Origin of the sequence: Microbacterium sp. 1154, assembly GCF_031455375.1 — a bacterium.
Taxonomy (GTDB): Bacteria; Actinomycetota; Actinomycetes; order Actinomycetales; family Microbacteriaceae; genus Microbacterium.
Genome location: NZ_JAVDSN010000001.1, coordinates 455,661 through 510,922 on the forward strand (window position 1 = coordinate 455,661; position 55,262 = coordinate 510,922).

The following is a 55,262-nucleotide window of genomic DNA, read 5'->3' on the forward strand; positions in this document are numbered from 1 at the left end:
GCCATTTCTGCGCCGGGATCTCGACGGCCCGGTGCAGCACCCACGCGATGGCCAGGGCGATCGCGAAGGCGGCGAGCGCGAGCAGGAGCGCGTGCCGCCACGGCAGCTGCGGGTGCCCCTCGGGCCACGACGACGACACCGAGGCGATCACGAGCAGGTGCACGAGGTAGAACGCGAACGACACGCGTCCCAGCTCCTGCCACAGGGGTCGCGCGAGGAACGTCGACCGCCCGTGCGCGTCGGCGGCGGCGAGAGAGGCCACCAGCAGAGCGAACGACCCGACGGTCGCGGCGAGACCGGGGTGGATGTCGGTGCCCGGGATCGGAGGCGCCTCCGACAGGGCGTAGCCCACGACGGCGAGCGGGACCGTGTAGCGCAGCTTCAGCGGCATCCATGCCCCGCTCTTCATTACCAGCGCGAGGGTGACGCCCAGGACGAACTCGGGCAGGCGGAGCAGGGGGGTGGATGCCGCCGCCATCGGCACCGGCGAGATGGCGGCGATCTGCGGGGCGAGGGCGACGAGCACGAGCGATACCACGACCACCACGACCCGCGCGCGGTTCGACAGGCGCACGAGGGGCCGGATGAGGAACGGGAAGCTCAGGTAGAAGAAGGCCTCGCACACGAGCGACCAGCTCGCGGGGTTGCCGGCCTGCCACCAGTCGGGCACCCAGCCGTTGACGAGGAGGACGTTGGCGACGAGGGGTGCCGCGCCGTCGGTGCGGATCTCGGGCACGAACGTCGACGCGGCGATCAACGCGAGCACGACCCCGACGACGTGCAGGGGGTAGATGCGCGCGAAGCGGTGCCAGTAGAACGACCCGGCGCTCTGCCGCGGCTTGTAGCCCCAGGCGAGAACGAAACCCGAGAGGATGAAGAAGAGGGTGACGCCGGTCTTCCCGGCCTCGAAGACGAAGGCCCAGACGGTGCCGGCCGTTCCGCCGAAGTACTCGACCGCCATGAGGTGGTGGCCGAAGATCAGCATCGCCGTGGCCCACCGGAGCCCCGTGAGCGACGGCAGGTGGCGAGCGGGATTCGCGGGCCGGGATGCCGTGGGTGCGACGCGAGGAGCGGATGCCGTCATCGTGCTGATGGTCATCGCCTCCGTGTCGTCGCTCGCGCCGGCGGTCAGGAACCCGTGCGGGCGCACGAGTCCACACCGACCCCAAGAAGGTACCCGTCGAGTGTCAAGAAACGCCTGAAAAGGCTGAGGCTTGACGGCAGCGGCATCCCTCGCGCGTTCGCGATGCGACCGAGAGAACGCTTCCGCTCGTGCGTTGTGGGGCGAGACGCGGTGGCATCCGCCTCACGCCACGACGAGCTGTGCGGCCACTCGCCCGATACGCGCGCGCAGCTCGGAGACCGTCGTGTCGAATGCCTCGATGCTGCCGCTCTTCGCGGGGTCGCGAATCGACCAATGCACATCGTCGCGGCCTTTCATCTGCTCGTGCGCCTGGTCGCAGACGCTGATGAGGAAGTCGCCGGGGCGGGCCACCTGTTCGAGCGCGCGGGGAACGGCACCCGGATCCAGAGAAATCCCGTGACGGGTCGCCGCCTCGATCGCGCCGGGATTCACGCGGTCGGCCGGGTGCATTCCTGCCGAGGCGGAGGGGATGCCGCTGTGCTCCGCCCAGATCGCCTGCGCCAGCTGCGACCGCGCGGAATTGGCCGTGCAGATGAAGACGACCCGCCCCTCGACGGCGGTGTCCGCGACGGCGAGAGCGGAGAACGCCTCGGGGATCAATTGCAGATATGTGCGGCGGCCGTCGGATTCCGAACGAACGCGGCGAACGATCCCGCGCTCGTGCAGAACATTGGTGTGGAAGGCCACGAGATTCGACTTCATGCCCAGCGCCAGCGCGATCTCGCTCGACGACATGTCGCCGAATGCGAGAAGGTCGACGATCCGCAGTCGACCGCGGTCGCCGAGCGCCGCGAAAGCGTCCACTCTGCGCTGAAGGTCGTCCATTATGCACCCCGAGAATGCCCCGCGCCATCCGGTCGCGAGAAATGCCGTTCGCTCAGTAGCGTTTGAGCGATCGCGACCGGTGAAGGTCCAAGTCACCGGTTGCGATCCCTAGACAAGCACAGCAACGAGGGAGTTTCCCATGGGTATCGGCAGCGGCATCGCACTTTTCGTGATCGGCGCCATCCTGGCCTTCGCGGTCAACCTCGACCTCGGGGGCGTCGCGAACCTCCAGACCATCGGCTACATCCTCATGGCCGCCGGTGTCGTGATCTTCCTGATCAGCCTCGTGTTCATGTTCCGCCGTCGCTCCGTCGAGTCGGTGAGCCGCTCGACCGTCGATCCGGCCAACGGCCAGCGCGTCACCACTCGTCGCACCAGCGACAACGGCGACCCGCTTGTGTGACGACGCTGTCCGAGCTTCTCTCGCACACCGACCGACCCCACGGCGGGCACTCGATGGGCACGACCGACACGATGGCGCTACCGTCGCTCGGCGGTGCCTTCGCCGGGCGCTATCGCCTGGTCGAACGCCTCGGAGCCGACCGCCAAGGGACGGTCTATCGCGCTCGCGACGACGTGCTCGCCCGCGATGTGGCGGTGAAAGTCTTTCCGCTCGATCCCGACGAGGTCGCTCATCCTCGGCGCAGATTCGCGGCCGCGCGCATTCTGACCGCCCTCGACCATCCGTCGCTGGTGACGCTCTACGACGCGCACCTCACTCACGACGAACACGGTTTCCTCGTCATGGAGCTCATCCCGGGGCCCACGCTGCGTCAGCACCTCGACGACCACGGCTCACTGACCCCCGACCTGGCCGCGGGTCTCTTGCAGGACATCGCCGACGGCCTCGCCACGATCCACAAGGTGGGCATCGTCCACCAGCATCTCGAGTCGTCGAACGTGCTGCTGCGCCCCGAGCGTGCCGCCTCGCGTCCCTTCACCGCCGTTCTCGCCGACTTCGGCGTCACCCAGGTGCTCGGCGCCCGGCCCGCTTCCGCCGAGACGCATCCGGATGCCGAGTACCTCCCGCCCGAGCGACTGCGCGGCGGCCCCGCGACACCGGCATCCGACATCTACGCCCTGGGTCTGCTCGCGGAGGAGATGCTCACGGCCGACGGTCCGCTCAGCGGCGGGGCGATGCAGGAGCTGTTGCTCGCTCCCCTCGACTACGACCCCGAAGTTCCGCGCGATTTCGGGTACGGCTGGGAGGTGCTCCTCACTGCCATGACCGATCCGGATCCCGAGGGGCGTCCCACCGCGAGCGAGGTCGCCGAACTCGCGCGCGAGCTGCGCGGCGGACCCGCGCCGGCGAACGCCGTCGACGTCCCCGCTGACGCCGAACCGGTGACCGCCCTGCGCGCCGTGCACCAGACCCGAGAGACGACCGCGCGTCGGCGCCGACCGCCGCTGTGGGCGTGGGTCACGCACTATCGCTGAACTCCTCGGCCACCCGTGACCGGTGAAGCACGACGCGGAGTCTCCGCGCGCGACGACGGGACGGCGGCACCAGAATGGGAACATGTCGTCCCTCCCCCCGAACGTCCCGCCGACCGGGCTCTCGCCCGCGCCGATCGCGGCTGCGCCTCCGCGCGGCATCCTGCCCTGGGCCATGGGTTTTCTCGTCCTGATGCCCATCCCCTTCTTGGGCGCGGTCGTCTCGGGCGTCTGCATGGCGGTCACGGGCGGCGGCGCGCGGCGCGCGGGCGGCGTCGCTCGGGAGAACGCCCGGTCAGCCCTCAACTGGGGGCTGACCTACCTGGTCCTGTCGACGATCCTTCTCGTCCTGCACTTCGTGCTGCTGTTCAGCCTCACCGCCGACGGCCCGGTGTCGGGATTCTTCCCCCTCGGCATTCCGATCACGCTGTACCTGCTGCTCGGCGTCCTGCACGTCATCGTGGTCATCGTCGGCACGGTCCGCGCGTCCGGCGGCACGGCGGTGCGGGTGCCGTTCGCCATCCCCTTCCTGCGCCGCTGACAGCGCGCGGTCATTCCTCGGTCGGCAGCGCGCGCTGAACGACGAGTCGTCGAGCCTCGACCGCGGCGGCGGCGAAGTCGGCATCCGGATCGTCCATGATGATCGCCGTGGCCCGGGCGTGCGCGCTGACGACGTCGTACGGTGAGGCCGCGGCGCGTTCGACGGTCGGCTCGGCGCGGAAACCGATCGCGGCGAACGCGCGGCTCAGGCTCCGCTGGGTGTCGTGATCGCCCCGGCCGAATTGGGTCGACAGCTCGTCGGCGAGGCTCTCGTGCTGGTCGTCGGGAACGAGACCGGATGCCGTCCGCCAGGCCGCCCGCGCCACCTCGGGGTGCCTGTCGCGCAGGATCACCGGCGTGATCACCGTGAACGCGACGGGGTCGCCGATCTTCGACAGCGTGTGCAGGGCCTGGCTCCGCGCCTGCGGAATGTCGGACCCGACCTCGGGAAGCAGCGCGGCCACCGTTCGCGCGGAATCGTGCCGCGTGAGCGCCCAGGTGAGCATGTCGCGCACGAAGAAGTCGGCCTCGACAGCGCATCGTGCGACCAGCACCTCGATGTAGCGGTCGTCGGGGCGAGTTCCCGCGGCGAGCGCCGCCTGCAGTCGCGCCGACGCATCGGAGTGCTCGAGGGCCGCGCGCAGCCGGTCGGCGGGTGTGGGCTCGGTCATGGCGATCCCTCCTTCGGATCCAGCGTGTCACGGCGCGGGGCGGGTGGGGCCTTTCTGCCGGCAGGGTCAGCGGCTCGGGGAGCAGCGTGCGCGCCGCCTCTTCATGCGTGACGTGATCCACCCGCAGGGCCTGGCGCCGATGGGGAACGATGCGCCTGGCAGCACTCGGCGTCAGAGCGGAAGCATTGGCGCGCTGACATCCGTTTGTTACCTCACGGACTGATATGGAACAAAACGGGTCAGATATGGTCTTCGGTGTACCTGATGCCCCGTGCGTCATCCCGTCTGCCAACTCAGGAGAACCACTATGCGCTCGCCCTCGTCAACATCCGCTCGTCGTGTCGTCGCGGGAGGTGTGGGCCTTGTCATGACCGCGGCGATGACCTTCGCCGGGGCGGTCACCGCGCAAGCGTCCGACACCTCATGCGACTCGGGTGTGTGCACGGTGACATTCGGCTACACCGGCTCCCCCGAAGAGTGGACGGTCCCCGCGGGCGTCACCAGTATCGAGGCGAGTGTCCTTGCCGGTTCGGGTGGCCGCGCAACATGGCAGAGCCAGGTCATAGGGTCGGGCAAGACCGGTCTCGGTGGCGCCGTGACAGCGACACTTTCGGTGAGCCCCGGCGAAGAACTGATCGCTACCGTTGGCGGTGCGGGCCAGACCGGCGTCAGCACCCACGACACGCCCCCCGCTAATGGCGGGTATGGCGGAGGCGGATCAGCCGGCAAAAAGCCTACCGACGGCAATTACGGCAGCGGCGGCGGCGGTGGCGGCAGCTACCTCGTCGGAGCGGGGCCGCTTCTCATGGCAGCCGGCGGTGGCGGCGGGTCCAGCGTCGCTATGGTGAAAACCGGAGACAACTTCACCGTCTACTCCGTACCCGGAGGTGACGGAGGGTCTACGGGCGCCGGTTCATCCGGAAGCGATAGCACCACGACCTTCGCTTCCGCACTGTCAGGAACGGGCGCGACAGAATCCGGCCCCGGCAGTGGCGGCGCCGATGGAAATGCCCGCTCCGGGTCATCGGGAAGCTCGGTCGTCGCCTCCGGGGCCTCTTCGTTCGGGGCCGGCGGTGGCGGCGCGAACAACACGGACGGTCTGAGCCGAGGCATGGCCGGTGCTGGCGGCGGTGGCGGCTACTACGGCGGTGGCGGCGGCGGAGCCGACCCGTCGACGGACATCTCCGGTGCGGGTGGTGGCGGGTCGGGGTTCGTCACTTCGACGGCGACCGATATTCGTCTTCTGAACGGCAACCTTGGTGACGGAAAGATCGTCATCACCTACGACGAACCGAAGGTCGGAACCACAACTGACGTGAAGGTCAGTGACAATCCGAACGACACAACACCGACGGAGCTGACGGCAACCGTTTCCCCCGCCGCAGCGACCGGGACCGTGACCTTCAAAGACGGCAGCACCGAGCTGGGCTCGGCCACCCTCACCAGCGGGACCGCGACGCTGTCAAAGGTTCTCTCCGCCGGCACCCACACGATCACCGCCTCGTACACGGGCGACTCCTCCTACGGCCCCTCCACCGCGGATACCACCGTCACGGTGGCCACCTCCACGACCCCTTCGTTCAGTATCGACTCCTCCAGTAATGCCCCGGTCACCAAACGCGTCTTCGCCGGTGAGGCGTTCTCTTTCAGCGACCTGAAAGCAACCGGCACCCCCACCCCCACCTACAGCATCGAAAACGACGACACCGACAGCACCGTCCTGCCCGATGGCGTCACCTTCACCAACGGCATCCTCGCCGGGTCCTCCACGCGCGCCGGCACCTGGAAGGTCAAGATCACCGCGACCAACAGCGTCGGCACCGCCACCGAGTACGTAAAGCTCACCATCGCCCCCGGCACCGCCACCGCCCTCGAAGCCGCCGTCTCCCCCGGCGACGCCCACAGCACCACCCTCTGGGCCGTTGCCCCCGACGGCACCGTCACCGAACCCTCTGACGGCACCGCCAGCACGACGATCACCGCCAACCAGGGCGACTCGATCGTGTTCGACACGATGCCGGTCGACCAGTACGGAAACCCCACCACCCGCGCAAACGTGCAACCGGTGACCACCTCCAGCGTCGACACCGACACCATCACCTACGACCCGGCCACGAACCTCACCACCGTGACGTTCAACCACGCCAGCCCGCACGTGATCACCTTCAAGGTCGGGAACCTCACCAACTCCTTCACCGTCCAGGTCACCCCCACCGCCAGCGCAGGAACCGGCACCGGCACGGGGACTCCCGCCAGCTCGAGCCCCGCGTCCACCTCGAGCCAGCTCGCCACCACGGGATCCGCACCCCTCGCCCCACTCGGCTGGGCACTCGGCATCCTCGCCGCCGGAATCGTGGTGACCCTCGTTCACCGATACCGCACGACACGACGGTCGAGCTGACCGCCGCAATCCAACAGATCCAGGAGCCACTGCCCCCGCGGCAGTGGCTCCTGGCGTTCATGCGCGGAGCCGTCGCGGCCCCTCCCGCCTGTTCCTAGAGTGGATGCCATGCGACGAACGCCGACGAAGGTCCTGGGGCTCGCTCTCGCCACGGCCGCCCTCGTGCTGCTCAGTGCCTGCGCACCGACGGCCGCCCCCGGGGCTGCCTCCGCCACGCCGACCGCGATCGGGTCGAAGACACCCACCGGCGTGACAGCCGAGTCGTCGCCGAGAGAGTGCGACGACGTCGACCTCATCGCCGACGCGAAGATCACGGGCGAGGCTCTCTCCGCCTGCGTGATCGCATTCTCGCGGGCCGCCGGCAGCGGGCACCTGCACCTGCAGTCGGCGGATCTCACGGGGGAAGCCGACTTCCTCTTCGGCGACGCCCCGGCCACCTCGGGATCCTTCACTGGCTCCGACGGCGCGCACGACTTCGTGCTCACGCCGACCGAAGCGTGGGTCAGCTTCGACGGCGCATGGGTGCGTGCCGACAAGACCAGCAGCGACTACCGCGCGGTGATCGCCGCCACGGTGGGTCAGGCCTACCGCGCCTTCGCCGACCCCTCGACCGCCGCAGCCCTGCTCGCGGCGGCTCCCGGATGGACCGTGCAACCCGACCAAGACACCGTCTCGCTGCCCGACGGTACCGACGTGCGGGCGTGGAGGGTGCACGCCGACGGCTCCTTCTCGGCATTCGGGGTCGAGGTGACAGACATGACGGTATGGCTGGGCCAAGGCCACCGCGTCGTGGCCATTCAACAGACGGGCGCGTTCGGCGGCATCGAAACCACCACGATGCAGCAGTTCACCGCGTGGGGTGAGCCGGTGAAGATCGAGGTTCCGAAGGGCTGAGCGACAGACCTGCGGAGGCGCCCTGAGGTGAGCGGTTGTCGTCGAACATCGGGCGGCGCGCACCACAGACGCGAACTGTTCTGAGCCCTGGTCCACTCCGAACCCGCAGGACCGCCTTCTCCCTCAGCGGCGAGCGTCGCTGCAGCCGCGCGTCGGCGTTGAGACCACCCCGGGCGCGCGCAGCTGGTCGGCGGGTGGAATCCATCGTGGCCGCCTGCTTGCCGCCTAGCGTGTCGCGGTGCGAAGCAGGCTGAGCCAGTCCTTCGATATCTCATGCCCACCGTACGGTACGTTTAGGTTTGAAACGGACTGAAACGGTTCGAATATGACACATGAGTGGCGACGTTGCGCGCGCCACGTTCAAGGAGGGGGAGTTATGCCGCCCGTACGAAAAGCCATGCTCCGAGGGGTGGTGCGCTTGTCGGCCATCGCGGCCATCGTGGCTCTCGCCCTGGGCGCGGCCTCGCCCCAGGCCACGGCGGCGTATTTCACCGCGGGGAAGGCTGTGACGGGTAACTCGCTCACGGCAGCAACTCTCGAGGCTCCGGCAAACTTCCGCGACGACTGGTCCAGCACGGCGGGCCACCGGCTTTCATGGGCCGATGTATACGGTCAGACCTGGGCAGCGGACAATCGCGTCACCACGGGAGTGACGTACCGCGTGACCAGGCACGTCGGGTCTTACGCCGCGCGCGATATCTATTCCGGCACAGGTCGGTCGTACACCGATTCGGATCCGAGGCCGTCGAGTGTGCGATACGTGTCCGTCGCCGCCGGCCAGCAGCACACGCTCGCTATCGACGAGAACGGTGCCATCTGGGCATGGGGTTCGGGGGGTCAAGGTGCGCTTGGAAACAACTCCACCGCAAACTCCTCCTCTCCCGTCAAGGTGATCCTCCCTGCAGGGAGAACGGCCAAGCAGATAGCCGCAGGGAACATGTGGTCAGCCACCCTGCTCGATGACGGCACCGTGTGGACATGGGGCTACAACGCCGACGGTCAACTGGGGATCGGAACCACGCAGAACCAGTTACTGCCCCAGCGCGTGATGTTCCCTGACGGAGTTGACATTCGTTCTCTCGCACACGTCTCGGGGTACACGAGCACGATGGGGGTAGTCGATACCTACGGAACGATGTGGCTCTGGGGGTATAACGCCCAGGGCCAGCTCGGGAATGGTTCCTTCGCCGGCCGGACCGTACCCACCCTCGTTCGCGACTTGCGAGTGACCTCCCTGGCGCTGCAGGGGTCGCGAGCCATGGCGATTGGCCTAGACGGTTACGTGTGGTCATGGGGGTGGAACCGGGACGGAGCAGTCGGCAATCACAGCAACGTGGACCAGCCGACGCCCTACCGTGTCACGATCCCGAACGCATCCCCGATTACGCAGGTCACGCCGACCTCCTTCGGAGCCTCATTCGTTCTGGAGCAGAACGGCACCTTGTGGGCCTGGGGAAATGTGAAGGTTGACGGACACGCATGGCCCGGGGATCCCATCCAGGTACCGAAACCCGATCTGACGTCAGGTTCGCGAATCACGCAGGTGGCCGTGAACCACTATGCGCAGGTAGAAGCCCGCCTGGGTGATGGTCGGATGCTGCGACGAGGCAGCGACGCGAACGGATGGCTGTGGCTCGAGTTCGACAACACCCTGCGGGACACCTCGGTGACGGCGGTCGCAGTCGGAGGAACCTATACCTTCGCCTTGACGACGGAGTCGACCGGTAGCCGATTGTGGCAGTGGACACCGGACGACGTCCAACAGGTCTGGTCCCCGACGACCTGCCCCTACTCGACCCGAGCATCCGGTTCGTCTTGCGTATGGGACGGCGAACTGCTGTACACGCTCGATTACACCTACCAGAACTGGCGATCTGACTACAGCGTGGCGAACTACTGACCCGTGGACCGCGATCGTCCGCCTGATCGGCCCGGGCATCCGTCGACCCACGTCACACCCAGCATGCCCCGTGCACGGGCGGCGAGGCACGGCCACCTCGCGACACACGGACAACGGACCACCGGTGTTACCGATCCGTGAGCTCGTGCACGTGCTCAGCCGCCGTCGGCGATGCGTGACACGGCGCTCCAGAACATCTCACGCTCGCCAGGGGGGATCCGGTCGAAGAGCAGCCGTCGCACGGCGGTGGCGTGAGCGCGGCGAGCCTCGACGACGATTGCTCGGCCATCCTCGGTGGCTGCGATCCAGCGCTCGGGACCGTTCTGTCGCCGAGTGATGAGTCCGCGGCCTTCCATCCGACTCAGATGACGAGAAAGACGGCTACGCTCCCAGTCGAGTTGGTCGGCGAGATGCTGCTGGCGCAGCGAACCGCCCCCCTCTTCGACGAGGCGCGTGAGCACGGAGAAGTCCGATGCCGAGATCCCGGCGGAGTCTGCGATGGACTCCCCGACACCCGCCATGACTGCCCCTGCGGCTCGCTTCCAGGCGGTCCACCTTTCGCCCTCGTCGACGGTGAAGGTGTCTGGCATGACACAAGGATATCGGCTCAGGTGTTGACGTGTAAACACATTCCGTTCCACCATGTTGTCATGTCAACAAACCACACAGTTCTCATCACCGGCGGCTCCGCCGGCATCGGCCTCGCGCTCGCCCGGCGGTACCACCGGCGAGGATACAACGTCATGATCACCGGCCGCTCCGCCACGCGCCTCGACCGTTTACGGGTCGAGCTTCCCGGCGCCGTGACCTTCGCGGGCGACCTTTCGCGCCCGTCTGATCGCGAGGAACTCGCAGAGTCGATCGCGACCGATCACCCGAGTCTCGACGTGCTGATCAACAACGCGGGGATTCAGCGGCGGATCGGAATCGCCGATGACGATTCCCCGTGGTCGGAGAGGCAGGCGGAGATAGACATCCTCTTGGGAGCCCCCATCCACCTGACAACCTTGCTCACTCCACTCTTGCTGGAACGACCGGAGGGAGCCCAGATCGTGAATGTGACGTCGGGTGGCGCATTCATCCCGCAGCCGTTCGCCCCCACATACAGCGCCGCGAAAGCAGCCCTGCACAGCTACACCATGACTCTCCGGCACTCCCTCGCGTCGACCTCCGTGCGCGTCACGGAGTTGATCCCGCCCGCGGTAGCGACGGGGCTCGCTGGACCCGGCCAGTCTCACGGTGCCGACGTCGACGCGTTCGCGGATGCCGCATTCGAGGGCATCACCGCGCACCGAGAGAACGTGGGGTTCGGACCGACGGCATCCGATGAGTTCCAACAGCGTCTGGCCGACGAGCGCGCACGCTTCGACGCGGCCTCCACCCGGTTCGCAGTGCGGACCTTTTAGAGGGCACAACCGGTCAGTTTCGCGCCTGGAGGGAGAAGGCGATCAGTCGGCGTCGTCAGCTCGTTAGTCCGGCGGGATCCGGGGCCTCTTCCTGGGGCTCCGGCACGATGCGCAGGCCCGCGGGGCTGCTCGCCGTGTACATCAGCTCCTCGAGCCACGTGCGATTGATGACCGGGGCTTTGCTGCCGCCGAACTTGAACACGAGCGTCGCGCCCGGGTGCACCCACACGGCCGATCGTCCGCCGCCGAGAGACTGATCTTCTTTCCACGAGAAGTAGAAGGGCTCCCCGCGACGAAGTTTGTTGCCGATCACGATCTGAAGATGAGCGAGCAGCCGGTCATCGACGTCGATCCGCGCCTGCTCCTCGTAGATGAACTTGCCCACGCAGATAGTTTGATGACCTGGCTCCCCAGCTCGCAATTGACGGGCAAAGTGTTTCACCCGAGTGCTCGCGGTGACTGTTGCCACGCCTCAACTCAATGGGAAAGAAACGGACTAAAACTGCCTTAAAACGACAGGGGTGTACCGTAAACCTGCGACCCGTGACCGTTGCTCTGAGGTCACCCGCCCCCAGGTGACCGGGGTCGCCCGGGCGGGGCGAGCGTTCGTGGGGATGACTCGCTCCACCCGGTCTCCCCCATCAAGCGCACCACCCCGCGGAGCCGATGGCTCAGGGTGACGACAGCAGCCCCGCCCCGCGGACTACGAGCGAGCAGACGTCCGCAGCGCGATGCGCGCAGCCTCGGGCCCGAAGACGGCATCCAAGAACAGGCGCGCAGCTCCGAGGATGCCGCCCGTGCGCGGGTGGCGAGGCACGGCCACCTCGAGGTTCTCCGTCGCCATCGGCAGGCAATCCGCCCACAGCTTCGACTTGATCGCGGCGATGAAGACGTCTGACGCACTGAGCGAGCCGCCGACGACGAGCCGGTCGGGGGTGAAGAAGTTGACGATCGTGGCGAGCACACCACCGGTCATGCTGCCCGCCTCGCGCAGAAGGCCGGTGGCGAGAGCGTCGCCGTTGCGCGCCAGGTCGATCACGGTCTCGACGTCGGAGACGTCACGGCCGGCCTCCTGGGCCGCGCGGGTGAGAGCCGAACCGCTCGCCACCGCGTCCAGGCAGCCGACGCGCCCGCACGAGCAGGGCACGGGGGTCGCTCCGGGCACGGTGACGTGGCTGATGTCACCGGCGGCACCGCTGCGACCCGTGTAGAGCTGACCCCCGGCGACGACGCCCGACCCGATGCCCGACCCGGCCTTGATGAACACCTGATTGCGGGCGTCAGGGTCGCCCCCGACGAGTTCACCGACGGCCATGCAGTTGGCGTCGTTGCTCGCGAGGGCCGGCACTCCGAGGATGTCGGAGAGAAGAAGGGCGACGTCGACGTCGTGCCACCCGGGCATGCGCGAGGGGGCGACGAGACGACCGGTCTCCGCCGACACCGGCCCCGGCAGCGCGATCGCCGCACCCGTCACCGTCGGGCCGCCGTTCGCCTCGGCCAGCGCGTCGAGTTCTCTCGCGACGCGGCGGAGCACGGCATCCGGGCCCTCCGCCAGATCCAGCACGAGGTGCCGGTGGGCGAGGGAGGTGCCGGCGTAGTCGACCAGCCCGATCGTGCTGCGCTCGACGCCGAGGTCGACGCTCGCCACCGTACCGAGGTCGCCGCGAATGGTGAGACGGCGAGGCCTGCGACCGCCTCGCGAATCGTCGGTGCCGTCTTCGACGATGACGCCGGCCGCGATCAGGGGGTCGACGCGCGCGGTCACGGTCGAGGGCGAAAGGCCCGTGTGCGCGGCGAGCTCGGCGCGCGATCGTGCGGCGCCCGTGCGCAGCGGCGTCAGCACCGCGAGGGTCTGCGAGCTGAAGGACGGCAAGTCGACGTGGTGAGGCTGCACACCCCCAGCTTAGTCCAAACTTGGAGTATCTGTCTCGAATTATCTCTGTAACATGGCCTCGTTAGTTTGATTTCACCAACGACGCGGAAATCATGTCCGCGTCGGCTGTACCGACATCGCGGCGAGTCCGCGGGAAGGATCCACGCCCGTGTCGACGCCCGCATCCCCCTCCGCCCCGCTCGTCGCGGTCCGCCAGGTGCAGAAGCACTTCGGCGACCACCACGTGCTCAAAGACATCGACCTCGATGTCGCGCGCGGCGAGGTCGTTGTGATCGTCGGCCCGTCGGGCTCGGGCAAGTCGACCCTCTGCCGGTGCCTCAACCGTCTCGAGACCATCACGTCGGGCAGCATCACGATCGACGGCGTCCCCCTGCCGAGCGAGGGTCGCGGCCTCGCCGACCTACGCGCCGAGGTGGGCATGGTCTTCCAGTCGTTCAACCTCTTCGCGCACCGCACGGTGCTCGACAACGTCGCTCTCGCCCCGCGCATCGTGTCGAAGGTGCCGCTGAAGAAGGCGCGCGAAGAGGGTCTCGCCCTGCTCGACCGCGTGGGCATCGCCGACAAGGCTGATCGCTTCCCCGGCGAGCTCAGCGGCGGTCAGCAGCAGCGCGCGGCGATCGCCCGCGCTCTCGCGATGAAGCCCAAGCTCATGCTCTTCGACGAGCCGACCTCGGCCCTCGACCCCGAGATGGTCAGCGAGGTGCTCGATGTGATCACCTCGCTCGCCGAAGAGGGGATGACGATGGTCGTCGTCACGCACGAGATGGGGTTCGCCCGCCGTGCCGCCGACCGCGTGATCTTCATGGACGACGGCCGCATCGTCGAAGACACCACCCCCGAGCGCTTCTTCACCCATGCCGAGAGCGACCGTGCGCGGGCGTTCCTGTCGAAGATCCTCGCCCACTGACATCCTCCCCGCCCCCGACGCGGCTCGCGCCGCACGCACCAGCAACCGAAAGGCAGTACCCGTGATCTCCTCTCGCTCGATCCTTCGCCGAGGCCTCGTCCTCTTGGCGTCCGCGGCCACGGTCGCGTCTCTCGCCGCGTGCTCGTCCGGCACCGCGGCCGTCCCCGGGTCCGACCCCAGCGCCTCGGCCAAGGCCAGCAGCCTCGAAGAGGTCTACGCCAACGCCCCCGTCGCCGACGCCGCGGCCCTCATCCCGGACTCGACGATGGCCAAGATCAAGGCGCGCGGCAAGCTCATCGTCGCGGAGGCCCTCGACGCTCCCCTGCTGTCGCAGCAGGACCCCACCAACCCCGAAGACGTCCAGGGCTTCGACGCCGACCTCGCGAAGATGCTGGCCATCTACATCCTGGGCGAGCCCAACGTCGAGATCGTCCCGCCGGCATCCGAGACGCGTGAGGCCCTCCTCGCCAACGGCACCGTCGACGTCGTCTTCAACACGTACACGATCACCGAGAAGCGCGCCGAGCAGGTCGACTTCGCCGGTCCGTACCTCGAGTCGGGTCTGGCCGTCGCCGTCCGCAGCGACAACACCGACATCAACGGCATCGACGACCTGGGCGGCAAGACCGTCATCGTCGGAGCGAACACCCCCGCCGTCACGGCCGTGCCCGAGAAGCAGCCCACAGCGACCATCGTGAGTTTCGCCACCGACCCGCAGGCCCTCCAGGCTCTGGCCCAGGGCCGCGGCGACGCGTACGTGCAGGACTTCACCCTGCTGGCGAGCCACGCCATCGACGACAAGAGCATCAAGGTCGTCGGCCAGCCCTTCACCAGCGAGGCGTACGGCATCGGCCTGAAGAAGGACGACTCGCAGTTCAAGTCCTTCATCAACGAGTGGCTGAAGAAGATCCAGGACGACGGCTCGTGGGCCAAGATCTGGGACGCCACCCTGGGCTCGGCCGTCGAGTCGAGCGCGCCGACTCCCCCCGCGATCGGCAGCGTCCCCGGCTCCTGATCCCCTGACCGACCGGCGCCCGTTCCGCACATGACGGGCGCCGGTCTCCCTCTTCCCCTCCCGCTCTTCTGAGGACCCCATGGACTTCTTCGCCTCGAGCGCCGGGCCGATCGCGCAAGCGCTCGGAACGACGATCCTGCTCGCCGTGTCGGCCGGCATCGGGTCGATCGTGCTGGGCACGCTCGTCACCGCCGCGCGCATCAGCCCGGTGCCGGTGCTGCGCTGGGCCGCGTTCGCCTACGTGCAGTTCTTCGTCAACGTGCCGCTTCTGGTGCTGCTCGTCTTGGCGGTGTTCGCGCTGCCGGATGCCGGATTCCTGCTGCCCCTGACCCCGACGGCCATCATCGTGCTCACGCTCTACGAAGCCGCGTACGTCGCCGAGGCCGTGCGAAGCGGCGTGAACACCGTGAGCCGGGGCGAGATCGAGGCCAGCCGTGCGCTGGGCTTCTCGCTCGGGCAGACGCTGCGCGTGCTCGTCATCCCGCAGTCGCTGCGGGCCGCGATCCAGCCGATCGGCAACGTCATGATCGCTCTCACCATGAACACCGCCCTGGCCGCGGCGGTGGGCGTCGTCGAGCTGACGAGCGCGGCCAACAAGCTCAACCTCGTCGAGGCTCAGCCCATCCTGATCTTCACCGCGGCGGGGCTCGTCTACATGGTGCTCGCGTTGGCGATCGGCCTCACCGCCGGCCGCCTCGAGAAGAAGTTGAGGATCCGCCGATGACCTCCCCCCTTTCGCTCTACGACGAGCCGGGGCCCCGCACCCGCCGCCGCATCCTCATCTGGTCGATCGTCAGCGCCGTCGTCATCCTGGGCCTCATCGCTCTCGCCCTCGCGCAGTTCGCGTCGAAGGGTCAGCTCGACAGCGACCGCTGGCTGCCGTTCCTCGACATCGCGATCTGGGAGTACCTCGGCGTCGGCCTGCTCGGGACGCTGCAGGCCGCGGCCCTGACCGCCGTGTTCGGTTTCGTGCTCGGCCTCCTCCTCGCCCTCGGTCGCCTCAGCCGCGTCCGCTGGATCAGCTGGCTCTGCACCGCCTACATCGAGATCGCCCGCACGGTCCCCGTGCTGCTGCTGATCTACCTCATGCTCTTCGGTCTTCCCCAGCTCGGGCTGAACTTCCCCGTGCTGTGGAAGCTCGTCATCCCGCTCACGATCGCCAATGCCGCAGCTTTCGCCGAGATCATCCGCGCGGGCGTCCTCGCCCTCCCCCGCGGACAGACCGAGGCGGGCCTGAGCCTCGGCATGACGCGCTGGCAGGTCGACCGCAAGGTGGTCCTTCCGCAGGCTCTGCGCTTCGTCGCTCCGTCGCTCGTCGTGCAGCTCGTCAGCCTGCTGAAAGACACCTCGCTCGGCTACATCGTCGCGTTCACCGAGCTGCTCTACCGCGGCCAAGTGCTCTCGAGCTTCAACGGCCTGCTCATTCAGACCTTCGTCGTCGTGACCGTGATCTTCCTCGCGCTCAACGGCGGCCTCTCGGGCCTCGCCGCGCGCCTGCAGAAGCGCCCCGGTCGCCGCAGTCTCGCGACGCCCGCCGAGGTCGCCCCCGCGGGCCTCACCACGCCGAACGCCCCCGTCGACCGCTGACCCGCCTCCGCATCGAAAGAACCACCCATGACGCCCCTTCCCCCCGTCCCCTCCCCGCTGGCCGACCTCGCCGTCGTCATCCGCTCGGGTGTCGTCGAGAGCCGTCACCTCGGTTCAATCGCCGCGCTGGCCGCCGACGGAACGGTGGCCTGGCAGACCGGCAGCGGTGAGCAGATCCTGCCCCGCTCGACGGTCAAGCCCGTGCAGGCGCTCGCGTGCCTGCTCGCCGGCGCCGACATCGACGGTGCCGATCTCGCCATCGCCGCGGGCAGCCACACCGGCGAAGACGTGCACGTCGACGTCGTCCGCGACCTGCTGACCCGCGCCGGCCTCGACGAGGGCGCCCTCGCCTGCCCGGTCGATTGGCCCGAAGACGAGCCCACGCGCGAACGCCTCATCCGCGACGGCGAGCAGCGCTCGCGCGTGCGCATGAACTGCTCGGGCAAGCACGCCGCGATGCTGCTCGCCTGCGCGGTCAACGGGTGGGACACCGCGACCTACCTCGATCCCTCGCACCCCCTGCAGCAGCTCGTGCGGTCGACGCTCGAGCGCCTCTCGGGCGAGACGGTCGCGTACGACGCGGTCGACGGGTGCGGGGCTCCCCTCTTCAGCGTCTCTCCCCTCGGCATCGCGCGCATCTTCCGTGCGCTCGTGACGGCCGCCCCCGGCACGCCGGAGCGGAAGGTGGCGGATGCCATGCGGTCGTACCCCCGTTTCGTCGGCGGCGACCACCACGCCAACACCGACGCCATGCTGCGGGTTCCGGGCCTGCTGTCGAAGGGCGGCGCCGAGGGCGTCATCGGCATGGCCACGGCCGACGGGGCGTCGGTATCGATGAAGATCCTCGACGGCAACCCGCGCGCGACGACGCTCGTCGCCCTCTCGGTGCTCGAGGCGCTCGGTGCCGACATCTCGAACGCCGGCGACCTGATCGATCTGCCGATCCTCGGCGGCGGCGTTCCCGTCGGCTCGATCGAGGTCGGCGCAGACGTGCGCACGTGGCTCGACACCGCCCCCACCGCGGACACCGCACCGTGACGACCGCCGCAGGCACGGCATCCCTCGCCGAAAAGCCCCCCGCCGACGCTCGCGCGCTCGTCGAGATCTGCGTCGACGATCTCGCGGGCGTGCTCGCCGCCGAGCGCGCGGGCGCCGACCGCGTCGAACTCTGCGCCGACCTGCTCGAGGGCGGCACCACTCCCAGCCTCGGGATGATCGAGTCGGTCATCGCCTCGGTGCGGCGCGTGGGCGTGCAGATCATGGTCCGCTCGCGCGGCGGTGACTTCGTGTACTCCGACGACGAGCTGCGCGTGATGCAGGCCGACGCGCGCGCCATCGCCGCCCTCGCTCGCACCAGCGAGGTGCCCGTGGGCATCGTCTTCGGCGCACTCACCGCCGACGGACACGTCGACGAACAGGCGCTCGACGCGATCCGCGCGGCCGCGGGAGAGGTGCCGATCACCTTCCACAAGGCCTTCGACGACACCGCCGACCTCTTCGACGCCTACGACACCCTCGCGCACCACGGCGTCGTCCGCGTGCTCACCTCGGGTGGGAAAGCCACGGCGCGCGAGGGTGCCGACGTGCTCGCCGCACTGCGCGCGCGATCGGAGGACACCCGGATGCCATCGGTGCTCGTCGGCGGTTCGGTGCGGGCCCACAACGTGGCGGCGCTGCTCGACCGCACGGGCGCCCGCGAGGTGCACCTGCGCGCCCAGGTCGAATCCGGCCGGGGGCACCTCGTCACCGACGAGTCCGCGATCCGCGAGACGGTCCTCGCCGTATCCGCGAACACCCTCGCGTCGCATCCGGCCGTGATCGCGGTCGACATCGGCGGCACCTCGGCCAAGGGTGCGCTCGTCGACATCGACGGGCACGTGCTGCGAAGCTCCCGCATCGCGACCGGCGGCTCGGGAGCCGAGACGGTCACGCGCATCGCGGAGCTCCTCAACGATCTCATCGCGGGAGCCGAGAGCCTGGGCCGCTCGGTCGTGGGGGCGGGTGTCGTCAGCCCCGGCCTCATCGACAGCGCCACCGGCACCGTCCGCTACGCCTCGACGCTCGGGTGGACCGACGTCCCCCTCGCCCGGCTCCTGTCGGATGCCACCGGCCTTCCCGTCGCCGTCGACCACGACGTGCGAGCGGCCGGTGCGGCGGAACGCGCGTACGGTGCCGCCGCCGGCTCGCGCAACGTCGTCTTCGCCGCGATCGGCACCGGGGTCGCGGCATCCTTCACCTCCGACGGCCGCGCCGTCGAGGGAGCCATCTCGGGAGCCGGAGAACTGGGGCACATCCCGGTCGTGCCGGGCGGAGAGCTCTGCGCGTGCGGGCAGCGCGGCTGCCTCGAGGTGTATTTCTCGGGCGCGGGGCTGGCCCGTCGGTACGCGGCGAGCGCCCCGGCGGCCGACGAAGAGGCTCCGGATGCCGCGGCCGTCATCGCCCGCATCGACACGGATCCCGTGGCCGCACGCGTCTGGTCCGAGGGGCTCGACGCCCTGGCCACCGGTCTCGCGACCCTCACGCTGCTCGTCGACCCCGAGGTGATCGTGCTGGGCGGTGGCGTCGCGCAGGCCGGTGACGCGTTCATCGAGCCCCTTCGCGAGTGTCTGGCCGCAGCGCTCGCCTGGCGAGAGGCTCCGCGCCTCACGACGGCGGCCCTCGGCACGCACGCGGGTCGCATCGGGGCCGCGATGCTGGCGTTCGAGGCGGCGCAGCGACCCGAGGTCGTGCGTTCGTGGGTCGCGCCTGTCATCCTGGCTGAGCCGACCACCCCCGTCTTGGAGGCCCGCGCGTGACCGAGATCGCCATCGTGAAAGACCAGGCGGATGCCGGCCATATCGCCGCCGACCTGATCGTCGCCGCGCTGGGTCGTCGCAGCGATCCGACGCTGGGACTCGCCACCGGATCGACACCCCTGCCGGTGTGGGCGGCGCTGGCCGAGCGCTCGCTCGACCTCTCGGCCGTGCGCGGTTTCGCCCTCGACGAGTACGTGGGCCTTCCCGCCGGGCACCCCGAGAGCTATCGCGCCGTGGTCGACCGCGACATCGTCGCACCCCTCGGACTCGACCCCGCTCTCGTGCGGGTGCCGGGCGACGACGACGGTCCGCTGGCCGAAGCCGGCGAGCGCTACGAGACCGCGATCGCCGCGGCGGGCGGGATCGACCTGCAGATTCTCGGCATCGGCCGCACCGGGCACATCGGGTTCAACGAGCCGGGCTCTTCGCTCGCGTCGCGCACGCGTCTCAAGGCCCTGACCCCCGCGACCCGGGCCGACAACGCGCGGTTCTTCGACAGCATCGACGACGTGCCCACGCACTGCCTGACCCAGGGCATCGGCACGATCCTCGACGCGGGAGTGCTCGTGCTGCTCGCGTTCGGCGAGTCGAAGGCCCCCGCGGTCGCTGCGGCGGTCGAGGGTCCGCTGACCTCGTCGTGTCCGGCATCCGCGATCCAGCTGCACCGTCGGGCCGTGGTCATCGTCGACGAGCCCGCCGCCTCGCAGCTCGAGCACCGCGACTACTACCGCTTCGCCTGGGACCACCGCGAGATCGCCACGGCATGACCACCGACTTGCTGCTCACCGGCGCCCGGGTGGTCGACGCGCGGCGCGACCGGCCCGACGCCTGGGTGCGGGTGAGCGGTGGCCTGATCGCCGAGGTGGGCACGGGGGCTGCTCCGTACGCGGCCGAGCACCTCGACCTGGGCGGGGCGATCCTCACCCCCGGCCTGATCGACCTGCACGTGCACGGGGGTGGCGGGCACGCCTTCGATGACGGAGCGGATGCCATCACCGCCGGCGTCGCCGCACACCGCCGCCGCGGCACGACGGCGACCCTGGTGAGCCTGGTGTCATCTCCGCTCGGCGTTCTGCGTAGGCAGCTCTCCTCCGTCGAGGTCGCGCGCCGGTCCGACCCCGGGATTCTGGGCGTCCACCTCGAGGGCCCCTGCCTGTCGCCCGCCCGACGCGGAGCGCACGACCCCGGCGCGCTCGCCGTGCCCGATGCCCACTTCCTCGAACTGGTGCGGGATGCCGAGCCCGGCCTCATCCGCCAGATCACCCTCGCCCCCGAGCTTCCCGGGGCGCTCGACGCGATCACGGAGCTCGTCGCCCGCGGCATCCGCGTCGCGATCGGCCACACCGAGGCCGACTACGCCCTCACGCGCGAGGCGATCGACAGAGGAGCCACCCTGCTCACGCACGCGCTGAACGCCATGCCCGCCATGGGCCATCGGCATCCCGGCCCCGTGCCCGCCGCGCTCGAAGACGAACACGTGACGCTCGAGCTGATCCTCGATGGCGTGCACGTGCATCCGTCGGTCGCACGCCTGCTGTTGACCGCGGCGCCGCAGCGGGTGGCTTTGATCACGGATGCCATGGCCGCCGCCGCCCACGCCGATGGCGCGTACCGACTGGGCGAGCTCGACGTGCAGGTCACGGACGGCCGCGCGCTGCTCGACGACGGCGTCACGATCGCGGGGTCCACGCTGACGCTCGATCGTGCCGTGCGCACGGCCGTCGTCGATCTCGGGCTGAGCGCCTCGGATGCCGTGGGGGCGGCGACCGCGGTGCCCGCTGCGGCGCTGGGCGACTCCTCGCGCGGGCTGCTCGAGCCCGGGATGCGCGCCGACCTGGTCGCGTGGGACGCGGACTGGCGCGTGCAGCGGGTGTGGCTCAGCGCTTCGTGACGCGGCGCTCGAGCAGCTTCTTCCCGACGTCCATGAAGTTGGGCGCGTACTTCGCCCACTCCTGATCGAGCTTTCGCACGTCGATCTTGCCGGTGTGCAGCAGTTCGCAGATCTTCAGCCAGCTCTCGCCGGTCGCCGCGGTCAACGCTCCCGCCACCGCGGCGTTCACGACGATGCCGGCGCCGGGGATGAGCTTGAGGAAGCTCGTCGCGAGCGCGCGGCCCGCGACCTGCACGCCGAACTGCGCGAGCGCTCCGGCCGAGAGCATCGTCTTGACCTCGAGGTCGTAGATCGCGGCGATGCGTCCCATCATCGTGAGCTGGATCGGCGCCAGAGTGACAGCATCCGAGACAGGAAGCGGAACGGTCGCCGCTCCCGCCGCGGCCGCTGCCGCCGCCGCGATGATCGGGCGCGCCATCTCGCGCTTCCACGGGAGGTTGAGGCGCTGCGCGATGCGAAAGGCGTCCTTGTCGCGCTCGGGGGCGAGTTCGAGGGTCTGCGTGACAAGGTCACCGAGGCCGTGCCCCTTCCCCTTCCCGTGCTTGTCGCGGGTCGAGGTCAGGATGACCTGGCGATAGGGGATCCGCAGCCGTTCGCCGGTGTTCGGGTCGACCGGGTTGTTGAGCCAGTCGACGAACGCCTCGACGTCTTTCGCGACGCTCTGGTGGCCGGTGATCGGGTTGCGGATCCAGTCGACCTTCGTCAGCACGAGGATCACCGGGAGCCCCCGCGCGTCGAGCTCGCGGATCATGGCGATGTCGGCCGGGGTGAGCCGGTCGTCGTTGGCTTTCACGCAGTACCAGACGACCGAGATCTGGTGGTCGCCCGGGTGGGAGGCGATCGCGTCGAGGTGGTTCCGCAGCTGCTGATCCGGCGGGACGGGCGATCCGATCTCGAAGCCCTCGACGTCCCAGATGCCGAGCGAGTCGTCGCTGTAGAAGTGCACGCCGCGGGTGACCGGCAGCCCGCGCCCGACCTTCGCCCAGTCGCGCCCGAACACTGCGTTGACGAGGGAGGACTTGCCCACACCCGAGGCGCCGACGATCGCGAGGTTGAAGCGGCCGTAGCGCGACTTCGCCTCGGAACTCGCCTCGACGAAGGCCTTCTGATCGAGGTCGGGTGTATCGGCGTTCTTCTTCGCCATGGTGTGGCTGTCCCCCGGTGATTCACGAACGACCCGCGGTTGCGGGATGGATCGAATCTACGGCCACGAACAGCTTGTGCTGTTTTCAGCGCTCCCCCTTGTGCGGCAGCCGTTCACCAGGGACTCGCCCGCTCATCGGCGGACGAGCCGCGGTAGCGTGCGGGGGTGGAGAGCAGACTCGATGGGCGACGCCGCTTCAGTAACGCTCTCGCGATCCTCCCCGGCTGCGCACTCCACTTGCTCCTCTCGGTTCCCGCGTGGTTCTTGGTCCAGCTGAACGGCCTCGCCGTTGCCGGGTGCGGTTCGGAACGCGCGTGCAACATCGGGCTCGTCGACATCGCGCTCGCGGTGGTCCAGCCCTCGCTCATTGCGATCTGGGTCGTCACGACGGCGTTGGCTGTCCTCTCCCCGCTGAGGTGGCGCCGCAACCCGTGGCCGGTCCTGGGGGCGGGAGTGGCGGCATCCATCGTCGTGACCGTCACGGCCCTCCTGATGATCAGGGTTGGCGTCGGATTGCTCTGATCACGGCTGCCGCCGCTGCCCCACCCACCCGTCGCCGTCCCGCGTGAACACGACCCGATCGTGCAACCGTGACCGCCGCCCCTGCCAGAACTCGATCTCGCGCGCCTCGACGCGGTACCCGCCCCAGTGCGGAGGCCGCGGCACGACCGCGTCGTCGGCGAACCGGGCGGTGACCTCGGCCATCTGCTCTTCAAGAGCTGTTCGGGATGCCACGGACTCCGACTGGTGGCTCGCCCACGCCGACAGCTGCGAGCCGCGCGGCCGCGACGCGAAGTACGCGTCATCGCGCTCGGCGGGCAGAGGCGTCGCCGTCCCGAGAACGATCACCTGGCGTTGCAGCGCGTACCAGGGAAAGAGGATCGACACCGCCGGGTTCCCGGCGAGCGCGCGGCCCTTCCGCGACTGCCGGTTGGTGAAGAAGACGAGCGCTCCGTCATCGTCGATGCCGCGCAGCAGAACCGTGCGCGAGGTCGGTGCGCCCGTGGCATCCACCGTCGAGACGACCATCGCGTTCGGCTCGGGCTGATCGACCGCCTCGGCCAGCCACCGTCGGAAGAGATCGAGAGGGGATGCCGCCAGCGCGCCGTCGTCGAGAGCATCGAGGTCGTAGTCGAGCCGGTGGGCGAGGGGGTTCTCGGTCATCGCGGGGTCCTCCGGTGGGTGGTGGAGCCCCATCTTAGGGCGGCGCCCACGGACGCGCGGGGGCTTGCTCGGCCTCGCTCGGGCGTCAGAGCCCCGCGATCCCCGCCGACCGCACGACGAAGTACACGAGGATCGCGACGACGGCCACGACGAGCACGACCGCGCTGAAGAACATCGCGATGCGGAGCCGCCGGGTGGCCGCTGATTCACCGGGACGGTTCCACGGAGCGCGCGCCATCATCGCTTCTTCGGGGTCGTCGTGTTCATGCCCCGATCCTGTCGAAGTGACTCGGCAGAACACAAGACCGCCGCCCGACACGCCGTCCCCCTTCGCATGTGGAATACCCGCTGCGCACCGCGGGTTAGCAGGCACGGCCCTGTTCCCCCTCGAAAGGACACCCATGAGCCTGTTCAGCCCCACCACCGTCGGAGAAATCGGCGTCCGTAACCGCGTCTCGCTCGCCCCGATGACCCGCCTGCGCTCCGGTGCCGACGGCGTTCCCGGTCCGATCGTCGCGAAGTACTACGCGCAGCGCGCCGGAATCGGCCTGCTGGTCACCGAGGGTGTCTTCCCGAGCGACGAGTCGCGCGCGTACCCGGGTCAGCCGGGCATCGTGACCGACGCTCAGGCCGCGGGCTGGGCCAAGGTCGCCGACGCCGTGCACGCCGAGGGCGGCACCGTCTTCATGCAGCTCATGAACGGCGGACGCGTCACGCACCCCGACATCACCGGCACCGACCGTATCGTCGCCCCTTCGGCGATCGCGATCGACGGGGAGACGCGTCTCGCCGACGGCACCAAGGTCGCCTACGCCACCCCGCACGCGCTCGAGACCGCCGAGCTCGACACCGTACGCGACGAGTTCGTCGCCGCTGCCCGCAAGGCCGTGGATGCCGGCTTCGACGGCGTCGAGCTGCACTCCGCGAACGGCTACCTGCTGCACGAGTTCCTCTCCCCCGCCTCGAACCAGCGCACCGACGCCTACGGCGGGTCGCCCGAGGCCCGCGCCCGCTTCGTCATCGAGGTCGCGCAGGCCGTCGTGGCCGAGGTCGGCGCCACGCGCGTCGGCATCCGCATCTCGCCGGCGCACAACATCCAGGACGTCTGGGAGACCGACGATGCCGAGACCCGCGCCACCTACGAGGCGCTCGTGTCGGGCCTCGCTCCCCTGGGCCTCGCGTACCTGAGCGTGCTGCACGCCGACCCCGCCGGCGACCTCATCCAGGACCTCCGCCGCACCTTCGGCGGCACCTTCATCGTCAACAGCGGCTTCTCGAGCGTCACAACGCGCGACGAGGCCGTCTCGGTCGTCGAGGACGACATCGCCGACCTGGTCGCCGTCGGCCGCCCCGCCATCGCCAACCCCGACCTCGTGACGCGTTGGGAGCAGGGCGCCTCCGAGAACGAGGTCGACCAGGCCTCCGTCTACGGCGGCGACGAGCACGGGTACACGGACTACCCGTTCCTGCAGGCCTAAATTTCGGATGCCAACGGGGCGACGTCGCGAAAGTGACGCCGCCCCGTTCGCATGTCCACCGCGAACGCCTCTCCGTTAGCCTGACCGCATGGGGATCCGCGGCCGACGCGCTAAATCCGGTGGTCGGGTGAGACCGTGATGCGTCTTTTCGGCCCGCGCTCTTACGCCGTTTCGCTCGAAGTGCCCTTCGGCTTCGGCGACGATGTCGAGCTCGACCACGACCCGGCTTCTCTGCGGCAGGGCCGTAAGCCATACCGCCGCATCGACCTGACGCTCTACGAGCTGCCCATCCCGGACTTCACCACGACGTACGGGATTTACTTCGCAACGCCCCCGCTCGCCGAACAGCTGCGTCCGCTCCGAGGCTTACGCGAGCGTGAATTCAGCCTGTCGTTCGACCCGCAGATGCAGGAGCTGGGGGCGTTCGAGGGCAAGCAGCTTCCTGAGCTTGTCTGTTTCGACGTGACGGGGACCTTCGGCGTCGACGACTTCTCACATCTCGAAGGCGAAGCGGACCTTCTCGTGTCTCAGGGCGCGGTCGCGGTGCTGCGCCGCTTCGATCTGGGGCAGTTGGGCACGATTCGCCGCTTCCGGCCCGCGCGCTGACTCACGCGCTCGCCCCGCCGTGTCCCTCGGCTGCCCCACGGCCGCGCAATCTCCGGCTGCTCAACGCGGGAGGTCGTCGGTGATGCGGTACGGCACGGGGTAGCCGCCGGTCCAGATCCGTTCCCCCTCGTACCGCGTCTCAGCAACGGTCTGCGCGTACCTCGTCGCCTCGTCTTGATCCAGGAAGACGCCGAGGATCTCCACCTCGACGTCGCCCCTGTAGACGATCCACACTCTCTTCACGGAACGACGATAGACGTGGACCCCACGGCGATGCAGCCGATGCGTGCGAGAGCGGTACCCCGCTGACGAGATACCGCTCCCGCAACGTCACCGGCCTGGGTGCTGCAGCTAGGCGGGGTCCTTGGCGGCTTTGATCACGTTCTCGGGGAGGACGAGGCGAGCGTTAAGTACTTCGAGACCGATCAGGCGGTTGTCATCGTCGAAGTCGAGGATGATCTCGCCGAGGCCCCCCGGTGTCGCGATGGAATGCAGCTGCTGCGTCGCCGCTCCCGCAGGAATTTCGTCGGCGATCGTGATGTACGCGGCGTTCGCTTCGGCGTCGTAGGTGACTCTCATTTCAGCCCTTCGTCACGGTGATGATGTTGCCGGTCTTGTTGTCCACAACGACGCGGATCTTGTTCTTCCCTGATCGCCCCGTGACTGCGAACGTTTCTTGTTCATAGCGGTCTTCCGCTTCTCTCAGCTGCCCCACGGCCGCGCCCGCAACGCCGCGAAATCGCCCCGTATGAACTCGTCGGCAATGTCGAGGCGTTCCTTCTCGCTCAGCCCCCGCAGACTCCCGACTTCTTCACCGCCAACCTCGCTGTTCTCGAAGAGCACCCGATGCGGATAGAACTCGAGATTCCACGCGTCCGAGTCCGACACCGAGATGCTCCGGTGCTCGTCGTCCCCGTCATAGACGGCGATCGTCGCCAGCAGTCCAGCGAGGCGGTCGAGCGTGATGTCATCGTGTTGCTGCGCCCCATAACGGTCAGTGAAGCTCACCCATCGCATCCGAACCCGCTCCTCTCGTCGATGCTCAATCTTGCTCCGCTGGCCGGAACCGCTGCACGATCGCGCCTGACCGAAACTCTCGCCGCTCGATCAGCTCGAGCTTCAGGTCGACGCCGTCGAGCAGCCGAGGCCCCCGCCCCGCAATCACCGGATGAACGACGAACGTGTACTCATCGATGAGCCCGTGCGCCGCGAGGGTCGCCGGCAGCCTCACCCCACCGGCCGAAATCCCTCGCCCCGGTTCGTTCTTATGCCGCCGAACGGCCTGGACGACATCGCCCCGGACCAGTTCGGCGTTCCAGTCGACGCTGTCGAGAGTCCCGGATGCCACGACCTTCCGCATCGGATCCATCACTTCCGAGAACGCCACCTCACTGGCATCCATCCAGTCCGGCCACTCTCCCGACTCCGGCCGGCGCCACGCGCTCTCCATCAGCTCGTAGGTGACACGGCCGTAGAGGAGGGTGTCGGAGCGGCGCAGCTCGTCGGTCCAGAACGCCATGGACTCGGCGTCCGGCGGCAGGCCCGCCTCGTGGTGGACGCAGCCGTCGAGGGTGACGTTGATGGCGTAGCGGAGGGGCTGGGTCATGCCGCTAGCTTCCTCGCCGGGACTTCCCCGCGGAAGAGCCCGCCGCCGCGAAGCGCGCGGCCTGCACCGCGAAGGCCTCCGCCAGCTCCGGCGGCCCGACGACCTCCATCGCCACCTCGAACCGCCCGAACGACGCGGCGAGCGCACCCCACGACCACGAACCGACCTCGAGGGTGCAGCGCTCATCATCGAGAGCGGTCACCGTGCCGTCGCCAGCGAACGGCAGCACGTCCCGCGCTGGTGCGTGCAACAGCACGGTCCCGCGGCAGAGCCACTCGTTCGTGTCCGATCCCTTGAACCGCGCGGATACGAACGCGTCGACGTCCCCGCCCGGCACGACCCGCGGCACGAAGGGAGCACCGTGCGGCACCCGGGGTCGCACGCGATCCGCCGAGAAGAGCCGCCAGTCCTCGCGCTCGAGGTCCCACCCGAGCAGGTACCACCGGCCGTGGGATGCCACGAGGTGGTGCGGCTCAACCCGCCGGGGCTGGGCCTCACCCCCGCCCCGCGGCAGGTAGTCGAAGCGCAGCGCCACTCGGTCGCGCACCGTCTGTGCGAGCGTGAGCAATACCTCAAGCGGCACGGCAGCAATCGGCGCTTCCCCGGCACGGCCCACCGTAGTCACCTCGACCGCATCCAGTCGATGCCGCAGCCGCGACGGCAGCACCTGCCGCATCGTGGCGAGAGCGCGCACCGCCGCCTCGCCGATGTCCGCCCCCAACGCGGGAGCCGCGCTCAGAGCGATCGCGACCGCGAGCGCCTGATCGTCGTCGAAAAGCAGCGGCGGCATCTCCGCTCCCGCGTCGAGGCGGTATCCCCCGTCGGGGCCCATCGTCGTCTCGATCCGGTAGCCCATCTCACGCAGGCGATCGATGTCGCGCCGCACCGTGCGATCACTGACGTCCAGCCGCGAGGCCAGCACCGACCCCGGCCAGTCCCGCCGCGCCTGCAGGAGCGACAGCAGGGTGAGCAATCGCGACGTCGTAGCCATGCATCCGACGGTACTCGCGGTCTAGGACAGAAACCGACCTATACGGGTGAGAACGTGATCTCACGAGCCGATCCCGGCCGATTTATCGAGGAGCAGACATGCCCGTGCAGACCACCACCCACCTGAACTTCCGCGGCGATGCCCGTCAGGCGCTCGAGTTCTACCAGTCCGTCTTCGGCGGCCACCTCGTCGTCAACACCTACGCCGACTTCGGCATGCCGGCCGAGATCCCCGGCTCCGACAAGGTCGTCTTCGGCCTGGTTGCCGGCGAGAACGGCTTCCGCGTCATGGGCTACGACATCCCCGGCCGCACCGAAGGCGGCATCGCCGGCTGTGGGGCGACGCGCCGTGAAAACATCACGACGGTGACCGACCAGGCGCTGTTCGTCTCCATCAGCACCCCCACCCTCGAGGAGCTGCAGAGCTACTGGGACACCCTGGCGATGGATGCCACCATTATCGAACCGCTCGCTGCCTCGGCGTGGAGCGCCGGGTTCGGGATGCTGACGGACCGGTTTGGGGTGACGTGGAGCTGCAGCGTCGACGCCTCGTAGCGCCGCGCGGGCCTCGCGCCGGGATGCGCGAGGCCCTACCGCTGCGAGATCCCGCCCACCATGCCGCTGACGAAGCGCTTCACCCCGGCCGCGGCCAGCAGCGAGTACTCGGTGACGTGCTGGCCCTGGAAGAATGTCAGTCCCAGCGGGGCGGTGCGCAGGTTGTTGGACACGATCATTACCCGCACTCCTCCCCCTGATCGCCCACGCCGCCGCACATGTCGACCGACGCGGCAGGCAGGAGGACTTGAGGTGTCCGCCGCGCACGGCATGATGGTCTCATCGGCACTTGAAGGGGCAACACCGTGACCAAGACGTGTGGAGAAGCTCGGTGACGACTCTGGTCATCGAGCAGCGAATCGTGAAGTCTCGTGACCGTGTGAGGGCGTATGGGGAGGTCTTCACGCCCCGCTGCATGGTTAATCAGATGCTCGATCTAGTCAGCGACGATCTCGAAGACGGCCCCGACTTCGTCGACAAGACCTTCCTCGAGCCCGCGGCGGGTGACGGGAACTTCCTCGTCACGATCCTGCACCGCAAGCTTCAGGCAATCGAGAAGCGCCTCTCCCCTGGCGTGTGGGCCGATGAGTCGCTCTTCGCGCTGGCATCGATCTACGGCATCGAACTCCTCGAAGATAATCACGAAGAGGCGCGGGCCGCGATGCTTGCCGAGTTCGTCGACTTCAGTTCGCGGCACGATGCCGCGCTCAGGCCCGACTCCACGCTCGTCCACGCGGCACGTTTCCTTATCGACACGAACATCGTCAGAGGGAACACGCTCACCGGCCTTGACTGGCTCGGTGAGGAGATCCAGTTCTCGTGGTGGAACCGGGTCGCCCACTCCCCTGGCGTCGTGCAGCGAGAGCCTTTCTCGCTCGCGTCGTTGCGAGAGAGCAGCGGCTTCGACTTCACGGTGTACGAAACGTACGCAGCGTGCCGGATTGACCGCATCCACGAAGAAGTGAGAGCCGGTGCCTAGCCCGAACATCAGAACGTTCCGCGAGGTCGTGCCCTACATCTACTCGTGGACAACCCCCGACATCCCAAAGTACGACGGCTGGGAAAAGATCGGGTACACCGAGCAGGACTCGGCCGACAAGCGCATCGCGCAGCAGGCGAGTCAACTCAACATCACGAAGGTCAAGCAGTGGGCCTACCGAGCAGCGTTCATCACCGAAGACGGTGGCACGTTCCGTGATTCCGACTTTCATGCGTTTCTCAAGCAGCAGGGCATCGAGCGGGAGGTGGATCCCACGAACACCCCGAGCCGTACGGAGTGGCATAAGTTCGCTGGCGCGCCGAAGTCGAGTCGGCAGTACTATCTCGACTTCGCGTCGAAGTCGTTCACCACGCAGGTAGGGGCCTCGCAGGACGACTACGAACTGCGCCCGGAGCAGCGCGAAGCGGTCACCCAAGCGCTGACAGCATTCCGCACTCGCAACGTCGATGAGGTGTTGTGGAACGCAAAGCCCCGATTCGGCAAGACGCTGACGACGTACGATCTGATGCGCGAGATGGATGCCCGTCGGGTTCTGATTGTGACGAACCGCCCGGCGGTCGCACACTCCTGGTTCGATGATTATCAGCGGTTCTTCGGACACCAGACGACGTATCAGTTCGTGTCCGACTCTCCGTCGCTCGGTCAGCGCGGCGCGATGACGCGTGAGCAGTGGCGCGCTTACTCCGTCGAGCACCTTGATGAAGACCCGCGCATCATCGAGTTCGTGTCGCTGCAGGATCTAAAGGGGTCCAAGTACTTCGGCGGGTCGTTCGACAAGCTCAAGCACATCGCCGACGCCGACTGGGATCTCCTCGTGATCGATGAAGCGCACGAGGGCGTCGACACGACGAAGACGGATGTCGCGTTTACCCAGATCACACGCAGCCACACGCTGCACCTGTCGGGGACGCCGTTCAAGGCGCTCGCGTCGGGCCGGTTCGCTGCGGATCAGATCTTCAACTGGACATATGAAGACGAGCAGGAGGCGAAGACTTCATGGTCGGATGACGGGGTCGACAATCCTTACGCGCAGCTGCCGACCCTGAACCTACTGACGTATCAGCTGTCCCGGATGATCACTGATCGTCTCGCCGAGGGCGTTGCGCTCGATGAGGATGCCGGGAACGTCGACTATGCCTTCGATCTCGCGGAGTTCTTCGCTACGAAAGACAACGGGTTCTTCGTGTACGAAGCCGATGTGATGCGGTTCCTCGACGCGCTGGCGACACTGGAAAAGTACCCGTTTTCGACCGCGGAGCTGAGGGACGAGATTCGACACTCGTTCTGGCTGCTCAATCGAGTTGCATCGGCAAAGGCGCTGGCGCGGCTGCTGAAGAAGCATCCCGTCTTCGGCGAGTACACGGTGATCCTGGCGGCCGGCGACGGCCGCCCGAACGTGGGCGAGAACGACGGACTCGACGAACACGCCGACGACGCGGCGACCTCCGGCAAGTCGCTCGAGGAGGTTCGCGCCGGCATCGCTGAAGCGGAGGCGAAGGGCGGCAAGACAATAACGCTGTCGGTGGGTCAACTTACGACTGGCGTCACGGTGCCGGAGTGGACAGCGGTCATCATGCTATCCAATCTCTCCTCCCCTGCTCTGTACATGCAGGCAGCATTCCGTGCGCAGAACCCGTGTACGTTCACTCGCGGCGACAAAATGTTTCAGAAGAAGAACGCCTACATCTTCGACTTCGCTCCCGAACGCACGCTCACGATCTTCGATGCGTTCGCCAACAACCTCGCTCCAAGTCCCCCCGTCGATGCTGGTGACCGCAGGGAGAACATCAGACGCCTTCTGAACTTCTTCCCCGTCCTTGGTGAAGACACTGAGGGTCGGATGATCGAACTCGACGCGGCCCAGGTACTCACGTTCCCGCAGGTGTTTAAGGCTCGCGAAGTCGTTCGGCGAGGCTTTCTATCGAACCTGCTGTTCGCCAACGTGTCCGGCATCTTCCGAGCCGCGGAGCACTTCGAAGACATCCTCAACCAGCTGCCCGTCGCGAAAGAGAAGAAGGCCAAGCAGATCGGTCCCATCGACATGCCGTTCCCGCCGCCCACCACCGACGCGGACGGCAATGTGCAGATCGACGTCGGCACCGTCATCAACCCGAAGGTCGCCGAGCTGGGCAAGCCGATCTACGCCGATGCCGACGTTCCGCAACTCGACCCGGCAACAACGAAGGCTGCCGATGCTGCGAAACAGGTGGCCGCGGTCGTGACAGAGAAGGCGCGCGAGACGCGAGCCAAGGTCGCAGCCGAATACGGAATGACCGCGAAGCAGATCGAGAACGACGAGAAGTCCACCGAGACGCTAGTGAAGGCCAAAGTCGAACGCGCCTATGTCGACCATCAGATCGCGCTCAGCCATATCGATGCCGAGGGCGCGGATGCGGCCACGGAAGCCGACTTCGTCGCGCTCGAAGCGAAAAAGGTCGGAGCGAAAGCCGAGCTTGACGCACGTGTGCTCGCGATCTTCCACAGCGCGCTCGACAGCGTCACCGCGACCGTCGTCACGCGCGAGGAGACGAAGAAGGCGCAGTCGCAGGCGAATAACACGATGGATGCCGCGCGCGATCACCTGCGCGGATTCGCTCGCACCATCCCGATGTTCCTCATGGCGTACGGCGACCGAAACACCGAGCTCGCCAACTTCGACGAATACACACCGGACGATGTGTTCGCGGAGATCACCGGCATTACCGAAGACGATTTCCGCAAGCTCCGCGACGGCCGTGACATCACCGATCGCGACACAGGCGACGTCGCTCGCGTGCCGGGTCTGTTCGACGAGGCCGTCTTCAACCAGGCGATCCAGGAGTTCTTGAACAAGAAGGCCGAACTCGCCAACTACTTCGACCCGGCGTTCACCGAAGACATCTTCGCGTACATCCCGCAGCAGAACACGTCGCTCGTGTTTACCCCGAAGCGCGTCGTGCACTTGATGTGCGACACACTCGAGACCGAGAACCCGGGTATCTTCGCCGATCCCGCCAAAACGTTCGCCGACCTGTTCTCTACGGCTGGGCTGTTCTGCATGGAGATCGTCCGTCGGCTCGACCAGGGTCTTGCCGAGGCGATCCCCGACCAAGCCGAGCGGCTACGGCACATCTTCACTCGCCAGGTGTTCGAGATGAGCCCAAATAGGATCCTCCACGACATCACCCTGGAAGCCGTCAGTGGCGGCGTGGCGGAGCGCCGAGCGTGGCTAGAAGAATCCGGTCACTTCCAGGTCGGAGACCTCGCACGCATGACCACCGAGGAACGCGAGCAAATCGTCGACGAGATGCTGGGAGATAACTGACATGGCCAGAAAATTCGACGTCGTCATCGGCAATCCTCCGTACCAGGAGGAGGCTCAAGGCGAAGGCACCCGCGATACCCCGATTTATCACCATTTCATGAATGCTGCGTACGAGGTCGGCACGAAAGTCGTGCTCATCACGCCTGCTCGCTTTCTGTTCAATGCGGGCTTTACGCCGAAGGCGTGGAACGGAAAGATGCTGGCGGACCCGCATCTCTCAGTGCCCTTCTACGTGCGGGACAGCTCGGAGCTCTTCCCAGGCACAAAGATTCGCGCCGGGATCGCCGTGACCTACCGCGATGCGGAGCGCGTGGGCGAGGCAATTGACACCTTTACGCCGTTCCCAGAGCTCAACTCCATCCTGCACAAGGTTCGCGAGTCGGGGACAGCATTCATCGAGTCTGTGGGCATGACAAGTTCGCGCTCTTACCGATACACGGACAAGCTCTACAAAGATCACCCGGAGGCTCTTCAGCTGCGTCCCGACGGCAACGCTGCCCTCGTTAATACCAATGCGTTCGAGATGTTCTCGTTCCTCTTTCATGAGGCCCAGCCGACGGACGGGGCTCAGTACGTGCAGGTACTCGGCGTCATCAAGAACAAACGCTTTCGGCGGTGGATCCGCACTGAATATCTCGCTGGGCCAGAGAGCTTCGACAAGTACAAGGTCGCCCTTCCGGCGGCGAACGAGAACAACAAGCTCGGCTGGATGGCAGCACCCGAGATCGTCGAACCAGGTGTCGCTGTTACGCAGACCTTTCTAACAATCGGAGCGTTCGCGACAGAGGCCGAGGCGCGAGCATGTTTTTCGTATGTCAGGACGAAGTTTGCGAGGGCTATGCTCTACGTTCTGAAAGTCACTCAGCACAATCCACGGAGCACCTGGAAGTTTGTGCCGGCGCAAGACTTCACATCAGCATCCGACATCAACTGGTCCACCTCGATCCGCGAGATTGACGCGCAACTATACGCTAAGTACGGTCTGGACGCGGACGAAATTGCCTTCGTCGACTCTCACGTGACGCCGATGGAGTAACGTGCGCCCCACTCTTGTCAGTCATCAAGGCCAAACGCGGCGGAGACCTCTTCAATTGTGAATTTTTGGCGCAGCTTGGCGGCGGTGTTCTGGTTCGCGAACATGCCCGTCCTCCAGAAGCCCTGTTCGCGCGGCACGGCGCGGGTCCACTCGACGGGGACGGCCCATTCAGCCGTCGCGTCGTCCTGATCATCCGCGTGCCGGTAGTTTCCGCTCAACGGAAGGTCCGCCAGGCGGGTGTCGACGCCGTCCACGGCCACGACGGTCTCGTCAAATCTCTTAGCCCCACCGGTCACCGTTCCTACACCGACGTAGCCAATCTTGGGGATGCAGGCGAAGACCCGAGCGCCGGCCGGGAGATTCTTCAGCGTGCGAGAGAACCACTCGCCGCCGCCTCCGGACACAAATCCGTAGGCCATTCCGTCGGACCAGTGACGACCTTCTGGGCTGTCGCCGAACGAGACGTACCAGTCTGTGCCATTCCATGACTCGCGCGTCTTGGTGCGCACTGAGGCCGTCTTCGGGCTCACCCCGCCTTCATGCTCCACGAGCCATGTGCGCGCGAGGTAGGACGCCCCGTTGTCGTTGAAGTGTCGGAAGAACACGACGTTGATCGGGACACCGTAGTCCTCGTTGAGAAAGCGGACGATTCGCTCGGTTGCCGCATCGACGCTCGCCGCCACGATCGTGAAGACCTGTGCGGCGTTGACCTCGTCGGGAAGGGTCTCATTAAAGCGTTGCGCAAACGCCTCTTCCAATGCGATGTCGGGCTTGTAAGTCTCGAAGATTGCATGGATCTCCGCGCGACTTAGACCAGACACCCAAGAGCCGTAGTCCAGAGCCTGTGCAGTCACGTCTCGGGGTGTCTTGTCGCGCTTGAGTTCGATCACATGAACAGCAGCCGTCTCATCGAGCGCCAGAAGATCGATGAACCCGCCGTGCGCAGTCGGCACCTGCCGACCGATGACAAGCAGGGTGGTTCCGAGCATCGTCGAATCGGACTCAATGTAGTTCTCGAGCTGGGACTCGAGCCCGATCGACGTCGGCACTAATCGGCTCAACTTGTCGCCGTCGGCGCGCCAGAGTCCCATCTCTACTGCCATGATCGTCGTCCCCTCGGATGGGCGGCACAAGGACGGCGCCAGCCGACACGCGTCGTCTTGATCGTATGGCTTCTCTTACCGATACGCAGGGCGTTGCCGCGCTCGAGGTTCGCGGCATGCAGTAGCGGCTCGGCCATCATGTCGCGGATGCGCTTGCGCGGGTCGAGCCAGTCCATCGGGTCGAAACACTATTTGCAGGATTGTGAGCGGGTGTCGGTGCTTGTCGATAGCTTGCGAGCCACGCGACCAGAAGGAGATGACGATGGCGGAGAGCATCAGCTCCGACGTACAGAACGAAAGTGAGGTTCTTCGCATCCTGTCGAACCTCTTCGGCGTGAGGTGGGACCGCCTCGTCCAATGGAGCGCCGTCGCACTCGCGAGCGGTTGGCTGTGGTTGAGCGCCATGCCTTCCATGGCGGCCCACCCGGACAATTCGTTCGAGCGAGGACCGATCGACTGGCTCATCCAGGGGCTCATCGATCTCGGATTCGCCGTGCCACAGTGGCTGAACGGCACTCCAGCATGGTTGATGCAGCCGGGGCACGCATGGGTCGTTCAACTCCTGCCGATCGTTGCGGCGCTATGCGGCACGCTCTTGGCGAAATCTCAAAGCAGCTCGGGACTTGTCGCCCTAGGCGTCCTCGCGATGGCCACAAGCGTGCAGGCAACATCCGACTTCGCGCCGGTGTTATGGACGCTCGTTTGGACTTCGGTCCCCATGGTTCTAGCCCTTAGCCTCTCCGCCATTCAAACGCGCTTTCACCAGACGGACACGGCGCCGCCGAGCCAGGCCTACGTGTCGACACTCATTTTTGAAAGGTACCTGCTGGCTGGGTTAGCGCCGATCTGGCAGGTTTTCCTCGGCCCCGCGATTGGAGTCGCGCTGGCCGTAAGCATGTACGGCGTTTCGCGCACCCCGGAGGAACCGACTCGAGAACTTATAAGAACCCGAATAAGCAAGCTGCGACGGTCCGGCAGGACCGTGTCTGAAGCGGGGGCGGCGGATGCCCTCGGCGTCCTCGCGGCAATACTTCTCGCGAAACCGGACCGGCAATCTCGACAGCAACTAGCGGCGGATGCTCTATTCGCACTCGACGGGCCAATGGGAGCAGAAATTGTCGCTCATCAACCGCCCTATCCCGCAGGCACTACCTCGAGCGGCGAGCACCACCCCCCTGGCCGACCTCGCTACTAGGGCGTGTTGCTAATCGTCAGGGGCGGCAGGGAGGCCTCTCGCGGCGGCGCAGGTGCGAGCCACGATTGGTGATGGGGTTACAATCTCTCCGCTCCCGACCGCCGCGTCCAGTTCAGTCAGCTCCACGCGGGCTTGGTTGACCTGTTCTGCCGGGTCTGAGGTGTCGACGGTGACGACCATCTTCAGGCCCTCGCGCTGCGTAAGACGACGGCACTTCGCGCGGATCTCTACAAAGGGTCGCTGGCGAGATCATGGGAGTAACCAGCGTCTACCTGAAGCGAGTGCCATGAGTAACGACAAGCCCACGTTCGTCTACGAAATCAACGGAGCCTCGTTCGCGAACCTCATCAATGGTCCGCGGTCGTACGAAGACAACCTGCAGCGGATGGTGTCTCTCCTCGGCAAGTCGGGCCGTTCGACGTTCTCCCTATCGAGGCTGCCGGACGGCCAGGACATCTGGGACGTAACCCGGGAGTCACTGCCAAGTGTATTTCTGCAGGCGGCTGGGACCGCCGATGCCATGACCATCGAGTGGCGACGCTTGGAGCAGGACGGAACAGAGGGGCTCTACACCGTCGGTCATGGTGGACCGCGCGACGGCGAACCACCCGTGACGATCGATTTCCTCGAGGGGGAGGCCCGCGCCCTCGTCTACCCCGACGAAGTGTTCACCGCGGACGAGGCTGGCGAGATCTTCGTTCATTACTTTCACACGGTGACGGTCCCCGACCGCTACGCCCTCCGCGAGCTGGACCTCACCACGCCAGCACCATGACCATCTCGTTTGACAGCGATCGCCACGAAGCCCTGCTGGTCTCGCTTCGGGTAGCAACGAATGCCATCGGGGCCGAGCTCGATGCGCTCGAACGCAAGGCGAACACGTTGCGTTCTTCCTGGAGTGGTGAAGCGCGCGACGCGTACGACGAGGCGCAGAACGCATGGAGCGCCTGCATGCGCGGATTTCATGGCGTACTCAGCGATACCAACATCGTTGCTGCATCCGCTGGCGACTCACTCCGCCAAGCCGAACAGGCGGTGCGGTCGCTCTGGGCCTGAGCAGGGCTGCTCCGTCAAGCCGCGGACAGGTCGCTCCTCGAGCGGGAGTCGCCGCCTCCAGGGCATCCCGTCCGCTCCGAGAATGATGATCGGCGCGGAGGAGAAGTGGCTGAATGCAATGTCGAGGATGACGAGCGGCCGCGGTCCCGGGGCGCGCTTATGGCGCGTCCGAGGAGGTCTTCACATCCCCGGCGCCATATCCGTGAACCGCGAGTAATGCCCCTGGAACGCCACCGTGATCGTGTCCGTCGGGCCGTTACGGTGCTTCGCGACGATTAGGTCCGCCTCGCCCGCGCGCGGCGAGTCCTTCTCGTACGCCGCCTCGCGGTGCAGCAGCACCACCATGTCGGCATCCTGCTCGATCGAGCCCGACTCACGCAGGTCCGACAGGGCGGGCTTCTTGTCGGCGCGCTGCTCGGCGCCACGGTTCAGCTGCGACAGCGCGATGACGGGAACCTGCAGCTCCTTCGCCATCAGCTTGAGCGCGCGCGAGAACTCGCTGACCTCCTGCTGGCGCGACTCGACGCGCTTACCGCTGGTCAGCAGCTGCAGGTAGTCGATGACGACCATCTTCAGACCCTCGCGCTGCTTCAAGCGACGGCACTTCGCGCGGATCTCGACGAGCGTCATGTTGGGGCTGTCGTCGATGTAGAGAGGCGCGTCGTTGATGCGACCGCGGGTCGAGGCCACCGTCGTCCAGTCGCGCGAGTCGAGCGTTCCCTTGCGCATGCTCTGCAGGGGGATCTGACCCTCGGCGCTGAGCAGGCGCATGGCGATCTCGCTGCGACCCATTTCGAGCGAGAAGAAGATGCAGGGGGCGTTCGACTTGATCGCGGCGGCGCGGGCGAAGTCGAGCGCGAGCGTCGACTTACCCATGGCGGGGCGCGCGGCGAGCACGATCATCTGACCGGGGTGCAGACCGTTGGTCAGCTGGTCGAGACCGGCGAAGCCGGTGGGGATGCCCGTCATCGACCCGTCGCGGCCGCGAGCGGCCTCGATCTCTTCGACCGCGGCATCCACCGCCGTCGTCAGGGGGATGTAGTCCTCGGCGCTGTCATCGCCCGAGACGTTGTAGATCTCGGCCTGGGCGCTGTTGACGAGCTCGACCGGGTCACCCTCGCCGGCGTAACCCATCTGCACGATGCGGGTGCCGGCCTCGACGAGGCGGCGGAGCATCGCGCGCTCGGCGACGATCGACGCGTAGTAGCCCGCATTTGCGGCGGTCGGCACGATCGAGGTGAGCGTGTGCAGGTAGTCCGCGCCGCCGGCGCGCTGCAGCTCACCCGTCTTGATGAGCTCGTCGGTAACGGCCACGACGTCGGTGGGCTCACCGTGCGAGTAGAGGGTGAGGATCGCCTCGAAGATCAGCTCGTGCTTGGGCACGTAGAAGTCGGGTCCGCGGAGCGACTCGATGACGTCGGCCACGGCATCCTTCGACAACAGCATGCCGCCCAGCGCGCTCTGCTCGGCGAGCATGTCGTGCGGAGGCGTGCGCTCGGGGCGCGGCGCTTTTCCGAGACGTTCTTCGGCGATATCGGCGATCGACACGGGCTCTCCTTCAGCTTCGGGCACTCCTGGCCGGGCCTCGCGCGCGCGTGAAGCGTTCGCGGAAACGGGGCTCGGAGCGGCCTCGGCAGCATGAAATCACCGACGTCCGACATCGACGCGCGCGGCAACGTGATCCACCTGCCCGAGGGGCTGCACCCACGCTAGATACCACTCTCCCCACACGCAAACGAGCCTGTGGATAACTCTGTGGAGAGACTGCGGGAAACGCCGCCAGGTCTGTGCACAAGTGCTGTGGAGAACTCGGTGGATGGATACGAATATCGGGCGTGTATGCCCTTCTGACCAGGTATTTATCTATCCACAGTTTTCCTGGGGAAATCCCGTGTGAAGTGGACGTTGAAGGTTCCTGCTAGGGGCATCCACATGTGTACAACTCGGGGGATAACTCGACGATCGCTTACCGACCCGGAGCCCCCGCTGTCAAATTTTTCTTCACCGCCCGGCGTGTCGCCCGTCATGACGCGGTACCGAAAAAACTACTTAGATTTCACCCGCCCCCTTTCACCCTGGTGAACACGGGCGTAGCGTCGCCGCCCAAGAGTTTCGGGGATTCACCTTTGGGGGGCGAATCATGAAGAACGCGTCGGGTCGGAGGGCACCGCACATGCTGCGGTTGCTCCTGGTCGGCGCGTCCACCGCCCTCGGAGCAGCAGCTCTCTCCGTCGCCCTCTCGGCCTCTCCCGCCTCGGCGGACGACGGCTCGGGAGGCCTTCTCGGCACGGTCGGATCGACGGTCAACCAGGTCACCGACACCGTCGACGAGGTCGTCGGAACCGTCGTCTCGCCCGCGGTCGAGCACGTCACCGAGACGGCCGCTCCCGTGACCCAGGTCGTCACCGAGGTCGCACCCGCACCCGTCGCCGAGGTCGTCACGACCACCACCGACACCGTCACGAACACCGTCTCCGAGGTCGTTTCGACCGCGGACTCCACCGTGAGCGACACCGTCGACACCGTCGGAGACGTGGTCACCGACGTCGCCGGCTCGGGAGTCGTCGGAGAGGTCGTCACCCCCGTGGTCGAGACCGTTCAGACGGTCCCCGTCGTGGGCGACGTCGTGCACACGATCGGGCTCGACGAGCTCCTCTCGGGAGTCACCGACGCGGTGGACTCCGCCCTTCCCGCGATCGTCGGCACCCTTCCCCCGGTCTCGCCCGTCGTCCCCGCGATTCCGGGCGTTCCGACGGTTCCGGGCGGCGACATCGCCACCCCGATCATCGACGCCCTGCCCGTCGCGCTCCTGCCGACCGAGGCCGCCGCGGACGCCACCGCGATCCTCTCCGGCGCCCCCGCCGCGGCTCCCTCCTCGCTCCGCGCCGACCCCTCCAGCGGGGTGGCGACGCTCTTCTCGGCCCCCACCGCCGGCGACGCCTCTGCGACCCTCACGGGGGCGCCCACGGCCGCGACGGGCCTGCTGGTCGACCACGAGGTCCCCGGAGTCCTGGGAGCGAACACGGGCTCGAGCTCGTCGGCATCCGGAAACTCCGGCGCGGGTGGCGCGAACGCCGCCACCGCCGACAGCGGCAAGCTCTTCGCCGCTCCGCTTCTTCTCGACCGCCGGACCGTCGTCGACGACGACCTGCCCGGCACCCCGGTCTTCGGCACCGACGTCTCTCCTGACTGAGGACGGTCGCACCGTGCATCGCACGGCAGACGACCCCGCGCTTTCGCGCACCCTCATTCATCTACAGGAGAAACTCTCATGCGCAAGATCTACTCGCGTGTCCTTCTGGGCACGCTCGTCGGAGGCGGCCTCGCCGTCCTCGGAGCCGGCATCGCCAATGCCGCAGATACCTCAGGCGTCGACGGTCTGCTCTCGGGCGACCAGGTCGGTGTCTCGGTCGACCTCCCGGTCACCGTCGGCGGCAACGCCGTCTCGGTCATTGGAGACAGCAACAGCGAAGGTGCCGACACCTCCGCTCCGGCGGCCCCCGCTCCCGCACCCGTCACCATCACCGATGGCAGCGACGGCGTGGGCTCGGGCAACCAGGGGCTCGTATCGATCGACGTTCCCGTGACGGTCGGCGGCAACGCCGTCTCGGTCATCGGAGACAGCGACAGCACGGATGCTGACACCTCGGTGCCCGCACCGGAGGCTGCGGCCCCCGCGGCTGACAGCAGCACCGACGGCAGCGACAGCGTCGCCGGCGGCAATCAGGGTGTCGTCTCGATCGAGGCTCCGGTCACGGTCGGCGGCAACGCGGTCTCGGTGATCGGCGACAGCAGCACCGACAACGCCGGCACCACCGGCGGCGGCACCTCCGGCTCGACCGGCGGCGCGACCGTCACCGACGGCACCGACGGGATCCTCGGCGGCAACGTCGTCGACGCCCCGATCGGCCTGCCCGTCACCGTCGGCGGCAACGCCGTCTCGGTCATCGGTGACAGCGCCTCGAACGACGCCGACACCACCGGCGGCACCACGGGCGGCACCGGCTCAACCGGCGGCACCCTGACCGGCGGCGACGACGGCCTCCTCGGCGGCAACGTCATCGACCTGCCGATTGGCGCGCCCGTCACCGTCGGCGGCAACGCCGTCTCCGTGGTCGGCGACAGCACCACCAACGGCGCTGACACCACCGGCGGTAGCACCGGCTCGACCGGCGGCACCGGCACCACCGTCACCGACGGCACGGACGGCATCGGCGGCGGCAACGTCATCGGCCTTCCGGTCGGCATCCCCGTCACCATCGGCGGCAACGCCGTCTCGGGCATCGGCGACAGCACCACCGACGGCGCTGACACCACCGGCGGTAGCACCGGCTCGACCGGCGGCACCGGCACCGGCACCACCGTCACCGACGGCACGGACGGCATCGGCGGCGGCAACGTCGTGGGCCTCCCGGTCGGCATCCCCGTCACCATCGGCGGCAACGCCGTCTCCGTCATCGGCGACAGCACCACCGACGGCGCTGACACCACCGGAGGCAACACCGGCTCGACCGGCACCGGCACCACCGTCACCGACGGCACGGACGGCATCGGCGGCGGCAACGTCATCGGCCTGCCCATCAACGCCCCCATCACCATCGGCGGCAACGCCGTGTCTGGTGTGGGTGACAGCACCTCCGAGAACGCCACCACCACCGGCGGCACCACCGGCTCAATCGGCGGCACCAGCACCGACGGCACCGGCAGCATCGGCGGCGGCAACGTGATCGGCCTGCCGATCAACATCCCCGTCGTCATCGGCGGCAACGCGGTCTCGGTGATCGGTGACAGCACCACCACCGACTCCACCACCGGAACGCCCACCACGCCCGGCACCCCGGGAACGCCCGGAACCCCCGGCACCCCCGGCACCCCCGGCACCCCCGGAACGCCCGGCACCCCCGGCACCCCCGGCACCCCCGGAACGCCCGGCACCCCCGGAACCCCGGGAACGAACGGCACCAACGGCACCGTCACCGTGACCGGCTCGCTCGCCTCGGTCGGCTCGGTCAGCGCCCTCGCGGCCACCGGATCAAACAACGCTCGCGGCGCCCTCGCCGTGACGGGAACGGACGGCTCGATGGCCGCCGGGCTCGGTATCGCAGGTCTGCTGACCCTGCTCCTCGGAGCCGGTCTGCTGCTGCGTCGCCGCCGCTCGGTCGCCTGACCCGGAGCGTTCGCCCACAGAACGCGACACCGGATGCCACGCCCTCGGGCCGGCATCCGGTGTCGCGGCGTGCCCGGGACGGCGCCCTCCCCGTTACAGCGCCCCACCCCGTCGCTCGCGCTCGAGGAACGCGATCGTCTCGGGCTGCTGCGGGGCGTCGAGGATCTGGGCGGGAGTGCCCTGCTCGACGATCCGGCCGCCCTTCATGAACACGATGCGGTCGGCGACCTCGCGCGCGAACGACATCTCGTGCGTGGCCATGAGCATGGTCGAGCCGCGGTCGCGGAGCACCCGCACCAGGTCGAGCACCTCGCCGACGAGCTGCGGGTCGAGGGCCGAGGTGATCTCATCGAGCAGCAGCAGCTCGGGGTCGGTCATCACGGCGCGCACGATCGCGACGCGCTGCTGCTGACCGCCCGAGAGGCGATCCGGAAACTCCCGCGCCTTCGCCCCCAGACCCAGCTGCTCGAGTAGTTCGGTGCCGCGGGCGTAGGCCTCGGCCTTCGGCATCCCGTGCACCTTCCGCGCGGCCAGCGTCACGTTGTCGATGACGCGCAGGTGGGGGAAGAGGTTGAAGTGCTGGAACACCACGCCGATGCGCGACCGGGCGGAGTCCTGGTCGATCGTCGGGTCGGTCAGGTCGTCGCCGTTGAGCACGATCTGGCCGTCGTCGACCCGCTCGATGAGGTTGATGGTGCGCAGCAGGGTCGACTTGCCCGAGCCCGAGGCGCCGATCAGCACGACGACCTCGTGCTGATCGATCACGAGGTCGATGCGGTCGAGCACGACATGGTCGCCGAACGCCTTCCGCACTCCGCGGACGTCGAGCACGCTCATACGACTCCGCCCATCTGCTCGCGCTTCGCCAACCGCGCCGACACGTAGTCGGTGAGGCGGATCATCGGCAGCGCCATGGCCACGAAGAGCAGCGCCGCGACGATGTACGGCGTGAAGTTGTAGTACTCGGCGGCGGAGATCTGCGCCGCACGCACGGCATCCACCGCTCCGAGCACCGAAATCAGGCCCACGTCCTTCTGCATCGACACGAAGTCGTTCATGAGCGCCGGCACGACCTTGCGCACGCCCTGGGGGATCACGACGATCCGCAGCGTCTGCCCGTGCGTCAGTCCCATCGAGCGAGCCGCGACCCGCTGCGAGGGGTGCACGGCCTCCATGCCCGCGCGCAGCACCTCGGCGATGTACGCCGAGTAGGTCAGCACGATCGCGATGGTTCCCCACAGCACGACCGGCACGCGCCCGAAGATGCCCAGGGCCGGCAGACCGAAACCCACCAGGTACAGCACGATCAGCAGAGGGATGCCGCGGAACAGGTCGGTGTAGATCGTGGCCAGGGCGCGGAGCGGAAAGAACACCGGCCCGCGCAGCGACCGCAGCACCGCGAGGGTCGTGCCGAGCACGGCCACGGCGAGCGCGGCGACGATCAGCACCTGAATGTTGACCCACAGCCCCGCGAGGATCGAGGGGAAGCTCTTGATCGCGATGTCGACATCGAAGAAGCTGCGCCGCACGTCTTCCCAGCCGGGGCTTGAGAGGATCGCCCACCCGACGACCACGACGAAGACGACCGAGCTGATCAGGGCGATCAACACCGACTTCGTCGATTGCTGACGCCGCGTGGCGCGCCGACCGAGTTCGAGCTCGCTCGGCCGCCACGCGGTGTCGGAAGACGTGGATGCCACGGAGTTACTTCAGCACGGGCGCGGCGGCCGTACCGCCGAGCCACTTCTGCTGCAGCTCGTCGAGGGTGCCGTCGGCCTTGAGGGCGTCGACCGCGTCGCTGACGGGAGTGGTCAGCGCCGAGCCCTTGGGCAGCACGAAGGCGAGCTCGTCGCCACCCGCCGAGGAGTCGGGGAACTGACCGATCACCTTGCCGTCGTCGAGCACCGCGCCCGCAAGGTAGAAGGCCGTGGGCAGGTCGACCACGATCGCGTCGACCTGGCCGGCCTGCAGCGCGGCGACGGCGTCGTCGTTCGAGTTGAAGACGCTGAGGTTGTCGGTCCCGAGCTGTTCCTTCGCGACCTGGTAGCTGGTGGTGGCGCTCATGACGCCCACGGGGATGTTCTTCAGCGCGGCGACCGTCGTGGCGGAAGCGGCGGGAGAGGTACCCGTCGTGACGACCGCCTGGGCGGTCGTGTAGTACGGCGACGAGAAGTCGACGGCCTGCTTGCGCTCGTCGGTGATCGAGAACTGCTGGACGTTCATGTCCCAGTCCTTCGGGCCGGGCGCGATCGCGCTCTCGAAGTTCGAGCGCACCCACTCGATGTCGCTCGTCGCGAAGCCGAGCTTCTCGGCGACGGCGCACGAGACGGCGGCCTCGAAGCCCTCGCACGACGCGGGGTCGTCGTTCTCGACCCACGGCGAGAAGGCGGGCTCGCCGGTGGCGATGGTGAGCTTGCCCGCGGCGACGGTCTGCAGCGCGCCCTCGGTGGCGGGGGCGGCGCCGGCGTCGGAGCCGGAGGGCGCGAAGGCGCAGGCCGTCAGGGTGACGACCGTGGCGGCGGCCAGGGCGGTCAGGGCAGCGACGCGGCGCAGGCGTGCGGAAGCGGTCACGATGTCTCCTCGTGGACGTATCGGGGTCATCCCCGGAGTGCTGTGATGTGCACAGCGTACCGAGCGCGTGTTTCCGGCAATGTCGCCGATGACATCTGACGACACGGGCGGCGCTATTCGGCGAGGCGCCAATCGGCGAAGCTGAACCCCGGCGAGACGACGCAGCTGACCACGACCTCGGCATCGCCCGCGGGCCGGGCCGCCTGCCAGACGCCCGCCGGCACCGTGTGCTGCAGCACGTGACCGGCGGCGAGGTCGGGCCCGAGGGTGACCGTGCGCGCGGCACCCGGCTGCTCGCCGTCGCCGCCCAACGACAGTTCGAGCGCGCCCGGCCCGTGCCAGAGCCACACCTCGTCACTCGTCACGACGTGCCAGGCGCTCTCTTCACCCGGGGTCAGCAGGTAGTGGATGCAGGTCGCCGCGGGCCGCGTCCCCCTCGGGGTCTCGACCTCGACGCTGCCCGTCCACATGCGCCGGAACCAGCCGCCCTCGGCGTGCGGTTCGAGATCGAGCAGAACGGCGGTGGCGGGACGCTCAACGGTCATCGGCGGATACTCCGGTCTCTCGGGTGAAGGCGGCGGATGCCGAGCGCACCTCGCCGTCGATGACGGTCGCGGCCGCGCTCCCCTCGCCGGCGACGACGAGGTGCTCGATGGTGTCATCGACCTCCGACACCGGCACGTCGAAGAACGCCAGATCCGCCACCGCGCCCACGGCAAGGTACCCGGTGCGGGCGGGACCCGTGTCGAGGCCCATGGCGTGTGCTCCGCCCAGGGTCGCCGCGCGCAGCAGCAGCTCCGAGAGGTCGCGGTTCGCGTAGCCCTGCGCCCGCGCCAACCGGTGCAGCGCCGACACGTCGGCCAGCAGGTCGAGAGAGGGACTGGATGCCAACGAGTCGGTGCCCACGGCAAGCGCGTTGCCCTCGAGCAGGTACGCGGCGACCGGTGGCTCGTCGAGCCCGATCACGGCGTTCGAGCGCGGGCAGAGGGCCACCGACGTGCCGCGTGCGCGCAGGATCGCGCGGTCGCGCGCCGTCATGTAGACGCCGTGGGCGATGTGGCAGTCGGGGCCCAGCACGCCGAGCTCGTCGACGAACTCCGTCGCCCCCGTGCCGAAGCCCTCGTCGCGCAGCGCTCGGAAGCTCGCGGGCCGGTGGAGCTGCCAGGGCACCGCCTCGCCGTGCTCGCGTTCGAAGGCCGCTTCGCCGAGGTGCAGGTGCAGCCGGCTCCCGCGCTCGCGCACGATGTCGGGGATCTCGAGCAGTGGCTCGACGTCGAGGGAGTACGGCGCGTGGGGCGAGAGCCCCGTCCCCGGCGGCGAGGGCAGGGCGTCGAGCCGCGCCTCGACCTCGGCGCGTCCACGCTCGGCCCACGCCGCGTTCGTCCAGCTCATCACCTCCCAGTAGGTGATGCCGTGCAGGCGCGCGTCGTGCAGTGCCGCGGCTGCCTCGACGTCGGTGACGATGTCGGCCACCGCCGTCGTGCCGGCCGCGATCATCGCGAGCGCTCCGGTCCTGGCATCCGCCGCCCAGTCGTGACCGGCGCGGTAGACCGGGGTGAACGCGTCGTCCCAGTCGTCGAAGCCCGCGTACGAACCGCGTCCGACCTCGGCCATGCCCGTGTACTGCAGATGGGAGTGGGCGTTCACGAGCCCCGGGGTCAGCACCCCCGGCCAGTGCACCTCGTCGAAGGCGATGCCGCGCGCCCGCAGTTCGTGGCGCACCCACTCGCGGTCGCCGACGTGCCGGATGCGGCCGCCCGCCACCGCGATGGCCCCGCCGGGGATGGGCGGTGCGGTCACGGGGACGACCAGCGAGGCCGAGTACAGCACGACGTTCACGAGCGCGCCTCCCGGTATCGCGGGGAACGCCAGTCGTCGACGCCGTCGAGGTCGAGCTCGCGCGGGGGGTCGATATCGGCGCCCCGCACGGCCAGCGCGGTCCGGGCGACGAGCTCGTCGACCTCGGCGCCCAGGGCGTGCACGCCGGGCCCGGGACGCCGCTGCAGCAGCTCGCCCAGGGCCGCGAGCTGCACCGCGAACGACAGGTCCATGATCTCGATCGGGTTGCCCTCGGCGGCGGTGATGTTCACCGCTCCCCCTCCCCCGAGAACGAGAGCATCGCCGCTGCCCGACACCTCGCCCGGTACTCCCCCGGCGACCGCGATCACGCGTGCCACGGCGGTGATCTCGGGCGTCACCGTCGCGGCGACACCGGTTGCCGAGACGACCAACGCTCCCCCGGCCAGCTCGACGGCGCGGCCGGTGAAGAACCCGTCGTGCCGCGCCTCGAGCGCCCGCACGGGGTCGGTCTCGGCGACGCGCACCTCGGCGCCGAGCGCGCGCAGGTGCGCCGCGACTCCCCGACCGACGGGCCCATAGCCCAGCACCAGGGCGGGCTGATCGGTCAACGCGATCCCCCGCTCTTCCAGCAGATCGGCGATCGCGAACACACACGACTGCCCCGTGCCGTAGCGGTTGTCGAACATCGTCTTGGTACGCGCGTCGTTGACCGCCATCACGGCGCAGCGGAGGGTGCCGGCATCCTGCATCCGACGAAGGGGCGTGAGGCCGCTCGTGGTCTCTTCACACGCGCCGATCCACCCGTCGACCAAGGCCGGGTCGTCTTCGTGCACGAGGCGGATGAGGTGCGCGCCGTCGTCGAGCAGCACGTCGAGCCCCGCGCGGAGGAAGGTCAGCGCCGCCGCGCGCTCCGCGGTGCCCGCGAGCCCCGGGTCGGCCGTCACGGCGAAACCGCGAGCTCGGAGCTCATCTGCAACCGCCACATCGATCTCGTCGGGGTGCGCGTACACCGACACCGCGGCCCCCCGCTCGCGCAGCAGGAGCGACAGCACCGCGGTCTTCGGTTCGAGCACCATCGCCACGCCCACCCGCAGGCCGGTCAGGTCGAGCCTCTCGGCGAGGGCGGCGGCCACGGGCATGTGCGTCCGTGCGAAGGCGATGCGCCCGGCGGCGTCGCCGCGTTCGGGCAGTGGCTTTCCGTCGAGCAGCACCCGGTCGGCATCCAGGTCGAACTCGACGCGCCCCGCGCTCGGAGCAGGACTCGGGATGCCACCCAGCCCCGCCAGCAGCTCCGTCAGGGCGTCGGCGCCGGTCCCGGTCGCCGCGAACGGGCGTCCGGCGATCATGAGGTTCGACGCGCGCGCGAAGCGCCGGACGATGCGCTCGGGTGCGCGAGGGTCGGTCACGGCACTCAGCCTAGAGTCACGGCATCCCGCGCTCGTTCTTCGGGTTCGGGGCGCGTTCTTCCGCTTGGGGCGGGGTATTCCGCGCCCCAAGCGACACAGCGCGCCCCAAACCCGCAGAGAAGCCCCGCGCACGCGAAAAGGCCCCGCCCTGCCGAAGCAGGAGCGGGGCCGGATCGTGCGTCGCGAATTACTTCGCGGCGACCACCTGGAGGGTGATCACGGCGGTGACGTCGTCACGCAGGCGAACGGTCGCCTCGTGCTCGCCGACCGACTTGATCGCCGAGGTGATCTGGATCTTGCGCTTGTCGAGCTCACCGAGACCGGCGGCCTTGACGGCGTCGGCGACATCGGCGGGCTTGACCGAACCGAAGAGACGACCCTCGTTGCCGGCCTTGACGGCGAGCTTGACAGTGTTCGACTCGAGCGAGTTCTTCAGGGCCACAGCATCTTCGTGGTCGTGGATCGCGCGGGACTCGCGAGCGGCGCGGATCGACGCGACCTGCTTCTCGCCACCACGGCTCCACGACACGGCGAAGCCCTGCGGGATGAGGTAGTTACGGGCGTACCCGTTCTTGACCTCGACAACATCACCGGCGCTACCGAGCCCGGTGACCTCATTCGTGAGAATCAGCTTTGCCATCGGGTGCTCCTTAGCGGCCGGCGCCGGCGTAGGGCAGAAGAGCCATCTCGCGCGCGTTCTTGATGGCGCGGGCGATCAGACGCTGCTCCTGCACGGAGACACCGGTGATACGACGGGCGCGGATCTTGCCGCGCTCCGAGATGAACTTGCGGAGGGTGGGGACGTCCTTGTAGTCGATGACGCCGACGCGGATCGCCTTCGCGGGGGCTGCGTTCTTCGCGCCCTTCCGCGGCTTGCGGCGGTCGCCAGTGGCCTTTCCAGCCATGCTTCCTTCTTTCGTGTGGTTCGGACGCCGTTCCGGTCACGAGGACCGGGGCATGGCATCCGGAATTTCGGGGGTCGTCTCGCTCGAGAGCGGGGCGAAGATCAGAACGGGGTGTCGTCGCCGTAGGAGCCGGGAGTGCTCCACGCGTCAGCGCCGCTGTTGTTGCCGCCGCCGTTGTTCGAGCCGGGGGTCGACCACGGCTCGTCGTTCGACTGCTGCACCTGCGCGCGCTGACCGCCACCGCCGCCACCGTTACCGCCACCGGCGGCTCGGGTGACCTGGGCGGTCGCGTAGCGGAGCGAGGGGCCGATCTCATCGACTTCGAGTTCGATGGAGGTGCGGTTGTTGCCCTCGCGGTCCTGGTAGGAACGCTGCTTCAGGCGACCGGTCGCGATGACACGGCTGCCCTTCGTCAGCGAACCGGCGACGTGTTCGGCGAATTCGCGCCACACCGAGGCGCGCAGGAACAGCGCCTCGCCGTCTTTCCACTCGTTCGCCTGACGGTCGAACGTGCGGGGAGTCGACGCGATGGTGAAGTTCGCGACCGGCAGCCCGTTCTGCGTGTACCGCAGCTCGGGGTCGGCCGTGAGGTTGCCCACAACGGTGATGACGGTTTCGCCGGCCATCGTCGTTACTTCGCAGCCTTCTCGGCGGACTCGACCTTGCGGGGAGCGGCAGCCTTGCGAGCGGCCTTCTCCTCGGAGCGCTTGGCCTCGGCGGCGACCTGAGCGATCGCCTCTTCGGCACGGAGGACCTTGGTGCGCATGATCTGCTCGTTCAGCTTCAGCTGACGGTCGAGCTCGTTCGTGGCCTCGCTGGTCGCGACGAAGTTGACGACGGCGTAGATGCCCTCGTTCTTCTTGCGGATCTCGTAGGCGAGACGACGGCGGCCCCAGATGTCGATCTTGTCGATGGTTCCTCCATCGGCCGTGATGACCTTGAGGAATCCGTCGAGCTTCGGAGCGACCTGGCGCTCGTCGACCTCGGGATCGAAGATGACCATGAGTTCGTACTGGTGCGTCACTAACCCACCTCCTTCGGACTAGAACGGCTGACGGGCATTTCCCGGCAGCAGGAGGGTGTGTTGCACGTCATCGCGGGGTTACACGCGCATGGGCGTAGCCGGACAACCTTCGTAGTCTAACGGATGCCGGTGGCCCCGGGGAATCGGACATCGGTAGCGTGGACGTGACCAGACGACGGCGGGGGGCCGCATGGCAGGGATCCGACCATTCGACGCGCGAGCGTTGCTGACGCCGCCCGACCCGCGGGCCGCGAAGGCGTTCACGGCGCAGCTCCGTATGTCGGGGCACCTCCCCGGAACGGGCGCGGCGATCGCCGGCTACGCCATCGCGCTGGCGTTCATCGGCGGGATCGGCGTCGTCATCATCGTGCTCGCGGTCGTGCTGTCGCCGTTCTTGCGCGAAGGCTCGATCATCCTGGGCATCCTCTTCCTCATCCCCATCGGCTTGGGCCTCGGCGGGCTCGCCCTGGCCTGGTTCCTGGGTCAGGAGGCTCAGCGGACGCAGGAGGACCGCCGGCTACGGCTCGCGGGGTTCAGCCGCGACGTGGGCATGGAGTATGTCCCCGCGGTGCCCACTCCTCCGCTTCCGGGTGTGCTATTCGGCATCGGCAGCGACCGCACCGGCTACGACATCCTGCGCGGACGCGAGCCGCGATTCGTCGAGATCGGCAACTACGCGTACACGACGAGCGACGGCAAGAACACGCACACCTCGCGGTGGGGATACATCGCGATCCGGCTCGACGTGCCTCTTCCTCATATCGTCCTGGATGCCGTGGGTAACGGCGTGAAACTCGGCGTGTGGGAGCGGGGGCAGCGCCTGAGCCTCGAGGGCGACTTCGACAGGTACTTCCACCTGTCGTGCCCCGAGGGCTACGAACGCGACGCGCTGTACCTCTTCACCCCCGACGTCATGGCGCGCTTCATCGACAACGCCTCGGCGCTCGAGGTCGAGATCGTCGACGACTGGATGTTCCTCTACTCCCCCGACGAGCTGTCGACCCTCGACCCCGCGCGGTGGGCGTGGGCGTTCGCGGTCGTCTCGGCGCTGCTCGACAAGCTCGACCAGTGGGGGCGGTGGCGCGACGACAAGCTGCGGGCGGACGCCACGGTGCGGCGACCGGCCGCGGCGCCGGCGGTCGCGGGGCCCGCCGCTCCCGCGCCTACACCCGCGCCGATGACGTTCACCCCCACGCCGATGGGGGTCGCCCCTCCCGGTCAGCGGTTGAAGCGCAGCAAGGCGTGGCTCATCGCGCTGCTCGTCGTGGCGGGGGCCTTCGTCGTCGTGCCGGTCGCGCTCTTCGCGGTCGGCTTCCTCGTCTTCTTGGCGCAGGGATCATGACCGTCGACACCACCGCACTGACCCAGCCCGTCGACCGGACGAAGGTCCGCGCCTTCAGCAAGGCGCTGCGCGAGAAGGGGATGCTCCGAAGCCGCGCATTCACGATCATCGTCTTCGCGTTCGTCGGGATCGTGGCCGCGCTCATCATCGTCCCGACCCTCGGGTCGATCGTCGCGACCGCCTTCACCCGCGGCAGCGGCAACCCAGTCGCTCTGCTCCCCTTCGTCCTCCTTCTCGCCATCGTCGGATTCCTGGTGTGGGCCCTCGCCCGCGCGGTCGGCGGGGCCGCGGCCCGCCGCTACCGGCTGAGCCTCTTCGCGAGCGCGAACGGGATGACATGGCATCCGGGATTCTCGAACCCCCGCCGCCCGGGCATGATCTTCGACCTCGGCCGCAACCAGGAGCTGCACGACGTGATGCGGCGAGAGCAGCCGCGATCCCTCGAGGTGGCAAATTACACGTATGAGACCGGGTCGGGAAAGAGCAAGCAGACGCACCGCTGGGGCTACGTCGCGTTGCGCCTCGACACCCCGCTCCCCCACATCGTGCTGGATGCCGTGGGCAACAACGGTCTGTTCGGCGGCTCGAACCTGCCCATCACGTTCGGTCGCGACCAGCGGCTCAGCCTCGAGGGCGACTTCGACAGGCGCTTCGCCCTGTACTGCCCCGAGGGGTACGAGCGCGACGCGCTGTACCTCTTCACCCCCGACGTCATGGCGCGGTTCGTCGACAACGCCGCGGCGCTCGACGTCGAGATCGTCGACGACTGGCTGTTCCTCTACGCCAAGCGCGACCTGGTGACCCTGGATGCCGCGACCTGGCGGTGGCTGTTGGCCACGGTCGACGCGATCGACGAAAAGCTCGCTCAGTGGGCGCGGTGGCGCGATGAGCGGCTCGCGGGAGCGTCCGCGAGTGCTGCGGCCGGCGGCACCGTGGCATCCGGCTCCGCGGCTCCCCGCGTGCCGTTGCTCACCCCGCCGCCCGCCGGTGTCGCCCGCGAGGGGCGGCGGCTCAAGCAGGGGATCCCGTGGATATCCGTCGCGGTGCTGGTCGTCTTCGGCGGCTTCTGGGTGCTGTCGTTCGCGCTCGGGCGGTGAGCGCCGTCCCCGAGCCCGCACGGGGCGGGCCCGGGAATGGGGCGGCTGCTGCGGTCAGACCCCCCGGGTCGACCTCCACAGCTCGCGGCGGTTCTCTTGCTCGACCGGGTCGGGCACGGGCAGCGACACCAGCAGGCGCTTGGTGTAGTCGTCGCGCGGCTGAGTGAGCACCTGGACGGTGGTCCCCTGCTCGCGGATCACACCCTGCTGCAGCACGACGACGCGGTCGGCGACCTCGTCGACGACGGCGAGGTCGTGACTGATGAACAGGCATGCGAAGCCGAACTCGGCCTGCAACTGCGCGAACAGCTGCAGCACACGGGCCTGCACCGACACGTCGAGCGCCGAGGTGGGCTCGTCGGCGATGAGCAGCTTCGGGTCGAGCGCGAGGGCGCGGGCGAGCGAGGCGCGCTGGCGCTGACCGCCCGACAGCTCGTGCGGGTAGCGGTCGCCGAACGCGGTGGGCAGCTGCACGGCATCCAGCAGCTCGTTCACCCGGGTGCGCGCGGCGCGGGCGCCCGCCACGCGGCGGTGCACGACGAGCGGCTCGGCGATGCACTCCGCGATCGTGAGCAGCGGGTTGAAGCTCGTGGCCGGATCCTGGAAGACGAACCCGATGTCGGGGCGCGTCTTCGCCAGCGTGCGGGGCTTCGCGCCGCGCATCTCGGTGCCGAGCACCTTGAGCGACCCACCGACGACCGAGGTGAGACCCACCATCGCCCGGCCGATCGTGGTCTTGCCCGAGCCCGACTCGCCGACCAGACCGAGGACTTCGCCCGGACCGATCCAGAAGTCGACGCCCTTCACCGCGACGACCCCCGGCGAACCGAAGCGGCCGGGATAGCCGATCTCGACCTTCTCGGCCACGACCAGGCTGCCCGCCGGCGGCGCGGTCGGCGCGGCGGTCTCGAGCGACTGACGGGCGCTCTTGCCGCGGCCGACGTGCGGCACGGCGGCCAGCAGCTCGCGCGTGTAGGCCTGGCGCGGGGCCGCGAAGAGCTCGCGCACGGGCGCCTGCTCGACGATGTCGCCGCGGTACATGACGATGACGCGGTCGGCGAGGTCGGCCACGACGCCCATGTTGTGGGTGATGAGGACGATCGTCGCGCCGAACTCGTCGCGGCACGTGCGCAGCAGATCGAGGATCTCGGCCTGCACCGTCACATCGAGGGCCGTGGTCGGCTCGTCGGCGATGATGAGCCCGGCGTTGAGGACGAGCGCCATGGCGATGACCACGCGCTGCTTCTGCCCTCCCGAGAACTGGTGCGGGTAGTCGTCGACGCGCTTCTCGGGATCGGGGATGCCGACGCGGCGCAGGATGTCGACGGCCTTGGTCTTCGCCTCGGCCTTCGACAGCTTCTCGTGGGCGCGGAGTCCCTCGGCGATCTGCCACCCCACCGTGTAGACGGGGTTGAGCGCGGTCGAGGGCTCTTGGAACACCATCGCGGCGTCGCGCCCGCGCATCTCGCGCAGCTGCGCGCGGGTCGCGTGCACGATGTCGGTCTGGTCGCCGTCGCGGCCGCGCACGATCACGGCGCCCGAGAGCGTCGCCGTCTCGGGAAGGAGCCCCAGCAGCGTGTTCGCGGTCACGGTCTTGCCCGAGCCCGATTCTCCGACGATCGCGAGCACCTCACCGGCGTGGGCTTCGAGCGAGATCCCGTTGATCGCCGAGACCGGCTCACCATCGGTGGCGAAGGTGACGCCCAGGTCGTCGATCCGGGCGACGGGGGCGGTGGTACCGGTCATGAGGGGCTCCCATCGGAGGGGGCGGATGCCGGCGGCTCGGCGGGGTCGGCCGTGGCACGAGCCTCGGCGGGAACCGTCGACGGGTCGACCGCGGTGACGGGAGCGGGAGCGCGACCGGCGCGGCGGCGCGTGCGCAGACGCGGGTCGCTGAGGTCGTTGAGGCTCTCGCCGACGAGGGTGATGCCGAGCACGGCGAGCACGATCGCGACTCCCGGCGGGATGGCGGTCCACCAGATGCCGCTGGTCACATCGCTGACCGACCGGTTGAGGTCGTACCCCCACTCGGCGGCGGCCGTGGCCTCGATACCGAACCCGAGGAAGCCGAGGCCCGCGAGGGTCAGCAGCGCCTCGGAGGCGTTGAGGGTCACCACGACCGGCAGCGAACGGGTCGAGTTGCGCAGAACGTGACGCAGCAGGATGCGACCGGTCGGCACACCGATCACCCGCGCCGACTCGACGAACGGCTCGGCCTTGACCCGCACCACCTCGGCGCGAATGACGCGGAAGTACTGCGGCACGAAGACCACGGTGATCGAGATGGCGGTGGCGAGGATGCCGCCCCAGAGCGTCGACTGGCCCTTCGTGATCGCGATGGACATGACGATCGCGAGCAGGAGCGAGGGGAAGGCGTAGATCGCGTCGCACAGCACCACGAGGATGCGG

59 protein-coding genes (2 of these 59 cut by a window edge) are annotated in these 55,262 nt (G+C 68.2%); 29 read left to right on the forward strand and 30 right to left on the reverse strand.

Annotated features, from left to right (window positions below):
- Both J2X55_RS01980 and J2X55_RS01985 read right to left on the reverse strand, forming a co-directional pair.
- Positions 1-1,099, reverse strand: the 5' portion of a protein-coding gene (locus J2X55_RS01980; RefSeq protein ID WP_309821650.1) for an acyltransferase. 101 nt of this gene lie to the left of the window's left edge; 1,099 of the gene's 1,200 nt are visible here — the first part of the coding sequence; the start codon lies at positions 1,097-1,099; the stop codon falls past the left edge of the window.
- A 207-nt stretch (positions 1,100-1,306) separates the two neighbouring features.
- Positions 1,307-1,969 carry an ArsR family transcriptional regulator gene (locus J2X55_RS01985; RefSeq protein WP_309821651.1) on the reverse strand — a complete coding sequence of 221 codons (663 nt, stop codon included), beginning with the start codon at positions 1,967-1,969 and terminating at the stop codon, positions 1,307-1,309.
- A 139-nt stretch (positions 1,970-2,108) separates the two neighbouring features.
- Here J2X55_RS01985 and J2X55_RS01990 point away from each other — a divergent pair, with 139 nt between their 5' ends.
- From J2X55_RS01990 to J2X55_RS02000, 3 genes are all read left to right on the forward strand, one after another.
- Positions 2,109-2,372 carry a DUF6458 family protein gene (locus tag J2X55_RS01990; protein WP_115916576.1) on the forward strand — a complete coding sequence of 88 codons (264 nt, stop codon included), beginning with the start codon at positions 2,109-2,111 and terminating at the stop codon, positions 2,370-2,372.
- A 53-nt stretch (positions 2,373-2,425) separates the two neighbouring features.
- Positions 2,426-3,406, forward strand: a complete 981-nt coding sequence (locus tag J2X55_RS01995; protein ID WP_309821652.1) for a serine/threonine-protein kinase — start codon at positions 2,426-2,428, stop codon at positions 3,404-3,406.
- Between the two features lie 82 nt (positions 3,407-3,488).
- Positions 3,489-3,944: a DUF4870 domain-containing protein gene (locus J2X55_RS02000; RefSeq protein WP_115916571.1), complete on the forward strand. Its 456-nt coding sequence runs from the start codon at positions 3,489-3,491 to the stop codon at positions 3,942-3,944.
- 10 nt (positions 3,945-3,954) lie between these two features.
- Here the strand turns inward: J2X55_RS02000 and J2X55_RS02005 are convergent, their stop codons facing one another.
- A complete protein-coding gene (locus J2X55_RS02005) occupies positions 3,955-4,614 on the reverse strand; it encodes a HEAT repeat domain-containing protein (protein WP_309821653.1) in 660 nt (219 codons plus the stop codon).
- A 367-nt stretch (positions 4,615-4,981) separates the two neighbouring features.
- Here J2X55_RS02005 and J2X55_RS02010 point away from each other — a divergent pair, with 367 nt between their 5' ends.
- From J2X55_RS02010 to J2X55_RS02020, 3 genes are all read left to right on the forward strand, one after another.
- Positions 4,982-7,015, forward strand: coding sequence for an Ig-like domain-containing protein (locus tag J2X55_RS02010; protein WP_309821654.1), 2,034 nt, complete (start codon positions 4,982-4,984; stop codon positions 7,013-7,015).
- A 108-nt stretch (positions 7,016-7,123) separates the two neighbouring features.
- Entirely contained in the window at positions 7,124-7,909 is a 786-nt protein-coding gene (locus tag J2X55_RS02015; protein WP_309821655.1) for a hypothetical protein, read from the forward strand.
- A gap of 418 nt (positions 7,910-8,327) precedes the next feature.
- Complete coding sequence (locus J2X55_RS02020) at positions 8,328-9,809, forward strand: hypothetical protein (RefSeq protein ID WP_309821656.1); 1,482 nt, start codon at positions 8,328-8,330, stop codon at positions 9,807-9,809.
- A gap of 155 nt (positions 9,810-9,964) precedes the next feature.
- Here J2X55_RS02020 and J2X55_RS02025 read toward each other — a convergent pair whose 3' ends face one another.
- On the reverse strand, positions 9,965-10,399 hold the full coding sequence (locus J2X55_RS02025; protein ID WP_309821657.1) for a MarR family transcriptional regulator: 435 nt from the start codon (positions 10,397-10,399) through the stop codon (positions 9,965-9,967).
- 60 nt (positions 10,400-10,459) lie between these two features.
- On the opposite strand from J2X55_RS02025, the gene J2X55_RS02030 reads away from it, so the two are divergent.
- Positions 10,460-11,215 carry an SDR family NAD(P)-dependent oxidoreductase gene (locus tag J2X55_RS02030; RefSeq protein ID WP_309821658.1) on the forward strand — a complete coding sequence of 252 codons (756 nt, stop codon included), beginning with the start codon at positions 10,460-10,462 and terminating at the stop codon, positions 11,213-11,215.
- Positions 11,216-11,270: 55 nt separating this feature from the next.
- Here the strand turns inward: J2X55_RS02030 and J2X55_RS02035 are convergent, their stop codons facing one another.
- Both J2X55_RS02035 and J2X55_RS02040 read right to left on the reverse strand, forming a co-directional pair.
- On the reverse strand, positions 11,271-11,600 hold the full coding sequence (locus tag J2X55_RS02035; protein WP_309821659.1) for an ATP-dependent DNA ligase: 330 nt from the start codon (positions 11,598-11,600) through the stop codon (positions 11,271-11,273).
- Between the two features lie 318 nt (positions 11,601-11,918).
- Positions 11,919-13,109 (reverse strand): ROK family transcriptional regulator, encoded by a 1,191-nt coding sequence (locus J2X55_RS02040; protein WP_309821660.1) that lies wholly within the window; start codon positions 13,107-13,109, stop codon positions 11,919-11,921.
- 148 nt (positions 13,110-13,257) lie between these two features.
- On the opposite strand from J2X55_RS02040, the gene J2X55_RS02045 reads away from it, so the two are divergent.
- The 8 genes from J2X55_RS02045 to nagA all read left to right on the forward strand — a co-directional run bounded on the left by J2X55_RS02045 (position 13,258) and on the right by nagA (position 21,304).
- The gene (locus tag J2X55_RS02045) at positions 13,258-14,016 is read left to right on the forward strand and encodes an amino acid ABC transporter ATP-binding protein (RefSeq protein WP_210111583.1); all 759 of its coding nucleotides are present in this window, start codon (positions 13,258-13,260) and stop codon (positions 14,014-14,016) included.
- 61 nt (positions 14,017-14,077) lie between these two features.
- Entirely contained in the window at positions 14,078-15,031 is a 954-nt protein-coding gene (locus J2X55_RS02050; protein ID WP_309821661.1) for a glutamate ABC transporter substrate-binding protein, read from the forward strand.
- Between the two features lie 79 nt (positions 15,032-15,110).
- On the forward strand, positions 15,111-15,755 hold the full coding sequence (locus J2X55_RS02055; RefSeq protein WP_115916550.1) for an amino acid ABC transporter permease: 645 nt from the start codon (positions 15,111-15,113) through the stop codon (positions 15,753-15,755).
- A complete protein-coding gene (locus tag J2X55_RS02060; RefSeq protein WP_309821662.1) occupies positions 15,752-16,618 on the forward strand; it encodes an amino acid ABC transporter permease in 867 nt (288 codons plus the stop codon). Before J2X55_RS02055 ends, J2X55_RS02060 begins: the two co-directional genes overlap by 4 nt.
- A gap of 27 nt (positions 16,619-16,645) precedes the next feature.
- The gene (locus J2X55_RS02065) at positions 16,646-17,656 is read left to right on the forward strand and encodes an asparaginase (RefSeq protein WP_309821663.1); all 1,011 of its coding nucleotides are present in this window, start codon (positions 16,646-16,648) and stop codon (positions 17,654-17,656) included.
- A complete protein-coding gene (locus J2X55_RS02070) occupies positions 17,653-19,413 on the forward strand; it encodes a copper homeostasis protein CutC (protein ID WP_309821664.1) in 1,761 nt (586 codons plus the stop codon). The genes J2X55_RS02065 and J2X55_RS02070 overlap by 4 nt, the downstream gene beginning before the upstream one ends.
- Positions 19,410-20,180, forward strand: coding sequence for a glucosamine-6-phosphate deaminase (locus J2X55_RS02075; protein WP_309821665.1), 771 nt, complete (start codon positions 19,410-19,412; stop codon positions 20,178-20,180). The genes J2X55_RS02070 and J2X55_RS02075 overlap by 4 nt, the downstream gene beginning before the upstream one ends.
- Positions 20,177-21,304 (forward strand): N-acetylglucosamine-6-phosphate deacetylase, encoded by a 1,128-nt coding sequence (gene nagA / locus J2X55_RS02080; protein WP_309821666.1) that lies wholly within the window; start codon positions 20,177-20,179, stop codon positions 21,302-21,304. The genes J2X55_RS02075 and nagA overlap by 4 nt, the downstream gene beginning before the upstream one ends.
- Here the strand turns inward: nagA and J2X55_RS02085 are convergent.
- A complete protein-coding gene (locus J2X55_RS02085) occupies positions 21,291-22,448 on the reverse strand; it encodes a GTPase (protein WP_309821667.1) in 1,158 nt (385 codons plus the stop codon). The genes nagA and J2X55_RS02085 overlap by 14 nt on opposite strands.
- Positions 22,449-22,613: 165 nt before the next feature.
- Here J2X55_RS02085 and J2X55_RS02090 point away from each other — a divergent pair, with 165 nt between their 5' ends.
- Positions 22,614-22,970 (forward strand): hypothetical protein, encoded by a 357-nt coding sequence (locus J2X55_RS02090; protein ID WP_309821668.1) that lies wholly within the window; start codon positions 22,614-22,616, stop codon positions 22,968-22,970.
- Here the strand turns inward: J2X55_RS02090 and pdxH are convergent, their stop codons facing one another.
- On the reverse strand, positions 22,971-23,612 hold the full coding sequence (pdxH, locus tag J2X55_RS02095) for a pyridoxamine 5'-phosphate oxidase (protein WP_309821669.1): 642 nt from the start codon (positions 23,610-23,612) through the stop codon (positions 22,971-22,973).
- Positions 23,613-23,697: 85 nt separating this feature from the next.
- Entirely contained in the window at positions 23,698-23,850 is a 153-nt protein-coding gene (locus tag J2X55_RS02100) for a hypothetical protein (protein ID WP_309821670.1), read from the reverse strand.
- A gap of 163 nt (positions 23,851-24,013) precedes the next feature.
- Between J2X55_RS02100 and J2X55_RS02105 the strand changes: the two genes are divergently transcribed.
- Both J2X55_RS02105 and J2X55_RS02110 read left to right on the forward strand, forming a co-directional pair.
- Positions 24,014-25,090 carry an alkene reductase gene (locus tag J2X55_RS02105; RefSeq protein WP_309821671.1) on the forward strand — a complete coding sequence of 359 codons (1,077 nt, stop codon included), beginning with the start codon at positions 24,014-24,016 and terminating at the stop codon, positions 25,088-25,090.
- A gap of 180 nt (positions 25,091-25,270) precedes the next feature.
- Positions 25,271-25,696, forward strand: coding sequence for a hypothetical protein (locus J2X55_RS02110; RefSeq protein WP_309821672.1), 426 nt, complete (start codon positions 25,271-25,273; stop codon positions 25,694-25,696).
- A 60-nt stretch (positions 25,697-25,756) separates the two neighbouring features.
- On the opposite strand, the gene J2X55_RS02115 is transcribed toward J2X55_RS02110, so the two are convergent.
- The 5 genes from J2X55_RS02115 to J2X55_RS02135 all read right to left on the reverse strand — a co-directional run bounded on the left by J2X55_RS02115 (position 25,757) and on the right by J2X55_RS02135 (position 28,293).
- Positions 25,757-25,939, reverse strand: coding sequence for a hypothetical protein (locus J2X55_RS02115; RefSeq protein WP_309821673.1), 183 nt, complete (start codon positions 25,937-25,939; stop codon positions 25,757-25,759).
- Between the two features lie 108 nt (positions 25,940-26,047).
- On the reverse strand, positions 26,048-26,275 hold the full coding sequence (locus J2X55_RS02120) for a DUF2283 domain-containing protein (protein ID WP_309821674.1): 228 nt from the start codon (positions 26,273-26,275) through the stop codon (positions 26,048-26,050).
- 123 nt (positions 26,276-26,398) lie between these two features.
- On the reverse strand, positions 26,399-26,704 hold the full coding sequence (locus J2X55_RS02125) for a hypothetical protein (RefSeq protein WP_309821675.1): 306 nt from the start codon (positions 26,702-26,704) through the stop codon (positions 26,399-26,401).
- A gap of 34 nt (positions 26,705-26,738) precedes the next feature.
- Complete coding sequence (locus tag J2X55_RS02130) at positions 26,739-27,302, reverse strand: dihydrofolate reductase family protein (RefSeq protein WP_309821676.1); 564 nt, start codon at positions 27,300-27,302, stop codon at positions 26,739-26,741.
- A 4-nt stretch (positions 27,303-27,306) separates the two neighbouring features.
- A complete protein-coding gene (locus J2X55_RS02135; RefSeq protein ID WP_309821677.1) occupies positions 27,307-28,293 on the reverse strand; it encodes a WYL domain-containing protein in 987 nt (328 codons plus the stop codon).
- A gap of 98 nt (positions 28,294-28,391) precedes the next feature.
- On the opposite strand from J2X55_RS02135, the gene J2X55_RS02140 reads away from it, so the two are divergent.
- Positions 28,392-28,847 (forward strand): VOC family protein, encoded by a 456-nt coding sequence (locus tag J2X55_RS02140; RefSeq protein ID WP_309821678.1) that lies wholly within the window; start codon positions 28,392-28,394, stop codon positions 28,845-28,847.
- A 35-nt stretch (positions 28,848-28,882) separates the two neighbouring features.
- Here J2X55_RS02140 and J2X55_RS02145 read toward each other — a convergent pair whose 3' ends face one another.
- Positions 28,883-29,026 carry a hypothetical protein gene (locus J2X55_RS02145; protein WP_309821679.1) on the reverse strand — a complete coding sequence of 48 codons (144 nt, stop codon included), beginning with the start codon at positions 29,024-29,026 and terminating at the stop codon, positions 28,883-28,885.
- A 152-nt stretch (positions 29,027-29,178) separates the two neighbouring features.
- On the opposite strand from J2X55_RS02145, the gene J2X55_RS02150 reads away from it, so the two are divergent.
- From J2X55_RS02150 to J2X55_RS02160, 3 genes are read left to right on the forward strand one after another with little or no spacing between them, the layout of a single operon-like run.
- Positions 29,179-29,826, forward strand: coding sequence for a DNA methyltransferase (locus J2X55_RS02150; RefSeq protein WP_309821680.1), 648 nt, complete (start codon positions 29,179-29,181; stop codon positions 29,824-29,826).
- A gap of 28 nt (positions 29,827-29,854) precedes the next feature.
- Entirely contained in the window at positions 29,855-33,151 is a 3,297-nt protein-coding gene (locus tag J2X55_RS02155) for a DEAD/DEAH box helicase family protein (protein WP_309821681.1), read from the forward strand.
- 1 nt (position 33,152) lies between these two features.
- Positions 33,153-34,187: an Eco57I restriction-modification methylase domain-containing protein gene (locus J2X55_RS02160; protein ID WP_309821682.1), complete on the forward strand. Its 1,035-nt coding sequence runs from the start codon at positions 33,153-33,155 to the stop codon at positions 34,185-34,187.
- A 17-nt stretch (positions 34,188-34,204) separates the two neighbouring features.
- On the opposite strand, the gene J2X55_RS02165 is transcribed toward J2X55_RS02160, so the two are convergent.
- Both J2X55_RS02165 and J2X55_RS02170 read right to left on the reverse strand, forming a co-directional pair.
- Complete coding sequence (locus J2X55_RS02165) at positions 34,205-35,290, reverse strand: hypothetical protein (RefSeq protein ID WP_309821683.1); 1,086 nt, start codon at positions 35,288-35,290, stop codon at positions 34,205-34,207.
- A complete protein-coding gene (locus tag J2X55_RS02170; RefSeq protein WP_309821684.1) occupies positions 35,281-35,466 on the reverse strand; it encodes a hypothetical protein in 186 nt (61 codons plus the stop codon). The genes J2X55_RS02165 and J2X55_RS02170 overlap by 10 nt, the downstream gene beginning before the upstream one ends.
- Before the next feature lie 86 nt (positions 35,467-35,552).
- On the opposite strand from J2X55_RS02170, the gene J2X55_RS02175 reads away from it, so the two are divergent.
- From J2X55_RS02175 to J2X55_RS02185, 3 genes are all read left to right on the forward strand, one after another.
- Positions 35,553-36,485: a hypothetical protein gene (locus J2X55_RS02175; RefSeq protein ID WP_309821685.1), complete on the forward strand. Its 933-nt coding sequence runs from the start codon at positions 35,553-35,555 to the stop codon at positions 36,483-36,485.
- Between the two features lie 286 nt (positions 36,486-36,771).
- Positions 36,772-37,260 carry a hypothetical protein gene (locus J2X55_RS02180; protein ID WP_309821686.1) on the forward strand — a complete coding sequence of 163 codons (489 nt, stop codon included), beginning with the start codon at positions 36,772-36,774 and terminating at the stop codon, positions 37,258-37,260.
- Positions 37,257-37,541, forward strand: a complete 285-nt coding sequence (locus J2X55_RS02185; RefSeq protein WP_309821687.1) for a WXG100 family type VII secretion target — start codon at positions 37,257-37,259, stop codon at positions 37,539-37,541. Before J2X55_RS02180 ends, J2X55_RS02185 begins: the two co-directional genes overlap by 4 nt.
- 180 nt (positions 37,542-37,721) lie before the next feature.
- Here J2X55_RS02185 and dnaB read toward each other — a convergent pair whose 3' ends face one another.
- Positions 37,722-39,017, reverse strand: a complete 1,296-nt coding sequence (dnaB, locus tag J2X55_RS02190) for a replicative DNA helicase (protein WP_394685232.1) — start codon at positions 39,015-39,017, stop codon at positions 37,722-37,724.
- 697 nt (positions 39,018-39,714) lie between these two features.
- Between dnaB and J2X55_RS02195 the strand changes: the two genes are divergently transcribed.
- Together J2X55_RS02195 and J2X55_RS02200 are read left to right on the forward strand one after the other, a co-directional pair.
- The gene (locus J2X55_RS02195) at positions 39,715-40,734 is read left to right on the forward strand and encodes a hypothetical protein (RefSeq protein ID WP_309821688.1); all 1,020 of its coding nucleotides are present in this window, start codon (positions 39,715-39,717) and stop codon (positions 40,732-40,734) included.
- A 78-nt stretch (positions 40,735-40,812) separates the two neighbouring features.
- Entirely contained in the window at positions 40,813-42,708 is a 1,896-nt protein-coding gene (locus tag J2X55_RS02200; protein ID WP_309821689.1) for a chaplin family protein, read from the forward strand.
- A 93-nt stretch (positions 42,709-42,801) separates the two neighbouring features.
- Here the strand turns inward: J2X55_RS02200 and J2X55_RS02205 are convergent, their stop codons facing one another.
- The 10 genes from J2X55_RS02205 to rpsF all read right to left on the reverse strand — a co-directional run bounded on the left by J2X55_RS02205 (position 42,802) and on the right by rpsF (position 50,414).
- Positions 42,802-43,545 (reverse strand): amino acid ABC transporter ATP-binding protein, encoded by a 744-nt coding sequence (locus tag J2X55_RS02205; protein ID WP_115916505.1) that lies wholly within the window; start codon positions 43,543-43,545, stop codon positions 42,802-42,804.
- Positions 43,542-44,408: an amino acid ABC transporter permease gene (locus tag J2X55_RS02210; protein WP_309821690.1), complete on the reverse strand. Its 867-nt coding sequence runs from the start codon at positions 44,406-44,408 to the stop codon at positions 43,542-43,544. The genes J2X55_RS02205 and J2X55_RS02210 overlap by 4 nt, the downstream gene beginning before the upstream one ends.
- Positions 44,409-44,412: 4 nt before the next feature.
- Complete coding sequence (locus J2X55_RS02215; protein ID WP_309821691.1) at positions 44,413-45,279, reverse strand: ABC transporter substrate-binding protein; 867 nt, start codon at positions 45,277-45,279, stop codon at positions 44,413-44,415.
- Between the two features lie 113 nt (positions 45,280-45,392).
- Positions 45,393-45,824, reverse strand: coding sequence for a cupin domain-containing protein (locus J2X55_RS02220; RefSeq protein WP_309821692.1), 432 nt, complete (start codon positions 45,822-45,824; stop codon positions 45,393-45,395).
- Positions 45,814-47,118 (reverse strand): amidohydrolase family protein, encoded by a 1,305-nt coding sequence (locus tag J2X55_RS02225; RefSeq protein ID WP_309821693.1) that lies wholly within the window; start codon positions 47,116-47,118, stop codon positions 45,814-45,816. The genes J2X55_RS02220 and J2X55_RS02225 overlap by 11 nt, the downstream gene beginning before the upstream one ends.
- Complete coding sequence (locus tag J2X55_RS02230; protein WP_309821694.1) at positions 47,115-48,485, reverse strand: adenosylhomocysteinase; 1,371 nt, start codon at positions 48,483-48,485, stop codon at positions 47,115-47,117. Before J2X55_RS02230 ends, J2X55_RS02225 begins: the two co-directional genes overlap by 4 nt.
- 187 nt (positions 48,486-48,672) lie before the next feature.
- Positions 48,673-49,125 (reverse strand): 50S ribosomal protein L9, encoded by a 453-nt coding sequence (gene rplI, locus J2X55_RS02235; protein ID WP_103207550.1) that lies wholly within the window; start codon positions 49,123-49,125, stop codon positions 48,673-48,675.
- Positions 49,126-49,135: 10 nt separating this feature from the next.
- Positions 49,136-49,390 carry a 30S ribosomal protein S18 gene (gene rpsR / locus J2X55_RS02240; protein WP_055832386.1) on the reverse strand — a complete coding sequence of 85 codons (255 nt, stop codon included), beginning with the start codon at positions 49,388-49,390 and terminating at the stop codon, positions 49,136-49,138.
- Positions 49,391-49,491: 101 nt separating this feature from the next.
- Positions 49,492-50,016, reverse strand: coding sequence for a single-stranded DNA-binding protein (locus J2X55_RS02245; RefSeq protein ID WP_103207547.1), 525 nt, complete (start codon positions 50,014-50,016; stop codon positions 49,492-49,494).
- A 5-nt stretch (positions 50,017-50,021) separates the two neighbouring features.
- Positions 50,022-50,414 carry a 30S ribosomal protein S6 gene (gene rpsF / locus J2X55_RS02250; RefSeq protein WP_058622540.1) on the reverse strand — a complete coding sequence of 131 codons (393 nt, stop codon included), beginning with the start codon at positions 50,412-50,414 and terminating at the stop codon, positions 50,022-50,024.
- Positions 50,415-50,604: 190 nt separating this feature from the next.
- Here rpsF and J2X55_RS02255 point away from each other — a divergent pair, with 190 nt between their 5' ends.
- Positions 50,605-51,756, forward strand: coding sequence for a hypothetical protein (locus tag J2X55_RS02255; RefSeq protein ID WP_309821695.1), 1,152 nt, complete (start codon positions 50,605-50,607; stop codon positions 51,754-51,756).
- A complete protein-coding gene (locus J2X55_RS02260; RefSeq protein WP_309821696.1) occupies positions 51,753-52,853 on the forward strand; it encodes a hypothetical protein in 1,101 nt (366 codons plus the stop codon). The genes J2X55_RS02255 and J2X55_RS02260 overlap by 4 nt, the downstream gene beginning before the upstream one ends.
- 54 nt (positions 52,854-52,907) lie before the next feature.
- Here J2X55_RS02260 and J2X55_RS02265 read toward each other — a convergent pair whose 3' ends face one another.
- Positions 52,908-54,599, reverse strand: coding sequence for an ABC transporter ATP-binding protein (locus J2X55_RS02265; RefSeq protein WP_309821697.1), 1,692 nt, complete (start codon positions 54,597-54,599; stop codon positions 52,908-52,910).
- Positions 54,596-55,262, reverse strand: partial view of an ABC transporter permease gene (locus tag J2X55_RS02270; protein WP_309821698.1) — the 3' portion only. Its footprint extends 416 nt past the window's final position; only the last 667 of its 1,083 coding nucleotides appear in the window; the start codon falls outside the window, past its right edge; it ends in the stop codon at positions 54,596-54,598. Before J2X55_RS02270 ends, J2X55_RS02265 begins: the two co-directional genes overlap by 4 nt.

What these genes read in the sequence shown, in the direction of transcription:
- J2X55_RS02200 (WP_309821689.1), top strand. Translation starts at nt 40,813, where the DNA reads ATGCGCAAGATCTACTCGCGTGTCCTTCTGGGCACGCTCGTCGGAGGC.
- J2X55_RS01990 (WP_115916576.1), top strand. Translation starts at nt 2,109, where the DNA reads ATGGGTATCGGCAGCGGCATCGCACTTTTCGTGATCGGCGCCATCCTG.
- pdxH (WP_309821669.1), bottom strand. Translation starts at nt 23,612, where the DNA reads ATGACCGAGAACCCCCTCGCCCACCGGCTCGACTACGACCTCGATGCT.
- J2X55_RS01985 (WP_309821651.1), bottom strand. Translation starts at nt 1,969, where the DNA reads ATGGACGACCTTCAGCGCAGAGTGGACGCTTTCGCGGCGCTCGGCGAC.
- J2X55_RS02085 (WP_309821667.1), bottom strand. Translation starts at nt 22,448, where the DNA reads ATGGCGAAGAAGAACGCCGATACACCCGACCTCGATCAGAAGGCCTTC.
- J2X55_RS02185 (WP_309821687.1), top strand. Translation starts at nt 37,257, where the DNA reads ATGACCATCTCGTTTGACAGCGATCGCCACGAAGCCCTGCTGGTCTCG.
- J2X55_RS02170 (WP_309821684.1), bottom strand. Translation starts at nt 35,466, where the DNA reads ATGGACTGGCTCGACCCGCGCAAGCGCATCCGCGACATGATGGCCGAG.
- J2X55_RS02060 (WP_309821662.1), top strand. Translation starts at nt 15,752, where the DNA reads ATGACCTCCCCCCTTTCGCTCTACGACGAGCCGGGGCCCCGCACCCGC.
- J2X55_RS02165 (WP_309821683.1), bottom strand. Translation starts at nt 35,290, where the DNA reads ATGGCAGTAGAGATGGGACTCTGGCGCGCCGACGGCGACAAGTTGAGC.
- J2X55_RS02255 (WP_309821695.1), top strand. Translation starts at nt 50,605, where the DNA reads ATGGCAGGGATCCGACCATTCGACGCGCGAGCGTTGCTGACGCCGCCC.
- rplI (WP_103207550.1), bottom strand. Translation starts at nt 49,125, where the DNA reads ATGGCAAAGCTGATTCTCACGAATGAGGTCACCGGGCTCGGTAGCGCC.
- J2X55_RS02025 (WP_309821657.1), bottom strand. Translation starts at nt 10,399, where the DNA reads ATGCCAGACACCTTCACCGTCGACGAGGGCGAAAGGTGGACCGCCTGG.
- J2X55_RS02245 (WP_103207547.1), bottom strand. Translation starts at nt 50,016, where the DNA reads ATGGCCGGCGAAACCGTCATCACCGTTGTGGGCAACCTCACGGCCGAC.
- J2X55_RS02180 (WP_309821686.1), top strand. Translation starts at nt 36,772, where the DNA reads ATGAGTAACGACAAGCCCACGTTCGTCTACGAAATCAACGGAGCCTCG.
- J2X55_RS02100 (WP_309821670.1), bottom strand. Translation starts at nt 23,850, where the DNA reads ATGGCGCGCGCTCCGTGGAACCGTCCCGGTGAATCAGCGGCCACCCGG.
- J2X55_RS02030 (WP_309821658.1), top strand. Translation starts at nt 10,460, where the DNA reads ATGTCAACAAACCACACAGTTCTCATCACCGGCGGCTCCGCCGGCATC.
- J2X55_RS02260 (WP_309821696.1), top strand. Translation starts at nt 51,753, where the DNA reads ATGACCGTCGACACCACCGCACTGACCCAGCCCGTCGACCGGACGAAG.
- nagA (WP_309821666.1), top strand. Translation starts at nt 20,177, where the DNA reads ATGACCACCGACTTGCTGCTCACCGGCGCCCGGGTGGTCGACGCGCGG.
- J2X55_RS02055 (WP_115916550.1), top strand. Translation starts at nt 15,111, where the DNA reads ATGGACTTCTTCGCCTCGAGCGCCGGGCCGATCGCGCAAGCGCTCGGA.
- J2X55_RS02105 (WP_309821671.1), top strand. Translation starts at nt 24,014, where the DNA reads ATGAGCCTGTTCAGCCCCACCACCGTCGGAGAAATCGGCGTCCGTAAC.
- J2X55_RS02005 (WP_309821653.1), bottom strand. Translation starts at nt 4,614, where the DNA reads ATGACCGAGCCCACACCCGCCGACCGGCTGCGCGCGGCCCTCGAGCAC.
- J2X55_RS02010 (WP_309821654.1), top strand. Translation starts at nt 4,982, where the DNA reads ATGACCGCGGCGATGACCTTCGCCGGGGCGGTCACCGCGCAAGCGTCC.
- J2X55_RS02265 (WP_309821697.1), bottom strand. Translation starts at nt 54,599, where the DNA reads ATGACCGGTACCACCGCCCCCGTCGCCCGGATCGACGACCTGGGCGTC.
- J2X55_RS02145 (WP_309821679.1), bottom strand. Translation starts at nt 29,026, where the DNA reads ATGATCGTGTCCAACAACCTGCGCACCGCCCCGCTGGGACTGACATTC.
- J2X55_RS02015 (WP_309821655.1), top strand. Translation starts at nt 7,124, where the DNA reads ATGCGACGAACGCCGACGAAGGTCCTGGGGCTCGCTCTCGCCACGGCC.
- J2X55_RS02065 (WP_309821663.1), top strand. Translation starts at nt 16,646, where the DNA reads ATGACGCCCCTTCCCCCCGTCCCCTCCCCGCTGGCCGACCTCGCCGTC.
- dnaB (WP_394685232.1), bottom strand. Translation starts at nt 39,017, where the DNA reads ATGCTCGCCGAGCAGAGCGCGCTGGGCGGCATGCTGTTGTCGAAGGAT.
- rpsR (WP_055832386.1), bottom strand. Translation starts at nt 49,390, where the DNA reads ATGGCTGGAAAGGCCACTGGCGACCGCCGCAAGCCGCGGAAGGGCGCG.
- J2X55_RS02205 (WP_115916505.1), bottom strand. Translation starts at nt 43,545, where the DNA reads ATGAGCGTGCTCGACGTCCGCGGAGTGCGGAAGGCGTTCGGCGACCAT.
- J2X55_RS02000 (WP_115916571.1), top strand. Translation starts at nt 3,489, where the DNA reads ATGTCGTCCCTCCCCCCGAACGTCCCGCCGACCGGGCTCTCGCCCGCG.
- J2X55_RS02120 (WP_309821674.1), bottom strand. Translation starts at nt 26,275, where the DNA reads ATGAGAGTCACCTACGACGCCGAAGCGAACGCCGCGTACATCACGATC.
- J2X55_RS02130 (WP_309821676.1), bottom strand. Translation starts at nt 27,302, where the DNA reads ATGACCCAGCCCCTCCGCTACGCCATCAACGTCACCCTCGACGGCTGC.
- J2X55_RS02195 (WP_309821688.1), top strand. Translation starts at nt 39,715, where the DNA reads ATGCTGCGGTTGCTCCTGGTCGGCGCGTCCACCGCCCTCGGAGCAGCA.
- J2X55_RS01995 (WP_309821652.1), top strand. Translation starts at nt 2,426, where the DNA reads ATGGGCACGACCGACACGATGGCGCTACCGTCGCTCGGCGGTGCCTTC.
- J2X55_RS02135 (WP_309821677.1), bottom strand. Translation starts at nt 28,293, where the DNA reads ATGGCTACGACGTCGCGATTGCTCACCCTGCTGTCGCTCCTGCAGGCG.
- J2X55_RS02220 (WP_309821692.1), bottom strand. Translation starts at nt 45,824, where the DNA reads ATGACCGTTGAGCGTCCCGCCACCGCCGTTCTGCTCGATCTCGAACCG.
- J2X55_RS02160 (WP_309821682.1), top strand. Translation starts at nt 33,153, where the DNA reads ATGGCCAGAAAATTCGACGTCGTCATCGGCAATCCTCCGTACCAGGAG.
- J2X55_RS02140 (WP_309821678.1), top strand. Translation starts at nt 28,392, where the DNA reads ATGCCCGTGCAGACCACCACCCACCTGAACTTCCGCGGCGATGCCCGT.
- J2X55_RS02175 (WP_309821685.1), top strand. Translation starts at nt 35,553, where the DNA reads ATGGCGGAGAGCATCAGCTCCGACGTACAGAACGAAAGTGAGGTTCTT.